Origin of the sequence: Sphingopyxis sp. MC1 (genome assembly GCF_000371385.1) — a bacterium.
In the GTDB taxonomy this organism is placed as follows: domain Bacteria; phylum Pseudomonadota; class Alphaproteobacteria; order Sphingomonadales; family Sphingomonadaceae; genus Sphingopyxis; species Sphingopyxis terrae.
On the sequence record NZ_AOUN01000003.1, the window covers coordinates 390,001 to 446,365 of the forward strand.

50 protein-coding genes and 1 pseudogene (2 of these 51 running past the window's edge) are annotated in these 56,365 nt (G+C 66.6%); 18 read left to right on the top strand and 33 right to left on the bottom strand.

Annotated elements, in window-relative coordinates; genetic code table 11:
- On the top strand, positions 1-865 hold the 3' portion of the coding sequence (locus EBMC1_RS05690) for an oligosaccharide flippase family protein (RefSeq protein WP_003041888.1). The gene continues 662 nt to the left of window position 1, outside the view; 865 of the gene's 1,527 nt are visible here — the last part of the coding sequence; its start codon lies beyond the left edge, outside the window; its stop codon occupies positions 863-865.
- Positions 866-880: 15 nt separating this feature from the next.
- Here EBMC1_RS05690 and EBMC1_RS05695 read toward each other — a convergent pair whose 3' ends face one another.
- Entirely contained in the window at positions 881-1,810 is a 930-nt protein-coding gene (locus tag EBMC1_RS05695) for a hypothetical protein (protein ID WP_003041891.1), read from the bottom strand.
- A 54-nt stretch (positions 1,811-1,864) separates the two neighbouring features.
- Positions 1,865-2,290 carry a CBS domain-containing protein gene (locus tag EBMC1_RS05700; RefSeq protein WP_003041892.1) on the bottom strand — a complete coding sequence of 142 codons (426 nt, stop codon included), beginning with the start codon at positions 2,288-2,290 and terminating at the stop codon, positions 1,865-1,867.
- A gap of 132 nt (positions 2,291-2,422) precedes the next feature.
- On the opposite strand from EBMC1_RS05700, the gene EBMC1_RS05705 reads away from it, so the two are divergent.
- Together EBMC1_RS05705 and EBMC1_RS05710 are read left to right on the top strand one after the other, a co-directional pair.
- Complete coding sequence (locus tag EBMC1_RS05705; protein WP_003041895.1) at positions 2,423-2,725, top strand: hypothetical protein; 303 nt, start codon at positions 2,423-2,425, stop codon at positions 2,723-2,725.
- Positions 2,722-3,099 carry an acyl-CoA thioesterase gene (locus EBMC1_RS05710; RefSeq protein ID WP_003041896.1) on the top strand — a complete coding sequence of 126 codons (378 nt, stop codon included), beginning with the start codon at positions 2,722-2,724 and terminating at the stop codon, positions 3,097-3,099. The genes EBMC1_RS05705 and EBMC1_RS05710 overlap by 4 nt, the downstream gene beginning before the upstream one ends.
- A 6-nt stretch (positions 3,100-3,105) precedes the next feature.
- On the opposite strand, the gene EBMC1_RS05715 is transcribed toward EBMC1_RS05710, so the two are convergent.
- The 6 genes from EBMC1_RS05715 to hisS form a co-directional block, all read right to left on the bottom strand.
- On the bottom strand, positions 3,106-4,689 hold the full coding sequence (locus tag EBMC1_RS05715) for a DUF4139 domain-containing protein (protein ID WP_003041898.1): 1,584 nt from the start codon (positions 4,687-4,689) through the stop codon (positions 3,106-3,108).
- Between the two features lie 8 nt (positions 4,690-4,697).
- Entirely contained in the window at positions 4,698-6,086 is a 1,389-nt protein-coding gene (locus EBMC1_RS05720; RefSeq protein WP_003041901.1) for a DUF4139 domain-containing protein, read from the bottom strand.
- A gap of 81 nt (positions 6,087-6,167) precedes the next feature.
- On the bottom strand, positions 6,168-6,962 hold the full coding sequence (locus tag EBMC1_RS05725; protein WP_003041910.1) for a DUF4167 domain-containing protein: 795 nt from the start codon (positions 6,960-6,962) through the stop codon (positions 6,168-6,170).
- 246 nt (positions 6,963-7,208) lie between these two features.
- Complete coding sequence (prmC, locus tag EBMC1_RS05730) at positions 7,209-8,057, bottom strand: peptide chain release factor N(5)-glutamine methyltransferase (protein ID WP_003041927.1); 849 nt, start codon at positions 8,055-8,057, stop codon at positions 7,209-7,211.
- Entirely contained in the window at positions 8,050-9,120 is a 1,071-nt protein-coding gene (gene prfA / locus EBMC1_RS05735; protein ID WP_003041930.1) for a peptide chain release factor 1, read from the bottom strand. The genes prmC and prfA overlap by 8 nt, the downstream gene beginning before the upstream one ends.
- Entirely contained in the window at positions 9,120-10,367 is a 1,248-nt protein-coding gene (gene hisS, locus EBMC1_RS05740; protein ID WP_003041933.1) for a histidine--tRNA ligase, read from the bottom strand. Before hisS ends, prfA begins: the two co-directional genes overlap by 1 nt.
- A gap of 96 nt (positions 10,368-10,463) precedes the next feature.
- Here hisS and EBMC1_RS05745 point away from each other — a divergent pair, with 96 nt between their 5' ends.
- A complete protein-coding gene (locus EBMC1_RS05745) occupies positions 10,464-12,401 on the top strand; it encodes a M61 family metallopeptidase (RefSeq protein ID WP_003041935.1) in 1,938 nt (645 codons plus the stop codon).
- 94 nt (positions 12,402-12,495) lie between these two features.
- A complete protein-coding gene (gene ppa / locus EBMC1_RS05750; protein ID WP_003041938.1) occupies positions 12,496-13,032 on the top strand; it encodes an inorganic diphosphatase in 537 nt (178 codons plus the stop codon).
- Between the two features lie 19 nt (positions 13,033-13,051).
- Here ppa and EBMC1_RS05755 read toward each other — a convergent pair whose 3' ends face one another.
- The 4 genes and pseudogenes from EBMC1_RS05755 to EBMC1_RS05770 form a co-directional block, all read right to left on the bottom strand.
- Positions 13,052-14,362: a mechanosensitive ion channel family protein gene (locus EBMC1_RS05755; protein WP_040589480.1), complete on the bottom strand. Its 1,311-nt coding sequence runs from the start codon at positions 14,360-14,362 to the stop codon at positions 13,052-13,054.
- Positions 14,359-15,576: a cystathionine beta-lyase gene (metC, locus tag EBMC1_RS05760; protein ID WP_003041943.1), complete on the bottom strand. Its 1,218-nt coding sequence runs from the start codon at positions 15,574-15,576 to the stop codon at positions 14,359-14,361. Before metC ends, EBMC1_RS05755 begins: the two co-directional genes overlap by 4 nt.
- Positions 15,577-15,583: 7 nt before the next feature.
- Positions 15,584-16,295: pseudogene (locus EBMC1_RS05765) on the bottom strand (sulfurtransferase).
- Positions 16,296-16,504: 209 nt separating this feature from the next.
- On the bottom strand, positions 16,505-17,950 hold the full coding sequence (locus EBMC1_RS05770) for a hypothetical protein (RefSeq protein WP_003041946.1): 1,446 nt from the start codon (positions 17,948-17,950) through the stop codon (positions 16,505-16,507).
- Positions 17,951-18,072: 122 nt separating this feature from the next.
- Here EBMC1_RS05770 and queF point away from each other — a divergent pair, with 122 nt between their 5' ends.
- A complete protein-coding gene (gene queF, locus EBMC1_RS05775; protein WP_003041949.1) occupies positions 18,073-18,543 on the top strand; it encodes a preQ(1) synthase in 471 nt (156 codons plus the stop codon).
- A 104-nt stretch (positions 18,544-18,647) separates the two neighbouring features.
- Entirely contained in the window at positions 18,648-19,058 is a 411-nt protein-coding gene (locus tag EBMC1_RS05780; RefSeq protein ID WP_003041952.1) for an acyl-CoA thioesterase, read from the top strand.
- Positions 19,059-19,233: 175 nt separating this feature from the next.
- On the opposite strand, the gene EBMC1_RS05785 is transcribed toward EBMC1_RS05780, so the two are convergent.
- From EBMC1_RS05785 to EBMC1_RS05810, 6 genes are all read right to left on the bottom strand, one after another.
- Positions 19,234-20,520 carry a cytochrome P450 gene (locus EBMC1_RS05785; protein WP_040589483.1) on the bottom strand — a complete coding sequence of 429 codons (1,287 nt, stop codon included), beginning with the start codon at positions 20,518-20,520 and terminating at the stop codon, positions 19,234-19,236.
- 68 nt (positions 20,521-20,588) lie between these two features.
- Complete coding sequence (locus EBMC1_RS05790; RefSeq protein ID WP_040589484.1) at positions 20,589-21,041, bottom strand: hypothetical protein; 453 nt, start codon at positions 21,039-21,041, stop codon at positions 20,589-20,591.
- Positions 21,038-22,633, bottom strand: coding sequence for a helicase HerA-like domain-containing protein (locus EBMC1_RS05795; protein WP_003041959.1), 1,596 nt, complete (start codon positions 22,631-22,633; stop codon positions 21,038-21,040). The genes EBMC1_RS05790 and EBMC1_RS05795 overlap by 4 nt, the downstream gene beginning before the upstream one ends.
- Before the next feature lie 153 nt (positions 22,634-22,786).
- Positions 22,787-24,631: a M2 family metallopeptidase gene (locus EBMC1_RS05800; RefSeq protein WP_003041962.1), complete on the bottom strand. Its 1,845-nt coding sequence runs from the start codon at positions 24,629-24,631 to the stop codon at positions 22,787-22,789.
- A 76-nt stretch (positions 24,632-24,707) separates the two neighbouring features.
- Positions 24,708-25,460, bottom strand: coding sequence for an alpha/beta fold hydrolase (locus EBMC1_RS05805; protein WP_003041965.1), 753 nt, complete (start codon positions 25,458-25,460; stop codon positions 24,708-24,710).
- A gap of 399 nt (positions 25,461-25,859) precedes the next feature.
- Positions 25,860-26,507: a 2-hydroxychromene-2-carboxylate isomerase gene (locus EBMC1_RS05810; RefSeq protein ID WP_003041968.1), complete on the bottom strand. Its 648-nt coding sequence runs from the start codon at positions 26,505-26,507 to the stop codon at positions 25,860-25,862.
- Positions 26,508-26,636: 129 nt separating this feature from the next.
- On the opposite strand from EBMC1_RS05810, the gene EBMC1_RS05815 reads away from it, so the two are divergent.
- From EBMC1_RS05815 to EBMC1_RS05825, 3 genes are read left to right on the top strand one after another with little or no spacing between them, the layout of a single operon-like run.
- Positions 26,637-27,089: a MarR family winged helix-turn-helix transcriptional regulator gene (locus tag EBMC1_RS05815; RefSeq protein ID WP_003041971.1), complete on the top strand. Its 453-nt coding sequence runs from the start codon at positions 26,637-26,639 to the stop codon at positions 27,087-27,089.
- Positions 27,089-28,222, top strand: coding sequence for an HlyD family secretion protein (locus EBMC1_RS05820; protein ID WP_003041974.1), 1,134 nt, complete (start codon positions 27,089-27,091; stop codon positions 28,220-28,222). The genes EBMC1_RS05815 and EBMC1_RS05820 overlap by 1 nt, the downstream gene beginning before the upstream one ends.
- Before the next feature lie 10 nt (positions 28,223-28,232).
- Entirely contained in the window at positions 28,233-29,822 is a 1,590-nt protein-coding gene (locus EBMC1_RS05825; protein WP_003041977.1) for an MDR family MFS transporter, read from the top strand.
- Positions 29,823-29,854: 32 nt separating this feature from the next.
- Here EBMC1_RS05825 and EBMC1_RS05830 read toward each other — a convergent pair whose 3' ends face one another.
- The 7 genes from EBMC1_RS05830 to EBMC1_RS05860 form a co-directional block, all read right to left on the bottom strand.
- Positions 29,855-30,586, bottom strand: a complete 732-nt coding sequence (locus EBMC1_RS05830) for a DUF4336 domain-containing protein (RefSeq protein ID WP_003041979.1) — start codon at positions 30,584-30,586, stop codon at positions 29,855-29,857.
- Positions 30,587-30,646: 60 nt separating this feature from the next.
- A complete protein-coding gene (locus tag EBMC1_RS17760) occupies positions 30,647-31,255 on the bottom strand; it encodes a hypothetical protein (RefSeq protein ID WP_003041981.1) in 609 nt (202 codons plus the stop codon).
- A 49-nt stretch (positions 31,256-31,304) separates the two neighbouring features.
- Positions 31,305-32,084 (bottom strand): dimethylarginine dimethylaminohydrolase family protein, encoded by a 780-nt coding sequence (locus EBMC1_RS05840; RefSeq protein ID WP_040589488.1) that lies wholly within the window; start codon positions 32,082-32,084, stop codon positions 31,305-31,307.
- Positions 32,085-32,269: 185 nt separating this feature from the next.
- Positions 32,270-33,295: an aspartate-semialdehyde dehydrogenase gene (locus EBMC1_RS05845; RefSeq protein WP_003041985.1), complete on the bottom strand. Its 1,026-nt coding sequence runs from the start codon at positions 33,293-33,295 to the stop codon at positions 32,270-32,272.
- Between the two features lie 108 nt (positions 33,296-33,403).
- On the bottom strand, positions 33,404-33,781 hold the full coding sequence (gene rplS / locus EBMC1_RS05850; protein WP_003041987.1) for a 50S ribosomal protein L19: 378 nt from the start codon (positions 33,779-33,781) through the stop codon (positions 33,404-33,406).
- Between the two features lie 4 nt (positions 33,782-33,785).
- The gene (gene trmD / locus EBMC1_RS05855; protein ID WP_003041989.1) at positions 33,786-34,523 is read right to left on the bottom strand and encodes a tRNA (guanosine(37)-N1)-methyltransferase TrmD; all 738 of its coding nucleotides are present in this window, start codon (positions 34,521-34,523) and stop codon (positions 33,786-33,788) included.
- Complete coding sequence (locus EBMC1_RS05860) at positions 34,520-35,440, bottom strand: LysR substrate-binding domain-containing protein (RefSeq protein WP_040589491.1); 921 nt, start codon at positions 35,438-35,440, stop codon at positions 34,520-34,522. The genes trmD and EBMC1_RS05860 overlap by 4 nt, the downstream gene beginning before the upstream one ends.
- Before the next feature lie 103 nt (positions 35,441-35,543).
- Between EBMC1_RS05860 and EBMC1_RS18310 the strand changes: the two genes are divergently transcribed.
- Positions 35,544-35,705 (top strand): hypothetical protein, encoded by a 162-nt coding sequence (locus EBMC1_RS18310; protein ID WP_156000993.1) that lies wholly within the window; start codon positions 35,544-35,546, stop codon positions 35,703-35,705.
- Here EBMC1_RS18310 and EBMC1_RS05865 read toward each other — a convergent pair.
- From EBMC1_RS05865 to hflK, 5 genes are all read right to left on the bottom strand, one after another.
- Positions 35,702-37,210, bottom strand: a complete 1,509-nt coding sequence (locus tag EBMC1_RS05865) for a serine hydrolase domain-containing protein (RefSeq protein WP_003041993.1) — start codon at positions 37,208-37,210, stop codon at positions 35,702-35,704. The two genes, EBMC1_RS18310 and EBMC1_RS05865, sit on opposite strands and share 4 nt — an antisense overlap.
- Before the next feature lie 125 nt (positions 37,211-37,335).
- On the bottom strand, positions 37,336-37,704 hold the full coding sequence (locus EBMC1_RS05870; protein WP_003041994.1) for a VOC family protein: 369 nt from the start codon (positions 37,702-37,704) through the stop codon (positions 37,336-37,338).
- A 120-nt stretch (positions 37,705-37,824) separates the two neighbouring features.
- Positions 37,825-39,324, bottom strand: coding sequence for a Do family serine endopeptidase (locus EBMC1_RS05875; protein WP_003041997.1), 1,500 nt, complete (start codon positions 39,322-39,324; stop codon positions 37,825-37,827).
- Positions 39,325-39,451: 127 nt separating this feature from the next.
- Complete coding sequence (hflC, locus tag EBMC1_RS05880) at positions 39,452-40,303, bottom strand: protease modulator HflC (RefSeq protein WP_003042000.1); 852 nt, start codon at positions 40,301-40,303, stop codon at positions 39,452-39,454.
- Positions 40,303-41,463, bottom strand: coding sequence for a protease modulator HflK (gene hflK, locus EBMC1_RS05885; RefSeq protein WP_003042003.1), 1,161 nt, complete (start codon positions 41,461-41,463; stop codon positions 40,303-40,305). Before hflK ends, hflC begins: the two co-directional genes overlap by 1 nt.
- A 92-nt stretch (positions 41,464-41,555) precedes the next feature.
- Here hflK and EBMC1_RS05890 point away from each other — a divergent pair, with 92 nt between their 5' ends.
- The 7 genes from EBMC1_RS05890 (at position 41,556) to EBMC1_RS05920 (ending at position 49,270) form a co-directional block, all read left to right on the top strand.
- Positions 41,556-42,533: an Mrp/NBP35 family ATP-binding protein gene (locus EBMC1_RS05890; RefSeq protein ID WP_003042005.1), complete on the top strand. Its 978-nt coding sequence runs from the start codon at positions 41,556-41,558 to the stop codon at positions 42,531-42,533.
- The gene (locus tag EBMC1_RS05895) at positions 42,533-42,955 is read left to right on the top strand and encodes a CoA-binding protein (RefSeq protein WP_003042007.1); all 423 of its coding nucleotides are present in this window, start codon (positions 42,533-42,535) and stop codon (positions 42,953-42,955) included. The genes EBMC1_RS05890 and EBMC1_RS05895 overlap by 1 nt, the downstream gene beginning before the upstream one ends.
- 52 nt (positions 42,956-43,007) lie before the next feature.
- On the top strand, positions 43,008-45,296 hold the full coding sequence (locus tag EBMC1_RS05900; protein ID WP_003042010.1) for a xanthine dehydrogenase family protein molybdopterin-binding subunit: 2,289 nt from the start codon (positions 43,008-43,010) through the stop codon (positions 45,294-45,296).
- Positions 45,293-46,291 carry a ferrochelatase gene (gene hemH, locus EBMC1_RS05905; protein WP_003042012.1) on the top strand — a complete coding sequence of 333 codons (999 nt, stop codon included), beginning with the start codon at positions 45,293-45,295 and terminating at the stop codon, positions 46,289-46,291. The genes EBMC1_RS05900 and hemH overlap by 4 nt, the downstream gene beginning before the upstream one ends.
- A gap of 96 nt (positions 46,292-46,387) precedes the next feature.
- A complete protein-coding gene (locus tag EBMC1_RS05910; protein ID WP_003042015.1) occupies positions 46,388-47,980 on the top strand; it encodes a DUF1963 domain-containing protein in 1,593 nt (530 codons plus the stop codon).
- A 106-nt stretch (positions 47,981-48,086) separates the two neighbouring features.
- A complete protein-coding gene (gene phbB / locus EBMC1_RS05915; RefSeq protein WP_003042018.1) occupies positions 48,087-48,809 on the top strand; it encodes an acetoacetyl-CoA reductase in 723 nt (240 codons plus the stop codon).
- Positions 48,810-49,021: 212 nt separating this feature from the next.
- A complete protein-coding gene (locus EBMC1_RS05920; RefSeq protein ID WP_040589494.1) occupies positions 49,022-49,270 on the top strand; it encodes a ribbon-helix-helix domain-containing protein in 249 nt (82 codons plus the stop codon).
- Here EBMC1_RS05920 and EBMC1_RS05925 read toward each other — a convergent pair.
- From EBMC1_RS05925 to EBMC1_RS05935, 3 genes are all read right to left on the bottom strand, one after another.
- On the bottom strand, positions 49,255-50,106 hold the full coding sequence (locus tag EBMC1_RS05925) for an ATP-grasp domain-containing protein (RefSeq protein WP_003042023.1): 852 nt from the start codon (positions 50,104-50,106) through the stop codon (positions 49,255-49,257). The genes EBMC1_RS05920 and EBMC1_RS05925 overlap by 16 nt on opposite strands.
- Before the next feature lie 43 nt (positions 50,107-50,149).
- Positions 50,150-54,847, bottom strand: coding sequence for an NAD-glutamate dehydrogenase (locus tag EBMC1_RS05930; RefSeq protein WP_003042026.1), 4,698 nt, complete (start codon positions 54,845-54,847; stop codon positions 50,150-50,152).
- Between the two features lie 165 nt (positions 54,848-55,012).
- On the bottom strand, positions 55,013-56,365 hold the 3' portion of the coding sequence (locus tag EBMC1_RS05935; RefSeq protein WP_003042029.1) for a PAS domain-containing protein. The gene runs 48 nt beyond the window's last position; the window shows 1,353 of its 1,401 coding nt (coding positions 49-1,401); its start codon lies off the right edge, out of view; the stop codon is at positions 55,013-55,015.

Sequence of the window (56,365 nt, forward strand, 5' to 3'; positions counted from 1 at the left end):
ATGGATGCTGCCGTCGTTCGATTTTCGCGGCGCCGGCACGATCGCGCGCTATGGCGGGCTCGTCGCCATCGGCCAGTTCTTCGGCTTCATCCAGTCGCAGGCGGACATATTGGTCGCGGGGCGCTTGTTCGACGCGCATTTGGTCGGCGTTTACACGACCGCGCTGTTCCTGACGCAGATCTTCAATAACAAGATCATTCCGCCGCTCAACGAAGTCGCCTTCACCGCCTATTCGCGGCTGCGCGACGAGGCCGAGGGGCTGGCGCGCCCCTTCGCCCGGGCGGTGCGCGCGATCATGGCGGCGGCGATGCCCTTCTTTCTGGGCCTCGCGGTTGTCGCCGAACCACTTGTCCTCGTCCTGCTCGGCGACAAATGGGCCGGCGCCATTCCGCTGATTCGGCTGCTCGCGATCGCCATGCCCTTCTGGACCCTCTTCACCCTGCTGCAACCCGCGACCGATGCGATGGGCCGACCCGAGATCGCGCTGCGCAACGCCGCGATCGGCGCGCTCATCATGCCGGTCGCCTTTCTCGTTGGGGGCCATTGGGGAATCGCCGGGATCGCGGCAGCCTGGATCGCCGCCTATCCTGCGCTGTTCGCCTTCGCCGCGTGGCGATCGCTTCCGGTGATCGGGATGCGCGCGGACGCCCTGCTCGGCGCCATCCTGCCTTCGGTTCTCGTGGCCATCGCGATGGCAGCCACCGTGATGGTCGCCGGTCACCTGCTCGCCCCGGTTTCGATGGCGCCCCGCTTGGCGCTGCTCGTGGGAATCGGCGCGCTGACCTATGCGGGCGGGCTTATGCTCTTCGCGCGCGAGACGATTGGCGACTTGATCGCGATGGCGCGCTGCAATCCCGCGGCCTGACCCGGCGCCGCCGCGTCAGCGCGGCAGCATCGCGACGGCGCGTCGCGTCGCGTCGGCATAGGCGTCGCCGGTAAAGCGGTGCGTCCCGATGAAATGGATGAAGCGCGCATCGGGCGGCACGCCTTCGTTCCAGAAATTGATGTAGCGGTCATAGGGCAGCAAAAGCGGGTCGGGCTGATTCGCGATGACGAAGTTCGACGTCACCTGCTCGCTGCCCCATTGTGCCCAGCGTTCGGCACCGAGCAGCGCCGTCGCCTCGCGCGAAAAGGCTTCGGCGATTCGCCGTCCCTCGCCGCTCGGCGCGAAACCCGCGAACCCCGAACAGCCGCGCACATAGGCCGGCGCCGCCAGCTCGGGCAGATCGAGCCGGTCCATCCCCGATTCGATCGCCCCCTGCACATGCGCCGCGGGGTTGGTGAAGCGCTGCGATTCGAGCGCCTGCGCGGCGATCGTCGCCAGCGGCAGGATCTGCGACGCGGCCTCGCCCTTCAGCGTAAAGCTGCGCCCGGCATTGATCGCCGCGGCGACTTCGGGAAGCGGGCCGACCGTCACCGTGTCCGAATCGACCTGGATGACATAGGCGTCGGCGCGCAGATCAAGGATGGTCAGCAGCCGCTCCCACGTCCCGCCGCGCGGACATTCGCCGGTATCGACCGCCGCGATCGCCCGGATCTCGGGATCGCCGAGATGATAGGCGAGCAGCTTGCGGTCGGCATCGGTCAGCGTGCCGTCATCCAGAATCACGACACGGCCGCGCGGGACCTGGTGCCACAGCGATTTGATCGACACCAGATAGGGCAGCAGCACCCGCGTACCGATCATAGAGAAATAGATGACGCCGTCGTCGGCGGGCACAATGGGCCGCGCCTTGAGCACGCCGGCGGCCAGCCGCCGATGCGCCCATTGCTTGCGATGCCACTGGATCCGGTCGACGACGCGCTTCATAGGCTCCGCGTTACCGCCAACCGATTAATTTTCAATAGGAGGCAAAGCAGCGGGTCAGCCGGCGATATAGTCGCGCATCGCCGCCGCCTCGGCTTCGATCTTGTCGATTCGATATTTGACGAGGTCGCCGATCGACACGAATCCCACCAGGCGGCTGTCATCGACCACCGGCAAATGGCGAATCCGCTTTTGCGTCATCTGCGACAGCGCGCCGATCACCGCCATGTCCGGACCGCAGGTCACCGGCGATCGCGTCATCACCTCATCGAGTCGGCGGTCGAGCGCCTCGGGACCATAGGAAGCAACGAGGCGCACGAAATCGCGTTCGGAAAATATGCCGACCAGCGAATCGCCGTCGAGTACCGGCACCGCACCGATCCGATGCTGGGCAAGCAGATCGACGACCGCGCGCACCAAATCGTCGGTCCGCGCCGCGATCACCGCACCGCTCCGCCCCTGAAGAATCGCTCCGATCGTCATGCGCTGGCGCTCCTTTCCCGATTGTCCTGTCGTTGCCCGCACAGTCTATCATGATTCGCGGTGGGCGCGAAACGAACGGAACGCCGCCATTACCGCTTGACCTTGCCCGCGGCTTGGTTCATGGAGGCGCGCATGGTCAAACCTTCGCCACTCGACAATAGCGACACGTCGAAAGTCGCTTGGGCGCGCTATCGCCGGCTGATGCGCGGGATGAGCATCGTCTCGCTGCTCGCCGTCGTCGGCGCGCTGAGCTGGCTGCGTTTCACCATGGGCGAGGCGCTGACGATCCACATGATGATCGCGACCGCCGCGGGCGTCGGCCTGTCGGTCATGCTCGGCGCGGCACTGATGGGACTTGTCTTCCTGTCGAGCGGCAGCGGCCACGACGAATCGATCGACGACCCCTTCAAGGACGACCCGGACCTCAACCCATGACCGACAATCCCCGCGACCCCATATTGCGTGTCGTGCCGCAGCCGGCCGACATCAACAGCAACGGCCATATCTTCGGCGGCTGGGTGCTGGCGCAGATGGATATTGCGGGCGGCATTGTCGCCGCGCGAATCGCGCAGGGTCCGACCGCGACGGTGGCGATCGAGGCGATGGAATTCATCGCGCCGATCCTGCTGCGCGACATCATCTCGGTCTATGCCCATCTCGAACGGCGCGGCCGCACCTCGATGGGCATCCGGATCGAGGTGATCGCGACCCGCGGCCGCGGCGAAGAGCAGGTAAAGGTCACCGAAGGACTATTCACCTTCGTCGCACTCGACGAGAATCACCGGCCGCGCCCGCTGCCGCCGGCCTGATCGGCCTCAACCGCCCTTGCGGTTTTCGCGAAAGCTTTGTTCGATGCGGTCGTTCGCAGGAACGCGGACGCGCCAGACCCAGCTGTTGCCGCGCCGCTCCCATCCTTCGGGTGCGGGGTCGATGGCAAAGGGGATGAGCAATTCCACCTCCGCGTCGGTCGGGCGCGCGTTGGTCAGCGTCACCTGCCACAGCCGGTGGTCGGCATCCGAATCGGGGAGGACAGCGGCGCGATACTGGACCGCAGGACTCGCCCCCAGATCATAATCGACGCGCTCACCCTCCGCCTTGTCACCGATTTTCGCTTCGCCGACCAGCAACGGCTCGCCCGCCACCGTTTCAAAGATCATCGCCGCCCCGGCAGGAAGCGCGAGGCCAAGCCCGTCCGCCTTGCGATTCTGCACCCGCAGCCGCGTCGTCAGCGGCTGGGGTCGCCCATTGCCATAATTATAGAGCGACCCCGCATAGAGCTGTTCGGCCGCAACCCCGCCCCGCGCGAGCAGCGCCACCTGCTTCTGCCCCTTTGCCGCGACATCGACGCGAAAGGGGATGCGATAGAATTTGAGGTCGCCAAGATCCTCGGGGGGCGGAGGTGGAGGCGGCGGCGGGGGAGGCGGGGCCGCCGGAGCGGGCGGGGCGCGCAGGTCCGCGCCCCGGCGCCGGGCGGTCACGACAACCTCCTGCACCGCATCGGCGGCGTAATTTTCATACTCGTCGATCGGCGGCAGCTCCCAATAGGGGTGCGTACTCGTGACATCCATCGGCCAGCATTTGAGCACCAGCGGCCCCGGCGTGCTGCGCGGCAGCGGGGGGCTGTACATCTTGTTGAGCCGTCCCGCGATGACGTTGAGTTGGGCATTGGGAAAACTCGTCACGCCGCCATTGGCGACCGTGACCCAGCCCGTGAGGTCGAGCGTCTTGCCGTCGGCACCGCGATTCGCGACATAATTGGCTGCCCAGTCGAACCCTTCGGCCAGATAGAGGAGCTGGATGGTGACGGTGCGCGCCGCCGTGCTTTCGACAAGCACCGACAGCGTCGGGCGCGGCGACAGATCCTTGGGGACGCGCGGATAGAGCATGCGTTCGGGCAGGCCCGAACAGCCGAGCGCTTCGATCCCGTTCGCGGTTTCCACGATGACCCCGCCATTCGGCCCGGCCTGGATCACCGCCTCCTGCTCCACCGCCTTGCCGGTCTTCAGATTGGTGCGGCGAAGCGTCACGCTGCGCTTCAGATAGGCGTCGACCAGCCCGGCGGGGGAAAGCAGGCGGGAATCGCGGTTCTTTTCGATTACCCCGTCGGGAAGCCCGCTGACCACCGCGGTTTCGGGGAGCAGTCCTTCGGCCACGCCTTCGAACCGCACCACCGACACCCCGGCGGGCAGCGTCACGCGTCGGCTTTCGGTGATGAAGGCAAAGCCGCGCGGCCAGCGCGGATCGATCGGCCCGCTACCGCGATTCGGCGCACGATAGACGGTGACCGCGACATCCTGCGCCGCCGCCGAAACGACGATCGGCCGCTCGGTCTGCGCAAGCGCCGGCGGCGGCGCCAACAGCGCCGCGGCCCAGATCAACAGCGGCCAGCCGCGCGCCACGCCGCGGCTCAATAGCGGGTGTCGAAAGTGACGGTGACGTCGGCCTTGCCGTTGGCGGGGACCGGCACCTGCCATTCGACGCGGTCGGCGGAGACGCGTTCGCTCTTCAGGCTTTCGTCGACGATCCGCACATCGCCCCACAGCCCGTCCTGCGCCAGTTGGACCGTGATCGGACCCGGCCGCGCGTTGCTGAGAGTGTATTTCATCTTCGTCACCCAGCGCGAATCGCCCTTGCGCGTGCGCGAGACGATGGTGGGCAGCACCTTCACATCGAACGCATCGCCAGTGCGCAGCGACATCGCCGAACCCATCGGGGTATGGTCGATGCGATTTTCGCCGATGAATTGCGGATCGCCGCGCGCGTCGCGCATGTAGACGCGGATCGTTCCGGCGGGCAGCTGGTCGCCGAGCCCGCCCTGGCGCGAGGTCGAAAAGCGCAGCACACTCGCCGCGCTGACCGGATCGTTGCTGCTGCCGAGCCAGCGATTGGTGAACTCATAGGTCGATTTCGCCGGCGCCCCCTTCACGTCGAGGAAGCTGACCTGTTTCTGCTGCGCATTGGCGATCGTGGTGCGTGCGGGCAGCGGATAGAGATAATAGTCGCCCAGCCGCTCGCGGTCGTTCGATTCGGTGCCCGCGCTGTCCATCGTCCCGGCAAGCCGGGTGAAGCCGCCACCGCCGCCATTGGGATTGCCCGCCACCAAAAGGGTGTGCGCATTGGTGAAGGTCGTACCGGTCGTGTTGGTCAGCGTCACCCAGCCCTGAAGGTCCATCGCGCCCTTCGCCGCGTCGAACAGCGCGACATAATCGGCGGTCCAGCCCAGATTGGGCGTCAGATAGGAAAGCCGAGCCGGCACCGCGCCCGCTTCGGCAGCGTCGACCGTCACCGACAGCGTCGGCCGCGCGCGCAAATTGGGCGGCAGGCGGTCGAACACGGTGCGCACCGGCAGGCCGTCGTCGCGCAGCACCTCGATCCGGTCGCCGATCTGCAGCACGATGCCGCCGTTCGCCGCGAGCACCTTGGCCCGCTCGCTCTTTTCGGCGCCGGTCGCGGGATTGGTGCGGACCAGCGTCACCGACTGGCCGATCGCCTTGTCCATCAGCTTGTCGGGGGTGAGCAGGTCGAAATCGAAATTCTGCTCGACGATCGAGAGCCCGGCGCCCGAGAGCGTCACCGTCTCGGGCCGGATGCGCGCCGATACGTCGGGAAATTCGATCCGGTTGCGGCCGCGCGCGACCGAGAGCTGGCGCGCATCCTGCACCAGCGACTGACCATTATTATAGATGGTGACCGCAACATCGCCCTGCGCGGTGGCAGGGTCGCCGTCCTGCGCCAGGGCCGGATATGCAAGGCCGGCGAGCATCACCGGACCCAAAGCCAAGACCAACCGGCGCATCGATATTCTCCCCCAGCCATCGCGAACGATGGCGGGAGGCTAGGTCATGTCGCCGGTAAAAACCAGTGCGAAATCGCGGGCTTATTCGGCCGCTTCGACCCCGGTGTCGCGCGCGGCGAGCGTGCGGCGGGTGCGGCGCGCCTTCGGCGCAGGCGCATCGGCGTCGGCGGTTTCGGCCTCGGCGGCGCGTTCGCTGCGCCCGATTGCGGGGGGTAGCGCGGCGCTGTCGATGCTGCTGCTGTCTTCGGCAGCGGCCTCGGGCCGGGCGCGGCGCGGGCCGCGGCGGCGCGGCGCCGGTGCAGCCTCTTCGGTCGCTTCGGCTTCGGTCGTGCTTTCGCCATCGCCACCGGCGTCGTCATCGCCGCGTGCCGCATCGCGATTGTTGCGACGGTTGCCCCGGTCGTTGCCCCGGTCGTTGCCGCGATCATTATTGCGGTCGCGATCGCGGCGGTTGCCGCGATTGTCGTCGCTCTGGCGCTCGCGGCTGTCACCCTGATCGCCGTCGCCGTCATTGCCGTCGCTATCGAGATCGGTGTCATCGTGCGCGTCGAAATCCTCGACGCCGCGGATTTCACGCTGGCGATCGTTGCGATCCGACGGGCCGCCGTTCCGTTCTTCCTGGCGGGCGCGGAAATCGCTGTGCACGCGGAAATAATGGTCGGCAAACTGAAGATAATATTCGGTCTGGACACGGTCGCCCGAAAGCTGGGCGTCGCGCGCGAGATTTTTGTATTTCTCGATCATCTGCGCCGCGTTGCCGCGCGCCCGGCTGTCGATACGATTGGCCTGGTCGACACCGCCGCGGCCGCCACCCGACTGCGAACGGTTGTTGTTATTGTTGCGGCCGCGACGGCGACCGCTCTGCCGGTTGTTCATGTTCAACTGAGACATCCTGATAAGCTGATAAGCTACGCCAACCCCTTTTGGCCGACCGCGCCATTTGCGCGCCGCGCCCGCGCTTGCCGCGCGGTTTTTGCCCTTACCGCCTGCGCCGGGCCAAGGCCCCGCACCAGCATCGCAAGTGGGAAGCAGACCGGCCGGACCAATGAAGGTTCCCGCTCGGGTCTGTAGGCCGCCCCTACAGGGCTTTGCGGCGGAAACCAAGCAAATTCTTGCGCTGCATCATTCGGGCCGGGTCAGCACCAGAGCCCGATCGCGGCCGCCGAGGTCGCGGCGACAGGCGACGGCGAAACCCGCCGCCTCGGCCAGTTCCGACACCGATATGCGTTGCGTGTGCCCGATTTCAAGGATCGTGGCCCCGCCCGGAGCGAGCAGCCGCGGCAGATCGGGAATGATCCGGCGATAGTCGTTGAGCCCGTCGGCACCCGCAAACAGCGCCTCGGCGGGTTCATGATCGGCAACGTCGGACATCAGCGCCTCGTCGTCGGCGATATAGGGCGGATTGCACAATATGAGGTCGAACGCGCCGTCGAGCCCCGCCGCCCAGTCGCCGGAGCAGAAGCTTGCCCGCGGCGCGACGCCCAGCGCTTCCGCATTGTCGCGGGCATAGGCAAGCGCCTGTTCGGACGCATCGACGCCCAGCCCGGTCGCGCCCCGAAAGACGTCGAGCGCCGCGAGCAGCAGCGTTCCCGGACCGGTGCCGAGATCGAGAATGGCGCGCGGCCAGCCCGCCCCACGCTCGCGCGCAATGTCGATGGCGACCTCGATCAGCGTTTCGCTGTCGGGCCGCGGAATCAGCACGCCGGGCCCCACTTCGACGCGGATCGTCCAGAAATCGCGATAGCCGACAATATAGGCGATCGGCTCGTTACCCATGCGCCGCGCGACCAGCTGCACGAAACTCTCGGGCACCTCATAGCGCGAAGAATCGAGCAACAGGGCCTGGCGGTCGATCCCGAGCGCATGCGCCATCAGCAATTCGGCATCGAGCCGGGGCGTGTCGCTCGTCGCCGACAGGAGATTGGTCGCGGTGCGGAGATTATTGTCCACCTCGCCGCGCCGGTCAGCCATCGGCGAGCCCCGCCAGCCGCTGCGCCTGATCCTCGGCGATCAGCGCGTCGATCAGTTCGTCCATCTGCCCTTCCAATATCTCGGGCAGACGGTGGAGCGTCAGGTTGATGCGGTGATCGGTGACGCGGCCTTGCGGGAAATTATAGGTGCGGATGCGCTCCGACCGGTCGCCCGACCCGACCATCGACTTGCGCGCCGACGCCTCGGCGCTGTGGATCTTCTCGCGCTCCAGATCATAGAGCCGCGCACGCAGCACCTGCATCGCCTTGGCGCGATTCTTGTGCTGGCTGCGCTGGTCCTGCTGGATCACGACGAGCCCGGTCGGAATATGTGTGATGCGGATCGCCGAATCGGTCGTGTTGACGTGCTGTCCGCCCGCGCCCGACGCTCGGTAGATATCGATCTTGAGGTCGTTGTCGTTGATCGCGACGTCGACCTCTTCGGCCTCGGGCAGCACCGCGACGGTCGCAGCGCTCGTGTGGATGCGTCCGCCGCTTTCGGTGACGGGGACGCGCTGGACGCGGTGGACGCCGCTTTCGAACTTGAGCTTCGCGAAGACGCCCTGCCCGCTGACCGACGCGACGACTTCCTTGTAGCCGCCGACCTCGGCCTCGTTGGCCGAGATGATTTCGACCTTCCAGCCCTGGCTGTCGGCATAGCGGCTGTACATGCGCAAAAGGTCGCCCGCGAACAGCGCTGCTTCGTCGCCGCCGGTGCCGGCGCGGATTTCGAGCATCGCGGCGCGTTCGTCGGCAACATCCTTGGGTAGCAGCTTGATGGCAAGATCATGCTCGGCGGCGGGCAGCGCTTCCTCGACCGCCGCGATCTCCTCGGCGGCCATCGCCTTCATCTCGGGATCGGCGAGCATTTCGGTGAGCAACACCAGCTCACCGCGCAGCCGCGTCACTTCGGCCGCTGCCTTGGCGACCGGTTCAAGCTCGGCAAATTCCTTCGACGCCGCGACAAAATCAGCGGGCGCCATATCGCCCGTCGCCATGCGAGCCTGCAGCGCGGCATGCCGTTCGATGATCGCGTCGATCTGCTTGGCGGAAACGGTGGTCATCAGAGCGCGCGGACGAGCGCCTCGATCGCGCGCGCGCGTTCTCCGTCGCCGCGCACGTTGGCGTGCGGCGAACCGTCGCGCGCGCCGATGGACACCAGCGCTCGCGCCGGAATTTTTGTCGCCTTGTCGAAACGCTTGCGCGGCGACCCGGTCGCCACAATTTCGGTTGCAAAGCCTCCGGTACGAAGCGCCGCAAGAGCCCGCATTGCAAGCGCAAGCTGGCCATCGTCCTCGACCGCAATCACCGCGTCGAGTCGCGTGTCGATCACATCGTCGCCAAGCAACATCGCTAACCGCTCGATCCCCGCCGCCCAGCCGACGGCTGCGGTCGGCGGGCCGCCGAGTGCTTCGATCAGCCCGTCATAGCGGCCGCCGCCGAGCACCGTGCCCTGCGCGCCCAGCCGGTCGGTGACGAATTCAAACGCGGTGTGGCGATAATAGTCGAGCCCGCGCACCAGCCGCGCGTTGCGTTCCCACGCGACGCCCGCAGCGTCGAGCCCGGCGGTTACGGCGCCGAAGAAATCCTGAGCCTCGCTCGTCAGAAATGCGTCGATATCGGGCGCGCTGTCGGCGACCGGGCGGTCGCGCGGATCCTTGCTGTCCAAGATCCGCAGCGGATTCTTGTCGAGCCGCGCCAGGCTGTCTTCGGACAGATCGGCGCGATGGCCCATGAAATGCTCGACCAGCGCCGAGCGCCAGGCATCGCGGCTCGCCGCATCGCCGAGCGTGTTGAGCGTCAGCGTCACGCCTTCGGCGACGCCAAGCTCCTTCAGAAGCTGGTCGGCGAACACCAGCAGTTCGGCATCGGCGAGCGGGCTGTCGCTGCCGATCACTTCGGCGTCGAGCTGGTGAAACTGGCGGTAGCGACCCTTCTGCGGGCGCTCGTACCGGAACAGCGGCCCGTGCGTCGCAACCTTCAGCGGCGCGAACTGCTGCCAGCCATTGGTGATATAAGCGCGCGCGATGCCGGCGGTGAATTCGGGGCGCAGCGTGATCGATTCGCCGCCGCGATCCTCGAACGAATACATTTCCTTCGACACGACGTCGGTCGTTTCGCCGAGCGAGCGGGCGAACACCGCGGTCGGCTCGATCACCGGCACCTCGACGCGCTTGAAACCATAGAGGCGGCGCACCCGGTCGAACGCGTCGACGACATGCGCAAAGCGGTCGGCGAAATCGCCGAGCATGTCCTGGGTGCCGCGCACCGGTTGGGGGACGCTGATCTTTGCGTTTTTGTCCTTGCTCATGCGCCGCGCGTCTAATCTTTTTTCGTCGAAAGGCAAAGCGCGCTTGCGCAAGCCCGCGCTGGACGGCGGCGGCAATTGGCGGCAGAGTCGCTGCCCATGAAAAAAGCACCGTTCGTCGCCGCCGCGCTGATTGCGGCCCCCGCCCTGTTCGCATCCGCCACCGCTGCCCAGGATGCCAACAGCCGCCCGCAGCCAGTGGTGCAGCCGCACGTAATCCCGCTGCCCGCGGACAAGCCCTATCCCGGCACGATGCTGCTCAAGGTCGACGCGACCGACTTCGCGCGCGGCATCTATCGCGTGCGCCAGACGATTCCGGTGCCGCGTGCGGGCAAATTCACCCTGCTCTATCCGCAATGGCTTCCCGGCAAGCATGCGCCGCGCGGCGCGATTGCCGAAATCGCCGGGTTCAAGGCAAGCGCCGGCGGCAAGCCGCTCGGCTGGACGCGGCAGCCGACCGACGTCTACGCCTTCGACATCGACGTGCCCGCCGGCACCAAGAGCATCGATATCGCCTTCGATTTCCTGTCGCCAACGCGCAGCAGCGAAGGCCGGGTCGTGGTGACTCCGACGATGATGAACCTGCAATGGGAACAGGTCAGCATGTACCCCGCGGGCTATTTCACCCGCCAGATTCCGGTCCAGCTCGACCTGACGCTTCCCGAGGGCTGGACCGGCTCCGCCGCGCTCGACGGGCTCAAGATTTCGGGCAACCGTTACAGCTATGCGCCGACGAGCTATGAAACGCTGATCGACAGCCCGATGTTTGCGGGGCGCTATTTCCGCAAATGGGATCTGGGTCAGAATGTCACGCTGAACGTCGTCGCCGACGAGGCCAAATATCTCGACGCGACGCCCGACCAGATCGCGCGCCACGCGGCGCTGGTGTCGGAAACGCTGGCGCTGTTCGGGACGAAGCATTTCGACCGCTACGAATTTCTGCTCGCCCTGACCGACGAGCTGGGCGGCATTGGCCTCGAGCATCATCGCAGCAGCGAGAACAGCCGCGGCACCGACTATTTCACCAAATGGGATGATGGCGATTCGGATCGCGGGCTGCTGCCGCACGAATTCGTGCATAGCTGGAACGGCAAATATCGCCGCCCCGACAAATTATGGACCCCCGACTATCGCACCCCGATGCAGGGCAATCTGCTGTGGGTCTATGAAGGGCAGACGAGCTTCTGGGATCTGGTCCTCGCCGGCCGGTCGGGGATGCAGTCGAAGGACACGATCCTTGGCGAATGGGCGAGCAACGCCGCCTTCTACAGCGTCCAGCCGGGTCGCGCATGGCGATCGGTCGAGGATACGACGCTCGATCCGGTGATCGCGGCGCGCAAGCCGCGCCCCTTCCCCAGCGCGACGCGCACCGAGGATTATTACAACGAAGGCTCGCTTGTCTGGCTCGAGGCCGACATGCTGATCCGCGGCGCGACCAACAATGCCAAGAGCCTCGACGATTTCGCGCGCGGCTTCTTCGGCGGCCGCGACGGCGACTGGGGCGAGGTTACCTATAATTTTGCCGATGTCGTCGCGGCGCTCAACGCCGTCTATCCCTATGACTGGGACAAGTTCCTGCGCACGCGGCTTCAGGAGCCCGGCCAGCCGGCGCCCATCGGCGGTATCGAGAAGGCGGGCTATCGCCTTGTCTGGCGCGATGCCCCCAATGCCTATGACCGGGCGCGGATGGCGCGGGCGAAGAATTTCGACCTCACCCATTCGCTGGGCATGACCGTGGACAAGGACGGCGTCGCCGGCAGTATCCTGTGGGACGGCCCCGCCTTTCGCGCCGACATCATCAACGGCACCAAAATCCTGGCGGTCGACGGCATGGCCTATAACCGCGAGCGGCTGGAGGCGGCGATCCGTGCCGCCGCCGACGGCAAGACGCCGGTTCGGCTGCTCGTCGAACGCGGCGGCCGCTACCGGACGGTCGAGATCGACTATCATGGCGGGCTGCGCTGGCCGCACCTCGAAAAGGTCGGCACGGGCCCCGACTGGTTCGACCAGCTGCTCGCGCCCAAACGCGCGCTCTGATCGCGCCGGCCTATCTTTGGTCGTAATGGCCTCGACTTTCGGCGCCCACGGGCGCTAAAGGCGCGCGCAAATCACGAAACAAGGAAACTCTCCCATGCGCATCGACCTGATCCCCGCCGGCGACAGTCCGCCCGACAGCCTGAACGTGCTGATCGAGGTGCCGATCGGCGGCGAGCCGGTGAAATATGAATTCGACAAGGCTTCGGGCGCGCTGTTCGTCGATCGCTTCCTGCACACGCCGATGCGCTATCCCGCCAATTACGGCTTCATTCCGCATACGCTGGGCGAAGACGGCGATCCGCTCGATGCCTTGGTGGTTGCGCGGTCGCCGGTCGTTGCCGGTGCGGTCGTCAAATGCCGCCCGATCGGCGTCCTCAAGATGGAAGACGATGGCGGCGGCGACGAAAAGCTTCTGTGCGTGCCGGTCAATTCGACCTTCCCTTATTATGCGAACGTCGCAAGCTACTCCGACATGCCGCCGATCGTGCTGCAGCAGATCGAGCATTTCTTTGCCCACTACAAGGATCTCGAACCCGGCAAATGGGTGAAGCTCGGTGGCTGGGGCGACGTCGACGAAGCCAAGGCGATCATTCTTCAGGGAATCGAACGCGCCAAGGCCAAAGGATTCTAGACTCGCGCGGCGGTATCGCTCAGTCCGGCTTTCGGGACGCCCGCTTCGGCTTTGCCGCAGCGGGCGTTTTTTCGGGCAGCGAGCGGACATGGACGTCGCGCTGTGGAAAGGGAATTTCGATTCCCGCCGCCTTGAACTTGTCCCAGATGCGCAAAAAGACGTCGCCCTGGATATTGCCGAGCCCGCCTTCGGGGTCCGAAATCCACAGTCGCAGCTCATGGTTGACCGCACTGTCGCCGAAGCCGGTGATCCAGCACACCGGGGCGGGTTTTTTGAGAACGCGCGGCGCTTCGTCAGCCGCCTCGAGCATCAACCGCTGCGCCAGCCGCAGATCGCTGTCATAGCTGACGCCGACCGCCATCTTGATTCGCACTTCGCGGCTCGAATAACTCCAGTTCTCGACCCGCTCGGTCATCAGCAGCTCGTTCGGAATCAGATGTTCCTTGCCGTCGCGCGTGATGACCGACACCGCGCGCACCCCGATCTTGTTCACCCGTCCCACCGCATCGGCGACGACGATGACGTCGCCCGGCTTGATCGACCGGTCCATCAGCAGGATGATCCCGGCGATCAGATTGCCGAACGTCTTTTGCAGGCCGAAACCGACCGCCAGCCCGAGCGCGCCCGAAAAGACCGCAAAGGCGGTCAGGTCGATGCCGAGCAGGTCGATGCCGACGAAGAAGGCGGCGATGACGATCACGACGCTCGCGATCTTTTCGACCAGCAATTGCTGCGTGGGATCAAGGTCAGGACCGCCGCGCACGACGCGCCGCACGACCCGGTTGGCGATTCGCACCAGCAGGAACAGCACCAGCGCCGTCAGCGCGATATTGATGAGCGACAGCAGCGAAACATGCATGCGCCCGGCGCTGAAGCCGATCGCATCGAGCCGGTCCTGCAGGGTCGCCAGTCCGCCGACGACATGCGACAACAGCGCCACGAAAAGCCCCGCCGCCAGCATCAGCGCCGGTACGCGGCCCAGCCCGACACCCAGCACCAGATTGCGCGCCGTCGCCGCGGCCGAGAAAGCGAGCACCAGCCCGAGCAGCAGCGCGGGATAGGGCGTCCAGGCCCAGACGCTCCAGCCAATTCCGGCGATCAGAAGCGCGACCAGCCAGCCGAGAATCGCGGGCGCTCGTTCGGTCAGCGGCCCGCGCGAATGGAGTTCGCGGCCATGGAGCCAGTCGGCCAGCCGCGGCCCGAGCCGGACCTTCAGCGTCCAGCCAACGATCAACGCGGCCCCGGCGATCATCGCGGCGACGCCGAGCTCGGCCAACTGGGCCTCCGCCATGCGCGGCAAGCCCAGCCGGACGAGCAGCGCGTCCATCATGATGCGCCCCCGAGCGCCGCGAATCCGCGTTCGAGATCGGCGATCAGGTCGGCCGGATCCTCGAGTCCGATCGACAGGCGGATGAGCGCATCGGGGTCGGTCCAGTCGGTCGCGGTGCGAATCGTCCGCGGATCGCTCGGCACCACCAGGCTTTCGAAGCCGCCCCAGCTGAAACCGATGCCGAACAGGGTGAGCGCGTCGATAAAGCGCGCGCGTGCAGCATCGTCGGCGCCTTTCAGCGTAAAGCCGAACAGGCCGCTCGCTCCCGAAAAATCGCGCGTCCAAAGCGCATGGCCCGGATCGTCCGCCAGCGCCGGGTAGAGAACCCGCCCGACCTCGGGCCGCGCCGCAAGCCATCGCGCCACCGCAAGCGCATTGGCGCCGTGTCGCTCCAGCCGCACATCCAGCGTGCGCAGCCCGCGCAGCATCAGCGCGCAATCGTCGGGCGATACCGCATGGCCGAGCTGATAGGTCGCCTGCCGCAGCCGCGGCCAGAGGCTGCGCGTCGCGGTGAGCGAGCCCATCATCGCGTCTGAATGACCGCCAACATATTTGGTCAGGCTCATCATCGTCACGTCGATGCCATGCGCGATCGCCGGAAAGAGCAGCGGGGTCGCCCAGGTGTTGTCGAGCATCGTCACGATGCCGTGTTCACGGGCAATGCGCGCGATCGCGGGTACATCCTGCACCTCGAAGGTCAGGCTGCCCGGCGATTCGAGGAAGATCAGCCGCGTTTCGGGTTCGATCAGATCGGCGATGCGCGCGCCGACGCACGGATCATAATAGCTGGTCCGCACCCCGAACCGCGCGAGCATGCCGTCGCAAAAGCTGCGCGTCGGTTCATAGGCGCTGTCGACCATCAGCAGATGATCGCCCGGCGCGAGCAGCGCGAGCAGCCCCGCCGATATCGCTGCAACGCCCGAAGGATAGAGCAGCGTGCCCTCCGCACCCGGTTCGAGTTCGGTCAGCGCGTCGGCTAGCGCCCACACCGTCGGCGTACCGCGGCGGCCGTAATAGAGCTTGTCGTGCGTCGCATGGCCGCGCGCCTTCAGATCGGCGATGCTGTCGTATAGGATCGTCGAGGCACGCCAGACCGGCGGATTGACGATCCCCCCGCCAAGCCGCGGGTCGCCCGTCCATTCGGGCCGCCGCCCGCCCTGGACGAGCTTCGTCGCGGGGCGGCGTCGATCATCCTTGTCCGCCGGGCCGGCCACCGCCCGGTCAGGCCGCGCCGGTCGCTTTCGGGGTCGCCGCGTCGGCGCCCCATTCGCTCCAGCTGCCGTCATAAACGGCGACATCATCCTTGCCGAGCAGATGCGCGCCAAAGGCAAGGACGGTCGCAGTCATGCCGCTGCCGCAAGTTGCGACGAGCGGCTTGTCGAGATCGATCCCGGCGGCATCGAAAGCCGCCTTCAGCGCATCGCCCTGCTTCCACGTGCCATCGTCATTGAACAGCTGGCCGTGCGGCAGGCTGCGCGAACCGGGGATATGTCCCGGTGCCATGCCCGGACGCGGATCGCGTTCCTCGCCCGTGAAGCGCGCCGCCGGGCGCGCGTCGACGACCTGTTCGGTGCCGCCATCGACATTGGCGAGCATCTGATCCTTGGTGCGGACGGCCTTCGCGTCACCAGGCGCGCGCCGCGCTCTTGAGCGGGCTGTCGTCATAGATCACGATCCGGCTGCCGTCGCCGAGGCCGAGCGACTGCATGCGGCTTGCGAATTTTTCGGGCGGCGGTGCCATATTTTCGACCGCGCTCGTCGTGTCGGCCAATTCGGTCAGGTCCATGAACACCGCGCCGGGGATATGGCCGGCTTCATATTCGGCGCGCGCGTCGCGGTCGGTTCCCGCCATGAATTTCGTCGCATCGACAACCCGCAGGTCCGATGCCCCCAGTTCGCGTTCCAGCCATTCGGTAGAAACCAAGGCGTCCATGTCATGCTCCTGTTACGACCGGGCGGTGGACCTTCTATCCATTCCCTCCGCCGGCCATCCTGCTGTGGCTCTTAATCTTTCCGGGGAACATCAGCCTATGCCCCCACCTGCGCTTTTTCAAGCGCAGTGGCGCTCTGCCCCAGTCAATGCTGCGCCGCAACACAAAAGCGGAGGTAAAGCGGAGCGTGGCGCCCGCGCGACGCGGGGAATCACTGCATCCGGCGCACGGCGGTCGTGCGTGCACCGGGGCGGTCAATGACCAGCATCGGGCGATCGAAGGGCAGCGGCGCCAGCTTGTCGCTGCCGCTGGTCCCCTGTTCGCGGCCGAGCACGAAACTGCCGGCATTCTGGCCAAAAGCCTCGCCCGGGCCATCCCAATGATAGGTGACGTCTAGCGCGATGACCGGGATGAGCATCGGGCGGCCGCCGATCACCAGCGGCTCGACGATCGCGCGCGGCAACATCACCTCGGTCGTCAGCGCCTCGCCCGCGCCCGCCGCCAATGTCATATCGTCGCGCAGCACGCTGCCCCCCGCGCCGTCGAAAAAGCGCGCGAGCACCGCTTCGGGCATCGCCGACGCCTGATGGAGCGCAATACGGACGAGCAGACCGGTGGCGTCGAGCAGCCCCTCGTTGAGCAGGTTGAGCGTGAAGGACACGACCAGATGTTCGGACGTCAGGCGAATGTCGCGTACCTCGAACGCCATCGACACCTGCGCGCGCCGTTCTGCCGCGGGGCGCGTGACGAGCGGGGAGGGAACGGGCGGCGAGGCAATTGGAAGCGGCGTCGGCCGGAATTGCGGCTGGGGCGCACGATCCGGTTGCGGCGCGGGTTGCGGTGCCGGAGGAGCAGGCCGCGGTGCTGGCTGCGGCGTGGCGGCGCGCGGCGCAGGAACGGCGGCACGCGGTGCGGGCGGCGGCGAGGGCTGATCATAATCGGCCGGGGCGTCAGCGGCGGGCGCCGGACGGCGGCGCCAATACCATAGCCCCGCCCCGGCAGCGGCGAGCCCCGCGAGCAGCCAGGCCCAGATCGGCACCGCGCCCTTGTCGATCGGCGCCGCCGGACCGGCCGCCTCGTCCGACGGCTGCACCGGCGCGTCGAGCGTGCCCGCCGCGCTCGTCGGATCGCTGGTGAAGCCCGGCAGCGTGGCGGCATCGTCGGACGGCGGGGTCGCAGCGGGCGCGTCCTGCGACGCGGTCGGTGCCGGGGTCGGCGCGGGCGTCCGCGTCGCGGAAGGCGGGCGCGTCGATGCCGCGGCGGGCGTATCGCGGCGCGTCGGGGTGGGCGCGGGGGTCGGCGCGGGCGTAGTCGCGGTCGGACGCTGGGTCGTCGGCGCGGTCGCAGGGCGCGTCGGGACGACCACGGTCGGCGCAGGCGCAGGCGTCGGTGCCGGAGTCCCGCGGCGCTCGCCCGGCGCAAGCGGCGGAATACCATTGTCCGCCGGACCTTGCATCCCCGTGGTGCGGCCATCGTTGGTCGACGGCAGGCGGAAGGTCGACGGACTGGTGGCCGATGGCGCCGGGGTCGGGGCGGGCGTTTCGTCCTGTTGCGCCAGCGCCGGCGTCGCCGCCGCGCCCGCAATCAACACCGCCGCCAGCGCGGCGGTCGATAGCCGCGCCATCTTCGCTGTCCGCCCGAAACTCCGCTTCGTCATGATGTTATGCGATCCCGAAAACTCTGTGTGGCCTGCGCCTTGCGTACCGCACGGGCGCTTCGCGCCGCCATCCCGTCCCGATCGACGGTGACATCGGCTGCGCGCCGCACTAGACGAAAGCCATGAGTGATTCCAGCCATACGCCGCTTCAGCCCAAACATCTTGGCCAATCGAGTGAACTGCCTGCCTCGCCCGAGGCGGCATCGCTCGACTATGTACCCAATCCGCGCCCCGGCGAGCTGTATCTCGTGCGCTTTGCCGCGCCCGAATTCACCTCGCTCTGCCCCGTCACGGGGCAGCCCGACTTTGCGCATCTGGTGATCGACTATGCGCCGGGCGAAACGATCGTCGAATCGAAAAGCCTCAAGCTGTTCCTGGGCTCCTTCCGCAATCATGCGGGCTTTCACGAAGACTGCACCGTCGGTATCGGCCGCCGCCTGTTCGACGAGATGCAGCCGCAATGGCTGCGCATCGGCGGCTATTGGTATCCGCGCGGCGGCATTCCCATCGACGTTTTCTGGCAATCGGGCCCGCCGCCCGAGGGTCTGTGGCTGCCCGATCAGGGGGTCGCCCCCTATCGCGGCCGCGGCTGAGTGCATTCTTCGCCGCCGTCGAAGATGGCCCTTCCCGAGACCGGACCAGAAAAGAATCGGATTTCATCTTTCCGTCACGAATTGTTGACACTAGTGTCAACGATATGAGCAGCGCTGCGCTTCCCCACGACCATGACATCACCGTCGGCCCCGACGTCATCGACTTCATGGGCCACGTCAACAACGCCCATTATCTGAGCTGGGTGCAGGATGCCGTCCTGTCGCACTGGCGCAAGATCGCGCCGCCCGAGGCGGTTGCCCAGCATCTGTGGGTCGCGCTGAAGCATGAAATCACTTATCGCCGCCCCGCCTTTCTGGACGATGAGGTCATCGCGACGGTGATCCTGGAAAAGGTCCAGGGCGCGCGCGCCTTTTACGAAACGATCATTAAGCGCGGCGAAGAGGTGCTTGCCGAAGTCAAATCGAGCTGGTGCTGCATCGACGCCGAAACCCTGCGCCCCGCGCGCCTTGCCAGCGACGTGATCGCACGCTTCTTTCCGGGCGAGAGGGTTTAGGGCAGCGTCTTTGCGACAGCTTCGTGTTCCCCGGCGAAAGCCGGGGTCCAGAGCGTCGAACGCCGACGTTGGAACTCTAAAGCCCTGGACCCCGGCTTTCGCCGGGGAACACAATACCGTCGCGGGACTCTCATTCCTTCGGTGAACCTGGCAAACTTCGGTCGCTTGCAGCTCCCTACGCCGCTTCGAACCGGATCGGCAGGCGCTTCAAGCCGCCGACGAACACCGACTCGACGCGCGCCGGCTCGCCAGCGAGTTCCAGCTTTTTCAGGCGCGGCAGCAATTCTTCCATCATGATCCGCATTTCCATGCGCGCCAGATGCTGGCCGAGGCACACATGCGCGCCGAAACCGAAGGCGATCTGCTGGTTCTTCGCGCGGTCGGGGTCGAATGCAAAGGCGTCGCCGAACACCGCCTCGTCGCGATTGGCCGAAACATAGTTGAGCATCAGCCAGTCGCCTTCGCGGATCTGCTGCCCGCCGATCTCGACATCGGCCCGTGCGGTGCGCATGAAATGCTGCACCGGCGTCGTCCAGCGGATCGCCTCTTCGATCAGCCCCGCCTTGTCGCTGTCGGCGGCGCGAAAGCGTTCGAAAAGCGCCGGATTCTTTGCCAGCTCCATGATCGCGCCGGCGGTCGACGCACTCGTCGTGTCGTGCCCTGCCGTCGCGATGATCATATAATAGCCCGCAAGTTCGCGGTCGGGAATCTGGCCGCCATCGATCGTCGCATTGGCGATCACCGTCGCAATATCCTGACGCGGATTGGCGCGGCGGTCGGCGGTCAGTTCGCGGAAGTAATTTTCGAAATCGGCGATGACATAGTGGAGCATCGCGATCGCCTGTTCGGCGCTGGTGATCGCCTCGCGGCTGCGGTTGAGGTCGGGGTCGGTCGATCCGAACAATTGCTGGGTCAGCATCAGCATCCGCGGCTCGTCTTCCGGCGGCACGCCCAATATGTCCATCACGACATGCAGCGGATAATGCGCCGCGACGTCGCGCGCGAAATCGCATTCGCCCCCGGTCGCGAGCAATTTGTCGACCGTCTCGCGCGCGATCTGACGGATGCGGTCTTCGACCTGCTTCAGATTCTTGGGCATGAACCAGCTCTGCGTCAGCAGCCGGTATTTCATATGGTCGGGCGCATCCATCTGGACGAGCGAGCGGATCAGATGCCCATCATTGCCCGGCGTCGCGGCACGGGCGAGCGCCTCGCCATCGCGATTGGTGAGCACGGTCGGGCGCACCGCATTGGCAAAACGCTGCGGATCGCGGCCGATCGCCATGACGTCGGCGTGCCGCGTCACCAGCCAGAAGGGATCATGGTCCGGGTTCTCGGCCACCGCGAGCGGCGCATTGGCGCGCGCCCAGGCAAGCTGTTGGTGCAAGCCATCCCATGTCCCGTAAGCGACGGGATCGACGACGGCGGCGGCTACCTCTCCAGGCAATATAGGTTTTGTCATGCAACCAAATTGCCCGAAGCCTTGGCCGCTGTCGAGATGCAATAAAGCGCGCCGCGCGCTGGCTTGGGTCAGCCAGCTGCCCGGCGGCGCACCTCGGGAAGCGCCGCCTGCCATTCGGCGAGCGCGCGGTGGATCATCGCCTTGAGCGCCGCGGCCTGACGGCGCCACGCGGCGTCGCAATCCGCGTCCCATGCGGCGCCCGCCGCCACAGCAAGCGCATCGACCGCCATATCGACGAAGGCGTCATATTCGGCCGCCGTCAGCGTCCCATAGTTGCGATGCGTTACCACCAGTTCGGCAATCTGCGGCCAGACCCAGCCCTCACCCTGCGCCAGCCCGAACATCGCCTGCAACGTCTCGTCGGTCATGCGCCGCGACGCGGCGTCGAGGTTCAGGAAGGCCGCACGGCGATGTGGAAAGGCCGCAAGAAAGCGATCGAACAGCGCATGGCGGATGTCGATGCCTGCGTCGGCAACGGCAAGCAGCGCCGCCTCCATCCGCGCGGCATCCCTGGCGGTCATTTGAACAGGCTGCCCAATATGCCGCGCATCAACTGGCCGCCGAACTTGCCCGCGACCTGCCGGCCGAGGCTCGTCGCGGCGGAGCGTGCCGCCGATTGCATCATCTTTTCGGCCATGCTCGGCTTTGCCGCCTCGCGCGCCGCGGCGCGTTCCTGTTGCAGGCGGACGCGCTCGTCGGCGGCCTTGCGCTTGGCCTCTTCCTTCGCTGCGATTGCCGCCGCTTTGTCGGCTTCCTCCTGCGCCTTGGCTTCAGCAGCGGCCGCCTGCGCCTGCTCGGCCTTGGCGGCGAGCAGTTCTTCGGCGCTTTCACGATTGACCAGCGTGTCATATTTGCCCGCGACCGGCGAGATCGACTGGATGATCGCACGCTCCTTGGGGTCGAGCGGACCGGCGCGCGAGCAGGGCGGCTTGATCAGCGTGCGCTCGACCGGAGAGGGCGCGCCGTCGGGCATCAGCAGCGAGACCAGCGCCTCGCCGACCTTGAGCTCGGTGATCTCGCGCGCGACGTCGACCTTCGGATTGGGACGAAAGGTGTCGGCCGCCGCCTTCACCGCCTTCTGGTCGCGCGGGGTAAAGGCGCGCAGCGCGTGCTGCACACGATTGCCGAGCTGCCCCGCGACCTCTTCGGGCACGTCGATCGGATTCTGCGTCACGAAATAGACGCCGACGCCCTTCGAGCGGATCAGGCGCACGACCTGTTCGATCTTGTCGACGAGCGCGGGCGGCGCGTCGTCGAACAGCAGATGCGCCTCGTCGAAGAAGAAGACGAGCTTCGGCTTGTCGGGGTCGCCGATTTCGGGAAGCGTCTCGAACATCTCGGACAGCAGCCAGAGCAGGAAGGTCGCATAAAGCTTCGGACTGGCCATCAGCTTGTCGGCGGCAAGGATGTTCACATAGCCGCGGCCCTTGTCGTCGCACTGGATCATATCCATGATGTCGAGCGCGGGTTCACCGAAGAAATGGTCGCCGCCCTGGCTTTGCAGCGACAAAAGCTGGCGCTGGATCGTCCCCACCGTCGCTTTGGTCACATTGCCATATCTGGTCGACAGATCGCCGGCATTTTCGGCGCACCAGGCGAGCATCGCCTGCAAATCGCCCATATCGAGCAGCAGCAGATTCTGTTCGTCAGCGACGCGGAAGGCGATCGACAAGACCCCTTCCTGCACCTCGTTGAGATCCATCAGCCGCGCGAGCAGCAGCGGCCCCATCTCGGAAATTGTGGTGCGAATGGGATGGCCCTGTTCGCCGAACAGATCCCAGAAGATCGCCGGATTGTCGTGATAGGCCCAGTCGCTGTCGCCGATTTCGGCCGCGCGCTTGGCAAAGACCTCGTGCAGTTTCGACGTCGGACTGCCCGCCATCGCGAGCCCCGAAAGGTCGCCCTTCACGTCGGCGACGAAGACCGGCACGCCGACCGCCGAAAAGCCCTCGGCCAGTCCCTGCAGCGTCACCGTCTTGCCGGTCCCGGTCGCGCCCGCGATCAGCCCGTGGCGGTTCGCGCGCTTCAGCACCAGCGACTGGCGCGGCCCGTCGGGCGCACCGCCTCCGCCCAAGCCGATGTAGATTTCGGTCGCTTCGCTGCCGTCGCTCACTGCTGCATTCCTCCGCTATGGGCACCCGACCAAGAGCCTAGAACGGCGCAGGAAATCAGGCAATCGGCAAAGCGGCGGCGGCCCGTACCCGGCCGACATGCAAAGGGACCGGAAAGATGGCTTTCCGGTCCCTTGCTTGCGGTTCCGCGTGCCTTACCAGCCCGACGGCTTGCCCTTATTCTGTTCGTCGAGCCATTTCTTGAGCGGCGCGAAATATTCCATCATCGCCTTGCCCGACATGTCGCGGCTGCCGGTGAAGACCTCGAGCGCGTCAGGCCAGGGCTTGGAGGCGCCCATTTCGAGCATCGCGTTCAGCTTCTGCCCCACCTCCTTGTTGCCATAGAAGGAGCAACGGTGGAGCGGGCCCTTCCATCCCGCCTGCTTGCACGCCGCCTGATAGAATTGGAACTGCAGCACGCGCGCCAGGAAATAGCGGGTGTAGGGCGTGTTGCCGGGGATATGATATTTGGCGCCCGGGTCAAACGCGGTGTCGGGGCGCGCGACCGGCGGCGTGATGCCCTGATATTGCAGGCGAAGCTGGGTCCAGGCCTTGTTGTAATCGGCGGGCTTGATCGACCCGTCGAACACGCCCCAGCGCCAGCGGTCGACGAGCAGGCCGAAGGGCAGGAAGGCGACCTTGTCCATCGCCTGACGCAGCAGCAAGCCGATATCCTTGTCGGCGCTCGGCACCTTCGCCTTGTCGAGCAGGCCGATGTCGACCAGATATTGCGGGGTGATCGACAGCGCGATGAAGTCGCCGATCGCTTCGTGGAAGCCATCGTTGGCGCCGTTCAGATAGAGGAACGGCTGCTTGTTATAGGCGCGCTGATAATAGTTGTGGCCAAGCTCGTGGTGGATGGTGACGAAATCGTCGCTGTTCACCTTGATGCACATCTTGATGCGGATGTCGTCCTTGTTGTCGACGTCCCAGGCCGAGGCATGGCACACGACTTCGCGGTCGGCGGGCTTCAGGAACTGGCTGCGCTTCCAGAAGGTGTCGGGCAGCTTCGCGAAGCCGAGCGAGGAATAGAAATTCTCGCCCGCCTTGACCATGTCGAGCGGCGCCTTGCCCTTTTCCTTGAGCAGATCGCCGATGTCGTAACCCAGGTCACCCGATCCCGGCGGCGCGACGAGCGGGTAGATATTGCCCCATTCCTGCGCCCACATATTGCCGAGCAGGTCGGCGCGGATCGGGCCGGTTTTTGGCTGCACCGCATCGCCATATTTCTCGTTGAGTTTCCAGCGGACATAGGTGTGAAGCGCCATGTAAAGCGGCTTCACTTCCTGCCACAATCGCTCGGTCGTCTTGGCGAAATCCTCGGGCGACATGTCATAGCCCGACCGCCACATCGCGCCGGTGTCGGCAAAGCCGAGTTCCTTTGCGCCTTCGTTGGCGATCGTGACCATGCGCGCATAATCATCCTTCATCGGGGCGCCGACATTGTCGTGCCAGCTCGTCCACATTTCGGCGAATTCGGCGGGCGTGTGCTGAAGATTGCCCATCTCCGCCTCGATATCCGAGCCCGAGATTTCCTTGCCGTCGAGCGTGCCGCGGCCCTTGCCATATTGCGATTGGAGGTCGGTCGCGATCGTGTTGAGCTCGGTCGCGGCGCCAGGCTTCGTCGGCGCGGGAAGGACAAGGCCGGTGCGCAAGATGTCGAGCTTGCGCTTCGTATCGGCGCTGAGCCCCGGCACATCCATATATTTCGCGGCTTCGAGTGCATATTTGACCGACTTTTCGGTCCCCACGGCATTGATCCTCGCGGCCATCGCGTCGGTGTCGTCGGTGATGTAGGTGGCGTTGACCCAGTTCACCTGGCTCGCCTCGACCGTATAGTCGAACAGATCCTTCTCGACGGCGGCGATGAAGGCATCGGCGTCGGCCGCGGTCGGCGTGGCGGCGGGGGCCGCGGTCGCGGCGGCATTGTCCTGCGCATATGCCGGTGCGGCGAGCGCGAGCGACAGGGCAAGCGACATAGTCGAAATCATTGCTTTCATGGGGTGCAATCCTCTGGACTTTGGGGGTGCGCTCTGCGGCGCCGTAAAACCAGCTTGGCGCGTCGGCGCCGGAGGGTCAAGCGGTCAGAAAGGCCGCGATCGCCTCACCCAGCTCGGGCTCGGTGACGCTCGACATGTGCGTGCCGGGGATCGTCGCGAGTTGGGCATCGGCCAGCGCCGCGACCAGTTCGGGCGCTGAGCCATTGTCCTGATCCTGTTCGCCGCACACCACCAGCGTCGGCATCGTGATCGCCGCCAACGCTTCGGGCGGCGTGTCGGTGAAGCTGTCGAGCAGAAGCCCCGCCGCGACACGGTCGATCTTCATCGTTTTCATGAACTGGATCGACAGCCATGTGTCGTCGCCGCGCTTCGCGCTGTCATATTCGGCGATCACGCGCTTGAAGAACTGCCCGCGCCGCTGCCACCCCGCGAGTCCCGCCAGCCCCATACCGCCAAGGATCAGGCGCGCCGGGCGCATCCCCGCAACGACCGCGCGCACGCTCGTCCGCGCGCCGAGCGAGAAGCCGCCAAGGTCGAAATCGGCAAGATCGAGATGCGCGACCAGATCCTGCAGGTCGTCCACCAATATGTCGGAAGGATAATGCTCCGCCCCATGCGGCGCCGCGCTCGATCCGTGGACGCGCAGGTCGGGCATGATGACCTGATATCCCGCGCGCGCGATCCGTGCTGCGGTGCCGAATTTGATCCAGTTGACCTCGGCGCTCGAAAACAGGCCATGCAGCAACAGGATCGGCCGACCTTCGCCCATTTCCCGCCAGGCCAGGCGCACCCCATCGCGCGCGTCGAAAAATTGCGGTTCGATGCTCATGCCCGTCCTTATGCGGGGAAGACGCGCAAGGGCAAGCGGCCGCGACCTTCATACGGCGTTCGCATGGCCTTGCCGACACCAACCGCGCCGCGTGCATGGCGGTTTTGGGGTGGGAAGCGGACTTCGCCGCTAACCGCTCGTGCTCCCCGGCAAAAGCCGGGGCCCAGAGCGTCAAAAGCCGCCGTTGGTGCTGTAAAGCCCTGGACCCCGGCCTTCGCCGGGGTACACAACATCGACGCAGGACTTTCATACCTTCGTCATCCCGGACTTGATCCGGGATCCATTCGTGCGGCGTTGGAAGAATGGATCCGGATCAAGTCCGGGATGACGAAGAGGATCGAACGACCGCAATCGGTCGTGTCCAGACTGAAGCCGGCCGCTTGCAACCGCGCGCTCCGTCTATCGCGGCCGCAGCCCCTTTTGTTCCATGCGCCACTTCGCCATTTCGATGCGGTCCTGTCCGAAGAAGGGCTCGCCTTCGAACACCAATGTCGGCACGCCCCAATGGCCGGCGATTTCGAGCGCGACCTGGTTGGCGGCGATCTCCTGATCGAGCGTTTCGGCGTCGCTTTCCGCCTCGGCATCGAGTTCGGCGAGATCGAGCCCGGCGCGCTTCGCTGCGCCCGCCAGATGGTCGCCGAGGTGCCAGTCCTGCGCGCCGCCCCAGATGAGCTGCGCCACCTCGTCGCAAAAGGCCAGGCTCTTGCCGCGCCGCGACGCCGCCTGCCCCAGCCGGGTGAGGCGGTAGATATAGGGTTGTTCGGCGGCGATCTCGCGCGTCATCACATTCTGGACGATCGGGTCGGGACGCGGTGGGCCAAAGGGGATGCCGTGGAACTGCGCGACGCGGATCATGTCGCGCATCGTGTAGCTGAGCCAATTGGGGTGGTTGCGCTCGAAAAAGTCGGGCTGGCGCACGGCCAGCGGATAGACCGGGCGCAGGTTGATCGTCACATCGTGGCTCGCCATCAGCGCGCGGTAGCGGCCGATCGCCAGATAGCTGTAGGGAGAGCGGAAGGACCAGAAAAGATCAGCAGACAGACTCATGCGCGGCATCCTGCAAAAAATGCGGCGCCGCGCAAGCGAAACGGCAATTTTTTGCTCCAAATCAGATGCTTCGCACATGCAGCATAATCGTCATTGAATATTATAGCAGTTGCTATTATATCGCATGCCATGAGTGAGACGATCGGTTTCCTGCTCAACGACACCGCGCGGCTATTTCGCCGCGCTTTCAACGCGCGCACGAAGCACAGCGGAATCACCGCGCTCCAGTGGCGGCTGATCAGCTATCTGAAGCGGCACGAGGGGATCCGGCAGGGGCCGCTCGCCGAACTGATCGAGGTCGAACCGATCACCCTGTCGCGCATGGTCGACCGGTTGGTCGAGGCGGAGCTGGTCGAACGCCGCGCCGATCCGACCGACCGCCGCGCTTGGCGGCTGTATCTGACGCCGCGCACCGGCGCGATCGTCGGCGGCATGCGCGACATCGCCGATGCGCTGACCGAAGAGGCGACCGAGGGGCTCAGCGCAGCCGAACGCGCGCAGCTCATCGAGCTGGTCGAGCGCGTCCGCACCAATCTTTCGCGCCGCGAATGCGGCAAGGAACCGACAAAAGAGACAATGTGATGGATCAGCTCTCCCCCTCCCGTCCCCCCGCCGCGCCCACCGCTCCCGCCGCTCCCACGGGCGAAGAGGTTTCGGTGCCGAAGGCGAAACCCAAGGCCGATCCCGTGCCGCCCGCGCCCGAGGCCGAAACCGACGAGGCCCGCAAGCCGGGCTGGCGCACCCGCCTGCTGATGTTCGGCGTGCCGCTGGCGCTGCTCGTCGGCGGCGGCTGGTACTGGCTGACAAGCGGCGGTGCGGTGTCGACCGACAATGCCTATGTCCAGATGGACAAGGTATCGATCGCGGCCGAAGTCGGCGGACGGATCACCGAGGTTGCGGTGCGCGACGGCCAGATGGTCGACAAGGGTCAGCTGCTCTTTCGTATCGACGGCGAGCCTTATGCGCTGACGGTGGCGCAGGCGAATGCCGCGATCGACGCGGCCAAGGTCAATGTCGGCAATCTGTCGGCCAGCCTCGCCGCGACCGGCGTCGACATCAAGGCGGCGCAGGAAGCGGTGGGCTTTGCCGAATCCAATTTCGCGCGGCAGGCGGCGCTGATGGAAAAGGGCTTCACCACCAAGGCGGCCTATGATGCATCGAAGCATGCGGTGGAACAGGCGCGCGCCGGCCTCGCGCAGGCGCGCGCTAACGCCGCGGAGGCGCGCGCCAAGCTCGCCACCGGCGGCAGCGGCGTGAATCCCGAGGTCGAATCGGCAAAGGTCCAGCGCGCGCAGGCACAGGTCAACCTCGGCCGCACCGAAGTGCGCGCGCCGAGCGCCGGGCGAATCGCCCAGTCGGACCGGCTGCAACTCGGCCAGATGATGGTCGCGGGGCTCCCCGCGGTGACGCTCGTCGATACGCTGCACCCCTATGTCGAGGCCAATTTCAAGGAAACCGACCTTGCCGACATGCGCGTCGGCCAGCGCGCCGAGATCCGCTTCGACGCCTATCCGGGGCTCAAGGTACGCGGCCATGTCGAAAGCATCGGCGCCGGAACCGGCAGCGAATTTTCGGTACTCCCCGCCCAGAATGCGACCGGCAACTGGGTGAAGGTGACGCAGCGCGTGCCGGTGCGCATCGCGCTCGACGAAACGCCGTCGCGCGACATGATCGCCGGCCTGTCCGCCGACGTCAAAGTGATCACCGCGAAATAGGGGCGGGCCGATGGCGAGCCGCGCCCTTCCCCGCCGGTCGCCCAGAGCGGCATCGCCGGTCGATGCGTCGATCCCGCTCTATCAACAGGTGCGCTATCGCGGCCTGCTGACGGTGGCGGTGATGGGCGCGTCGGTGATGCAGATTCTCGACACGACCATCGCCAATGTCGCGATCCCGCATATGCAAAGCGCGCTCGGCGCGACGAGCGAGACGGTCAACTGGGTTCTCACCAGCTATATCATCGCCTCGGCAGTGGCGATGCCGATCACCGGTTGGCTCGCTGACCGGATCGGGCGGCGGCAATTGTTCCTTGCGGCGATCATCGGCTTCGTCCTGACCTCGATGGCGTGCGGCGCCGCGCAGAATCTCGAGGAGATGGTCGCCTTCCGCTTCCTGCAGGGGATCGCCGCCGCCTTCATCAGCCCGCTGTCGCAATCGGTGATGCTCGACATCAACCCGCCCGAACGGCACGCGCGGGCGATGTCGATCTGGGGGATGGGGATCATGATCGGCCCGATTCTGGGGCCCATCCTGGGCGGCTGGCTCACCGAATCGGCGAATTGGCGCTGGGTGTTCTACGTCAATCTGCCCGTCGGGCTGATCACGCTGGTGCTGATGTGGGCGCTGCTGCCGCGGACGCACACCCGCGAGCGCAAGTTCGACCTGTTCGGCTTCTCGATGCTCGCGCTCGGCCTCGCTGCGCTGCAGCTGATGCTCGACCGCGGTGCGCAGCAGGACTGGTTCGAGAGTGCCGAAATCTGGATCGAACTCGGCGTTTCGGTTGCCTGCCTGTGGATGTTCCTCATCCACCTGCTCACCGCGCCGGTGACCCTGTTCAACCGCAAGATGCTCGCCGATCGCAACCTCGTCATGGGCATGGGCTTCATGATCGTGATCGGGGTCGTCATGTTTTCGTCGATGGCGCTGCTGCCGCCGATGCTACAACGCCTGTTGGGCTGGCCGGTGATCGACACAGGGCTGGTGCTCGCGGTGCGCGGGATCGGCATCCTGATGAGCATGTGGGTCGCCGGGCGCCTGCTCGGCAAGATCGATGCGCGCTGGATGGTCGGTTCGGGACTGCTGATCGCGGCATATTCACTCTATCAGATGAGCCAATGGTCGCTGATGATGGGCGCCGGTCCCGTGGTCGTCAGCGGGCTGGTGCAGGGACTAGGGATGGGGCTGATCTTCATCCCGCTCAACACCATGGCCTTTGCCACGATCCCGGTGCAGTTCCGCACCGACGGGTCGAGCCTGCTCAATCTGTTCCGCAGCATGGGGGCGTCGGTGGGCATTTCGGTCGTCACGACGCTGCTCGGATCGAATACGCAGACCAGCCACCAGGATCTGGTCGCGCATGTCACCAACAGCTCGGTCAGCCTCGTCGATCCCTCGACCGCCGACCGCTTCGGTATCATCGGCGACGTCGCGATGCAGATGGTCAATGGCGAAATCAACCGGCAAGCGGCGATGGTTGCCTATATCGACGATTTCTGGCTGATGATGTGGGTCACGCTCGCGGCCGTGCCGCTCGTCGTCCTGCTGCGTCCGCCCAGACCCGGCGCGGCCAAGGCTTCGGCCGCCGACATGGGACACTGAGGGGACCCTGATGGGGCCGCGCCCGCGCGGTGTCAGCAGGCCCATCGCAAGGCGCGTCGAAGCTCCGCTGCCCCATCCCGCTCATATGGCAGGCCGTGCGCCATCACGACACGCTCGCAATCCCAGCCCAATATCGCAGCGACCGCCCGGCGAACACGGGAACGGCGCGGCCAGAAGGTCAGCCGCAGGTCGATCGGCGCCTTGCCGTCGGGATGCGCCGCGCCCGAGAGGCGGACGAGCCCGCGATAAAGGCGGCTGCGTATTCGCTGCGGCTCGAAATTCTCGATCAGGTCGGTCAGCACGACGGTGCGCGAGGGCCGGTGGAAAAACACCGCTTCATTGACCAGCGTGCCGGGAACGAAAACCGTCTCCAGCTCTTCGGGCAGCACCGCGTCGCCGTCGAGCGTTGCGTCGATCCGGAAGGGCCGCTTCGCGCGCGTGGCGAGATCGGGCACCGCGAGCGTTCGCGCGCCGGGATAAATCGCCTGCCAGTCGGCGATATGCCAATAATGAAGGCTGTTCGGCGCGACGAGCCAGGCCACCGGACCGAGACCGTCGATGGCGGAAAGCAGGTCCTTGTCGGGAGCGATCGGCGAATGAACCCACAGCGTGCCGTCGGCAAGCCGCGCAATCGTCATCCGGGTTGGAAAGGGAATTGAGGTCGGCCCGTAATCCATGCGGATTTCGGGACCATCGACGATCCACAATTGGTCACCAAAGGCTTTGGGCGTGTTGAGCGGCGCATAGGGAAGGAAAGCCGACATGGCGGCAGACTAGCCCCGGCAACGCCGTCGATCAAATCTCGCCGGCGATCCCCGTGACTGTCAACGGAAGAAGCAATTGGCCCCGGCGAACAGCGCTTCGATCTTCGCATCCTTGCCCGGCTCGGCGAACATGCCGCCGATCGCTGCATCGCCGGTGCCCAGGCTGAACTCCTCGCCCAGCGTGCTGTCCTTGTGATCGACGACGGTGGCCGATGCGGACGCCTTGGCGCGCGTCGTGCCGATACCGATGCCGCTGACCGTCGAATAGAATTCGGCGCCCGCCTCGTCGCCCAGAAACCAGCCGACAAACTTGTCGTCCTGAAAATTGAGCGTCATTGCATCGAAGCGCGAAAATTGCATCGGCCCCGCGCCGCACTCGTCATTGTCGCTGCGGTCGTCGACCACCCCCGCAACGCGCGCCAACGCCTCTTCGGCCTGTTTGCGCGGGATGCCGAACGCGAGCAGGCTGGCCTTGCCGCTGGTCTTGTCGATGAAGCGCAGCCCCGCACCGTCGAGCGCGACCGACAGCGACGCCGCGGCCGGACCGTCGAGCTTGGCCTCGGGCACGTCGGGCACGACCGGCGGGCGGTCGTCGGCGGCCGACTTGTCGGCGGCGGGCTTGCACGCCGCAAGCAGTGCGAGGAGGACGAGGGCGGGCAGCTTGCGCATGGCAGGACTCCGAAGGGGACGCGTCGCTATACGCCAGAGCGCGGGGCGATTACCAGCGCAGCGACATGCAGCTTAGCCCGGCGTCGATCCGCGCGATCTGATCGGTGGGCAGCGCGCGGAACGGGACGCCGCGCGCCGCCAGCAGCGCTTGCGTTGCAAGCCAGTGCGCGCCGATCAGCACCGTGTCGCGGACGCGCAGGATATTCGCCGCGCCTTCTTCGCCCATCGGCGTCAGCACCACCTCCAGCCCCGCAAATTCGGGGCAGTCGCGCATGGCGGGGACGGCGAGCACCGTGCGGTCGTCGATGAGGCCGCAGCCGGTCTTGAAATGCAGCACGTCGGGCGGGGTCTGCGCGATCTGCGCGCGGTGGCCGAGCTCGCCGAGCAGCGCAGTCAGCGTTTCGGCGCCCGCCCGGTCGGTACGGTCGGACAGGCCGATGATCACGCGATCGGCAAGGCGCAGCACATCGCCGCCGTCGACATGCCCCGGTCCGGCCAGCTCGAGAACGCGGCCGTGCCGTTCGGCGAGCGCGGCGCGGATATGCGCGGCCTCGCCCGCGCGGCTCGGCGCACCGGGACGGAGCAGGATCGCGCCTTCGGCAAAGGTCAGCGCGACGTCCTCGACGAACAGGGCATCGGGAAAGGCATCGAGCGGCGGCAGGACATCGACCGTCAGCCCCAGCTCGCGCAGCGCCGCGACATAGGCGGCATGCTCGGCCATGATTCCCGCCAGCTCGGGATCGGGGCCGCCGCCCGCGCGGATGCCGTTGACGGCCGACGGTGCCGGGGTCCGGCAAAGCGCGTGGGTGAAAGCGAAGGGCGCGGTCATGTCACGGGCATAGTCCGGATGCCCCGATCTCGCCAAGGCAATCCTCCCTGCCGCGCAGCGGTGGGGAGGGGGACCGTCCGCGAAGCGGATGGTGGAGGGCCGCGAGCGCACCGGCGTCAAAGCCCCTCCGTCAGCCCTTCGGGCTGCCACCTCCCCATCGCTGCGCGACAGGGAGGATAACAGGATCAGCCCTTCTTGAGGTGCCGGCGGCCGAGCAGTTCGGCGATCTGCACCGCATTCAGCGCCGCGCCCTTGCGCAGGTTGTCGCTGACGCACCAGAGGTTCAGGCCATTGTCGACGGTGCTGTCGTCGCGCACCCGGCTGACGAAGGTCGCATAGTCGCCGACGCATTCGACGGGGGTGATATATCCGCCGTCCTCACGCTTATCGACCAGCATGACGCCCGGCGCCTCGCGCAGGATGCGCTGCGCTTCCTCGGCGGGCAGTTCCTTCTCCATCTCGATATTGATGGCTTCGGAATGGCCGACGAAGACGGGAACGCGGACGCAGGTCGCGGTGACCTTGATCTTCGGATCGAGGATCTTCTTCGTCTCGGCGACCATCTTCCATTCTTCCTTCGTCGATCCGTCGTCGAGGAATTTGTCGATGTGCGGAATGACGTTGAAGGCGATCTGCTTGGTGAACTTCTTGATGTCCTTTTCGTCGCCAACGAAGATCTGGCGCGTCTGGTTCCACAGCTCGTCCATCCCCGCCTTGCCGGCGCCCGACACCGACTGATAGGTCGAAACGACGACGCGCTTGATCTTCGCCGCATCGTGCAGCGGCTTCAGCGCGACGACCATCTGCGCGGTCGAACAGTTCGGGTTCGCGATGATGTTGCGCTTGGTATAGCCGTCGATCGCGTCGGGGTTCACCTCGGGCACGATCAGCGGCACGTCGGGGTCCATGCGATAGAGCGACGAGTTGTCGATCACGACGCAGCCGGCGGCCGCAGCCTTGGGCGCGTGAATCGCGGTCGCGTCGCTGCCGATGGCGAAAATCGCCATGTCCCAGCCCGACCAGTCGAAATTCTCGATATTCTGACATTTCACGGTCTTGCCGGTATCGCCGATCTCGACTTCGTCGCCCTGGCTGCGCGACGACGCGACCGCCGCCAGTTCGGCGATCGGAAATTCGCGTTCGGCGAGGATGGCGAGGACTTCGCGTCCGACATTGCCCGTCGCACCAGCGACGACGATCCGGTAACCCATGAAATATGTCCTTTGTCTTGGCGTGAAATGAAAAACGACCGGTTCTGCGCTTTGGCGGAACCGGTCATTTTGGAAAGCTGTTTCGGCTTTGTGGGGAGAAACCTCTCCTCAGCCTTCGCCGGCTTCCGACCGGTAATCGCGGCGCTCCGCAATACGAGCCGATTTACCGGTGCGGCCCCGCAGATAGTAGAGCTTCGCACGGCGCACGGCGCCCTTGCGGACGACGGTAATCGAATCGATGTTCGGCGAATAAAGCGGGAAGACGCGCTCGACGCCTTCGCCGAACGACATTTTGCGCACGGTGAAGTTCGAGCCCATGCCCTTGTTCGAGCGCGCGATGCACACGCCTTCGAAATTCTGGACGCGGGTGCGTTCGCCTTCGACCACCTTCACGCCGACGCGCAGCGTGTCGCCGGGGCGGAACGTCGGAATCTCTTTGCCGGCCTTGGCAATTTCTTCGGCTTCGATCGTCTGGATGAGGTTCATGCCTCTAGTCCTTCTTCTTTTGCCGCGCGCCAGAGGCAGGTCGGGCCCGAGCGTCCTCATGACGCTCCCAAAGGTCCGGCCTGCGTAACCGTGTATGATCTTGCGCCTGTTGTTTCCGCCAGGCGGCGATCTTCGCATGATCCCCCGATCGCAGCACTTCGGGGATCGTGCGCCCTTCCCATGTGACGGGCCGGGTATAGTGCGGATATTCAAGCAAACCGTTCTCGAACGATTCGTCGTCGCCGCTTGAAGCCGCGCCCATTACGCCGGGAAGCAGCCGAATGCAAGCGTCGAGCAGCATCAGCGCCCCCATCTCGCCGCCCGAAAGCACGATGTCGCCCATCGAAAGCTGCTCGATCGGCCGTGCGTCGAAGATGCGTTCGTCGAAACCCTCGAACCGGCCGCACAGGATGATCGCCCCCGGACCCGCGGCAAGGTCGCGCACGCGCTTCTGCGTGACCGGCGCACCGCGCGGGGTCATGGCGAGCAGCGGCAACCCCGGATGCGCCGCCGTCGCATGATCGATCGCAGCGCCGAGGACATCGGCCTTCAGCACCATGCCGGCGCCGCCGCCCGCGGGCGTATCGTCGACGGTGCGATGCCGGTCGGTGGCAAAATCGCGGATCTGGACGGGCGCGCACGCCCATGTCCCGCTTTCGAGCGCGCGCCCCGCCATGCTGTGCCCCAGCGGACCGGGGAACATGTCGGGATAGAGCGTGAGCGGGACGGCGGTGAAGGTCATGACGGCGGCTGCCATAGCGCCTCGGGCAGCAGGTGGCGATCCTTCTTCAATTCGGCGTGTAGCCATTCGCGGAAGCGCTCGATCTTGCGCACCCCGACGCGATTTTCGCGGTGGACGAGCCACAGGCCGGCATCGGCGACATAGAGCGTATCGAAGGGCTGGACCATCCGGCCGCTGGCAAGGTCGGCCTGCCAGAACAGCGGGGTCATCATCGCGACCCCGAAGCCCGCCTGCACCGCGCTCGCCTCCTGCAACTGGCTGTCGAGCTCGATGCCAAGGCGCGATGGCGCCAGCGGAGTCGCGACCCCCGCGGCGACGAACCAGTCGGCCCACCAGCTGTCGTTCGGGGCGAGCCGCTGGACGCGCAGCAGATCGGCGGGCTCGCGGATCGCATGCTCGGCGATGAACGATGGTGCGGCGAGCGGTGCCAGCGTCTGGCGCATCAGAAAGTCGCTGCGCAGGCCGGGCCACGGCCCCATTCCAAGGCGGATCGCAACATCGACGTTCGACGCGTCGAAGTCGACCAGATCGTTGCTCATCGACATGCGCACGGCAAGGTCGGGGTACGCGAGCTGGAAGCGGCCGATACGCGCGCTCAGCCACGCGCCGCCGAAGCTCGTCACGGCGCTGATCGTCAGCACGTCGGTCTCGTCGCTGCCAAGTGCAGCGAAGGCATCGTGCATTGCGGCAAAGGCGGCTCGGATCGCGGGAAACACGCGTTGCCCGGTCTCCGACAACCGCACGCGCCCTTTCTCACGCACGAACAGCGCGCGGCCGAGCCTGTCTTCCAATTGGCGGACCTGATAGCTGACCGCCGCCTGCGTCATCCCCAGTTCCTCGGCAGCGCGCGAGAAATTTTCCAGCCTTGCAGCCGATTCGAAAGCGCGGACGGCAGCGAGGGGCGGCAGCTTCGGCATCGCCAGAGTATAAGGCAAGCTTATACCTCGGTGCAAAGCTTTAATTGGCGAAGGCGCCAGCGAAGGCGCATCTGCACCCTATCGCAACCGATGGAGACAGACGATGATGGATGAAATCTGGATGCGGAGCTGGAACGCCGATCATGCGCGCTTCAGCGCCGACCTCGACCGCGGCTTCGCGCAGCTCGGTGCTGCCTTGAAGCCGCTTTTCGCCCGGCGCCCGCGCGGCGCGGCCAAAGCGGCTCCGGTTCGCCCCGCGAGCTAATCGCGTGCCGACCGGAGGCGCAGGGCCTGAACCGTCAGCGGACGCGTCGGGGCCAGCAGAATCTGACCGTCGAGCCTGCCGTGTTCGCAATTGAGCCGGAACACCGCCCCCAGCGCGCCGCGCGCGACCGGCGGCTCGGCGGTCGGACATGCGCCCAGCTGATCTTTCAGCGCCGCCAGATCCTTCGCCCATAGCGCCGCCGAGCGGTCCATCAGGAAGTTCATCGCCAACCGGTCCTGCATCGGCGTCAGGTCGCCCGCGTCATAGACCGCGCGCGCCACCGCGATCATCGCGACCATATCGGGCGTCACCGGCACTGGCCGGTCTTTGAGCAATCCCGCCCTCTCCATCGCCACCGCCGTGTCCCAGGCGGGCGCCGACGGCCCGGCATAGGTGCGGTTCGACAGTGCAAAGACGCCGGCGCCGAAGTCGGGCATCAGCATCACATGGCTGCCATAGCCCGGATAGCCACCGCCGTGCGACAGGGTGAGCCCGAGGTCGCAGTCCTGCGCAACGCGCCAGCCCATGCCATAGGCCGCGGCCTGCTTGCACGCCGTCTCGCCACTCGCGCCGGCGCGCGTCGCCAGCGAGACGAAGTTCAGGCCCTGCGCGATCTCGCGCACCGTCGCGCGCCGGATCGGCCCCGCGTCGGCGTCGTCGCGTGGCGGCCAGGCCGACAGCAGAAAGGCGACCCATTTGGCATAATCCCTCGCGCTGACCTGCAGCCCGCCCATGCTGTTGAAAGCACCGTCGGCCATTTCGGGTTCGGGCACCCACGCCTCGCCTTCCCAGCGGTAGCCGCGCGCATAATGCGCGCGCAGCGCGCGCGTCACGTCATAGCCGCTGGCCTCCATCCCCAGCGGGCGGAGGATGGTGATGCGGACATAGTCGGCATAGGGCATCCCCGACGCATTGGCGACGATGCGGCCGAGCAGCGCATAGCCGAAGTTCGAATATTCGAAGCGGCTCTGCGGCGCCTGTGTGAACGGGACGCCGGCGGCCAACATCTTCGTGAAATCGTCCTGCGACAATATCTGCTGGCGGTCGCCCCACGGATCGTCGGTGACGAACCCCGCGACATGGTGGAGCAGATCGCGCACGCGGATGCGCGGACTGTCCGCGGTCGGATAGGTCCAGCGCTTCATTTCGGGCACATAATCTTCGGCCAGATCGTCGAGCCGCAGCTTGCCCCGGTCGCGCAGGTTGAGCACTGCCAGCGCGGTGAAGGCCTTGGTCATCGAGGCGATCCGGAACAGCGTATCGCCGTCGACCGGCGTTCCGGTCGTCACATCCTGGACCCCGCGCGCCTTCAGATAGACGAGCTTGCCGTCCTGCACGATGCCATAGACGAGGCCCGGGATATGCTGATCGGCCTGATAGCGGGCAAAGAGCGCGTCGATCTGAGGCGCGACCTCATCGACGCTCTGCCCTGCGCTTTCCTGCGGGAGCGCAGGCGACGCACAGCCGAGCATCACCGCGACACCAACGGCCGATTTCCAACGCATGACGATCCTTTCGCAAACGGACGAGCGCCGCAGGCTAACAGCCGGCCGGTACAGCGGCAATCCGCCGCGGCCGGCCGTTAGGACTGGCTATGGCTGCAACGCCCGTGCGCGTCGCCGACGCGTCGTCACCCCATGACGAACGCGTTAAGCTTGTTGCCGTCGGGGTCGCGAAAATAGCCCGCGTAAAAGCCTTCGCCGCGCGGACCGGGGGCGCCTTCGTCGCTGCCGCCATGCGCCAGCGCGATATCATAGAGGCGCTGGACCTGATCGGTGTCGCTGGCCTCCAGCGCCACCATCACGCCATTGCCGACGGTCGCGACGTTGCCGTCGAACGGCTTGGTGAGGCCGATGCCCGCGCCGCCGCCTTCCTTGCCCCAGGCGATGAAATTGTCGAATTCCATCATCCGCGGCACGCCCAGTTCGGCGGCGATCGCGTCGTAAAAGGCCGCCGCCTTGGCAAGGTCGTTGGTGCCGAGCGCCACATATCCGATCATTGGTCGTCTCCCGATTCGTTGAAGCAAGAACATATCAGGAACAATGCGCGCGGCAAGCAAAGAAAAGGGGCGCCCGGTCGATCCGGGCGCCCCTTTTGAAACGCTGAAGATGCCGCGCGATTACGGCTTGATGCGGATCGCGATAAAGGCAGACGGACCGCCGCGGCGGAGGATTTCCATCAGCACCGCGTCGCGGCCAGCCTTCTTCGCTTCCGCCACCGCCTTGGCCAAACCCTCGCTGGTCGTGACCGGGGTGCGGTTGACGCTGAGGATCACGTCGCCGCGGCGCAGGCCCTTGCGGCCGGCATCGCTGTTGCTCGACGCGGCGCCGATGACGAGGCCCTTGGTCGAGGCATCGACGCCGACGGCGCGCGCGATGTCGGGGGTCAGCGTCTGCACCGCCAGGCCCAGATTGTCCTGGACCGCCTTGTCCGAAACGCTGCCGCTGTTGTCGTCGGGCGTCGCCTGATCGTCTTCGGGGTCGAAATCATTGCCCGCGAGCTGGTCTTCGGGCGGACGCGTTCCGACGACGGCGTTGAGCGTCATCGTCTTGCCGTCACGCACGACCTCGATCGGGATACGCGTCCCCGGCTTGGTGTTCGCGACGATGTAGGACAGCGTCTGCTGCGGCGTCACATCCTTGCCGTTGACCTTGGTCACGACGTCGCCGCGCTTGATCCCCGCCTTCGCCGCGGCACCGTCATCCTCGACGCGCTGGACAAATTCGCCGCGATCCTTGGGCAGGCCGAGTGCCGCCGCCATATCCTCGCCGACCGGCGCAATGCCGATGCCCAGATAGCCGCGCTCGACGCGCTCGCCGGCGCGCAGCGCGTTGATCACCGGGATCGCCGCATCGGCCGGGATGGCGAAATTGACGCCGATGTTCGCGCCGACGGGCGAGATCAGCATATTGTTGATGCCGACGACATTGCCGTGCAGGTCGAACAGCGGACCGCCCGAGTTGCCGCGATTGATCGCCGTGTCGGTCTGGATGTAGCGGTCATAAGCGCCGCCACTGCCGATATTGCGCTGCACCGCCGAGATAATGCCCGCGGTGACGGTCGAGCCGAGGCCGAGCGGGTTACCGATCGCGACCACCCAGTCGCCGACGCGCGCCTTGCCGCTGTCGCCGAATTTCACGAACGGCATGCCGGTCGCGTCGATCTTGAGCAGCGCGAGGTCGGAGGCGACGTCGCGGCCGACGATCTTGGCCTGAAATTCCTTGCCGTTGGTCAGCGTCACCGTGACCTGGTTCACCTGCTCGCCGCGCGGGCCGCCGGTGACGACATGGTTGTTGGTGACGATATAGCCGTCGTCGGAGATCAGAAAGCCCGAACCGCCGCCCTGCTGCTCCTGCGTGACCGGTTCGCGCGTTCCCGCGAACGGATCGAGCCGGACGCCCAGCGTGACTTCCTGCTTGGTCGAGATGTTGACCACTGCGGGCTGCAGCTGCTCGACCAGGTCGGCGAAGCTTTCGGGCGCGCCGGCGCGCGGAACCGCCTTCGCGATTTCGCTGCGCTCGTTCTGCGCGACCTGCGCGATAACGGGCGACTGGGTGACGAGCGCGAGCGCTGTGCCACCCACCAGCAAAGCCGAAGTGATGCCATAAACATAACGCACGATCGCAAATCCTTCTCTCTTGCGAAAAAACCCAAGGACCCCGGCAGGCTTCATTTGGGGCCGTGCGGCTGAACGGCAATTGAACATGAACGGCGAATGCACGTCCGGTTCATCCGCCGTCCGGCCCCTATCCGCCGCTGAAGCGCTTCAGATATTCATTGTCGGGCGACATGATGATCGACGTTCCGCCCTTGTTATTCTCACCCAGGAATGTCTGACGATAGCTCTGCATGGCGCGATAGAAATCGTAGAATTCGGGATCCTTGCCAAAGCTGGCGGCATAGATGCGCGCGGCTTCGCCATCGGCGTTACCGCGAATGATCTGTGCTTCCTTCTGCCCTTCGGCGCGGATCGCGATCGCTTCCTGCTGGCGCGCGGTGCGCATGCGGTCATAGGCCGCCTGCAGCGTCGCGCCTTCGGGGAGGTCGGCGCGCTTGATCCGCACGTCGATGATCTCGGCGCCATATTTGTGCGCCTCGCGATTGAGCGCGACCTGGATATTGTCCATCACCGCACCGCGTTCGGGCGAGAGCAGGGTCGCGAAGGTCCGCTTGCCCAGTTCGTTGCGCAGGGAAGAGCCGAGGATCGTCGCAAGCTGCTGCTGCAATTTATCCTCCGTCCGGATCGCGGTGTACATGCGCACCGGGTTGGTGATGCGGAAGCGTGCGAAGGCATCGACCTGCAGCCGTTGCTGGTCGGTCGAGAGCACCTGCTGGCGCTCCATGTTGATGCCCAGGATGCGCTTGTCGATATATTGGATCCCATCGGTGAACGGCACGCGCAGGACAAGGCCCGCACCCGACCGGCCGAATTCCTCGTTCGGCTTGTAGCGATTCACCGTGCGCTCGATTTCGCCGAAGCGCAGGATCAGCGCCTGCTTGTCTTCGGGAACGATCGCCAGCGTCTGGGACAGGATGACGAGAATGGCGACGAGGCCGACGAGCAGCCGCATCGGATGGCGGGTGATCGATTCGAACATCACTGGCCTCCCTTCGCCGCATCGGACGCGGCGTCGGACGCCGCGCGCGCGCGCCGCTGGACTTCGCTCAGCGGCAGATAGGGGGTGACGCCGCGCGCCTCGACAATCGTCTTGTCGACGTTCGACAAAACATTCTCCATCGTTTCATAATATAGCCGCTTGCGGGTCACGCCCGGTGCCAGCTTATATTGTTCGTAAATCTTGTCGAACGCCGAGGTGTCACCGCGTGCGCGTTCGAGCACCTGTTGTTCATAGGCGCGTGCCAGGTTGATCGACGATTCGCGTTCCTGCCGCGCCGCCGTCACTTCCTTGAACGCCTCGTCGACCTGCTTCGGCGGATCGGCCTGGCGGATCGCGATGCCCTGGATTGTCACGCCGGCGCGATATTGATCGAGCAAGGCCTGCATGCGCTGCTGAACCTGCGTCTCGATCTCGACGCGACCGGGGCCGATCGCCTGCACCAGGTCGAAATTGGCGACCGTCGCGCGCATCGCGCTTTCGGCGACCTCGCGGATCGTGCCGTCGGGATCGGCGAGCTGGAAGATATAGAGTTCGGGGTCGCGGATCGACCAGCGCACTTCATAGGCCAGATCGACGATGCTCTGGTCGCGGGTGAGGACGAAATTCTCGTCGCTCGCATTGGGCGAGCCGACCTGCATCGTGCGGATCGCGCGCACGTCTTCCATGCGGATGCGCTCGATTGGCGCCGGCCAGGTGAATTTCACGCCGGGGCCGACGGTGCGCGAATAGCTGCCGAGCCGGGTGACGACGCCTTCCTTTTCGGGCGGCACGATGTGGAAGGAGGAAAAGAGGAACCACACCGCGACGAGGGCGCCAACGCCCCATTTCCAAAGCCGTGCCGATTCGGGCATCTGCAAATTGCCGCCGCCGCCACCCGAACCGCCGCCGCCGAAGCCGCCGCGTCCCTTGCGCAGAAGTTCGTCCAGTGCGGAGGGGCCGCGCGGCTTGCGCCCGCGCAGTCCGTCGGCGGGATCGGGCGTCACCCAGGGATTGCGCGGACCCGACCGGTCGTCGCCGTCGCCGCCATCCTTCGGGCCATTGCCCCACGGACTGTTCGCCATCAGCGCAATCTGATGGAAAAATTGCCGCACTCCCTGCGGGGCGCGGCCTCCCATGCTGCCATCACTTTTGTTGCTCATGAATGCTTTTATAGGGGCGGCGCGCGCGATTAACAGGGGGGCCAGGCGAAAATGGGTGGCAATCGCCCCGCTTATCCCTATCTGCCGCGGACATGACCGATATCGCCATCCTTGCCAGTCTCGCCACCGATCTGACCGGCGGCCGCACGTCGGGGCTTCGCTATCTCGACGATCAGGGCACGCTCGCGATCGTGCTCGACGTCACCGGGCTCGCCGAAAACGACCGCAAGCCACTCGAGGAAAAGCTCCGCGCGGGCCTGCTCGCCCGTTCCGGCGTCACCAGCGTCCGCGTCGCCATGACCGCCGAACGCAAGGCGATGACGATCATCGCGGTGGGCAGCGGCAAGGGCGGGGTCGGCAAATCGACGCTTGCCGCCAATCTTGCCGTCGCGCTGCGCCGCGCCGGTGTGAAGGTCGGACTGGTCGATGCCGACATCTACGGTCCGTCGCAGCCGCGCCTGATGGATAGCGAGGGCGTGAAGCCCGAAGCGCGCGGATCCAAGCTCTCGCCGGTGCAGAGCGCCTATGGCGTTCCGATGCTGTCGACCGGCCAGATCGCCGCCCCGGGTCAGGCCATCGCCTGGCGCGGCCCGATGGCCGGCCGCGCGCTCGAACAGCTGATCGACGCAAGCTGGGGCGATATCGACACGCTCGTCGTCGACCTGCCCCCCGGCACCGGCGACGTCCAGCTCACGATGATCCAGAAGCACAAGCCCACCGGCGCGGTCGTCGTCTCGACGCCGCAGGATCTGGCGCTGATGGACGCGGCGCGCGCCGTGTCGCTGTTCGAGCAGGCCGAGGTGCCGATCATCGGCGTCGTCGAGAATATGGCCGGCTATGCCTGCCCGCATTGCGGTGAGGTCAGCGACCCGTTCGGAAGCGGCGGCGCCGAGGCGGCGGCGAAGGAGATGGAGCTCGATTTTCTCGGCCGCGTACCACTGTCGATGGGCATCCGCCTCGCGAGCGACGGCGGCGTCCCGCCCGCCGCTGGAACCGATCCGCTGGGCGAGCCGTTCCACGCGATAGCCGCGAAGGTCGCGGCGTGGCTCGCGGCACGAAAGGGCATATGATGGCGATCAACGACGAGGCTGAAATTCGCGCCCTGCTCGAAAGGCCGCGGCGCATTGCCATCGTCGGCGCCTCGCCCAACCCCGCACGCCCCTCGAACGGCGTTCTCGCCTTCCTGGCCGCACAGGGGCATGACGTGATCGCGGTCAATCCCGGCCATGCCGGCAAGACGATCCACGGTGCCCCCGTCGTCGCGACGCTCGCCGATGTCGAGCCGGCGGCCGAGATCGTCGATATCTTCCGCAACAGCGCCGACGCGGGCGCTGCTGTCGACGATGCGATCGTCCACGGCGCGAAAGCGGTGTGGATGCAACTCGGCGTCATCGACGAAGCCGCCGCGCGCCGCGCCGAAAAGGCGGGGCTGGCCGTCGTCATGGACCGCTGCCCCAAGATCGAGATTCCGCGGCTGGGCCTGCTGCGCTAGCGCTTACGAAAGGCTTTGCGTCGCCGACTCGCCGCGATTATCAGCAGCGGGGATGACCGGCATTCGGGACAAAGTGGGGACCAAGAAATCGCGCCTGCCGCATGTCAGCCGCCGGTCGCTGCTCGTCGGCGCCACCGCGGCGGGCAGCCTTGCGCTGGCTTGGTCGTTTTGGCCGCGTCATTATGCACCCAATCTGACCGCTGCGCCCGACGAACATATCTTCAACGCCTTTCTGAAGATCGGCGACGACGGGCATATCGCCGTCGTCGTGCCGCAATGCGAAATGGGGCAGGGCGTCACCACGCTGCTGCCGCAGATCATTGCCGACGAGCTCGGCGCCGACTGGCGCACCATCGCCGTCGAAACCGCGCCGATCAGCCCGCTCTATACCAACACACTGCTCGTCGACGAGGATAGCGCCACCTTCATGCCGCGCGCGCTGGTGCCCGATGTCGTCGCCGACGTGCGTAGCTGGGTCCGACGCGAATGGGCGGTGCGCCATGCGGTGATGCTGACTGCCAACAGCTCGTCGGTCCGCATGTTCGAGGGGCCGTGCCGCGACGCCGCGGCGCAGGCCCGCACGCTGCTGATGATGGCCGCGGCGAAGCGGTGGGACGCCGATTGGCAGGATTGCGACACGCAGGACGGCTTCGTCACCTGGAAGAACCGCAAGCTGCGCTTCGGCGACGTCGCGGCGGTGGCCGCAACGCTCGATCCGCCCGCCGAACCCGTCTATCGCGCCAACAACAATGACCCGCTCTACGGCAAGGAACTGACGCGGCTCGACCTGCCGGCAAAGGTCGACGGCTCGGCCAATTTCGCCGGCGACATCCGCCTTCCCGACATGGTCTTCGCCGCGATACGCCAGGGACCGTTCGGCGCCACCCGGCTCAAGAGCATCGACCGCAAGGCGGGGATGGCGTCGCCCGGCCTGCTCGACATCGTGCTGCACGACCGCTGGATCGCGACCGTCGCGCGCAACTGGTGGGCCGCGAATCGCGCGCTCGATCGCTTTGCGCCGCAGTTCGAAACCGCCGGTCCGCCGATTTCGAGCGCCGGCATCGACAAGGCGCTGAAGGCCGCACTGAAAGCCGACGGCTATCGAATCGCCAAAAAGGGCGATGTCGCCGAGGCGATGGAGGGGCGCCCGAAGATTTCGGCGCATTACGCCGTCGCGCCCGCGCTTCATGCGCCGATCGAGACGCGCACCGCAACCGCCGCCCCGGACGGTGAACGGCTGCGCCTGTGGGTCGCGACGCAGGCGCCCGCACAGTGCCGCGAAGCGGTCGCGCGGGCCGTCGGATTGCCGCCGGGCAAGGTGACGCTGTTCCCGATGATGGCAGGCGGATCGTTCGACGCCTGCCTCGATCACAGCGTCGCGGTGCAGGCGGCGATCATCGCGACGCAGATCAAGCGCCCGGTGCAGCTCGCCTGGTCGCGCGCCGAGGAAATCATGCGCGACATTCCGCGCGCGCCGGCGCGCGCCAAAATCTATGCGACGCTCGACGCCGCGGGCGGGATCGACGCGCTTGTCGCGCGGATCGCGGTGCCATCGACCAACCATGAATTCCGCGCTCGCCTGTTCGACGGAACCCCGGCCGACGTCGCGCAGCGCGAGGCGGCGGGAACGCCCGACGCCGCAGCGGTCGAGAGCGCGGGCGGACCCTATAATTTCCGCCATTTCGCGGTCGATCATTGCCCCGCCGACATCGGCCTGCCGACCGCGCGCTGGCGCGGCAACGCCGATAGCTACACCGCCTTCTTCACCGAATGTTTCATCGACGAAATGGCGGCGCGCGCCGGTTCGGACGCGCTGTCGTACCGGATGGCGATGCTTGGACAGGCGCCGCTGCTCGCGCGCTGCCTGCTCACCGCGACCAGCCTTGCGGGATGGGAGGGGGGCCTGTCGGGCACGGCACAGGGCCTTGCCTGCCATTCGATGCGCGGCAGCCACATCGCGCTCGTCGCCACCGCGCGGCCCAGCGACCGGGGGTTGCAGGTCGAACAGATCGTCGCCGTCGTCGACGCCGGGCGGCTCGTCAATCCGGCGATCGCACGCCAGCAGATCGAGGGCGGGCTGGTCTTCGGTCTCGCCGCCGCGGTCGGCGCGACGACCGATTATGACGGCGGCGTCGCGACCGCGCGCAAGCTCGGCCAGCTTGGCCTGCCTCGCCTGTCGCAAGTGCCGCAGATCGTCGTCGAATTCATCGACAGCGACCGCGATCCCGGCGGCGTCGGCGAAATCGGCGTGCCCGTCGTTGCGCCGGCGATCGCCAATGCAATGTTCGCCGCAACCGGTCGCCGAATCCGCCGCATTCCGCTATCGCCCGACCCGCTATGATCGAACGCCCCCCTTCCCATCCCGCGGTGCCCGCGCCGCGCATCGGCGTGCTGCTCGTCAACCTCGGCACCCCCGACGCGCCCGAACCCGGGCCGGTACGCCGCTATCTGCGCGAGTTCCTGTCCGACCGGCGCGTCGTCGAAATCCCGTCGCTGCTGTGGCAGCCGATCCTGCGCGGCATCATCCTCAACACGCGACCGAAAAAATCGGCCCATGCCTATGCACAGGTTTGGACCGACGAAGGCTCGCCGCTCGCCGCGATCACCCGGCGCCAGGCCGGAGCGTTGCAGGCGGCGCTCGGCGACGATGTCCGCGTGTCCTGGGCGATGCGCTATGGCGCTCCGGCAATCGGCGGCGCGATCGACGAACTTGTCGGCGAAGGGTGCCGCCGTATCCTGATTGCCCCGCTCTATCCGCAATATTGCGCCGCGACGACGGCAACGGTGGTCGATGCGGTCGGCGCGCATCTTGCGCGCCTGCGCTGGCAACCCACGCTGCGTTTCCTGCCCCCCTATCACGACGATCCCGCTTATATCGCGGCGCTTGCCGCGTCGGTCGAGGCGGGGGTCGCCGCGCTCGATTTCGCGCCCGATACGCTCGTCGCCAGTTTTCACGGCATGCCCGAACGGACGCTGCATCTGGGCGACCCTTATCATTGCCAGTGCGTGAAGAGCGCGCGGTTGCTGTCCGAAGCGATCGGGCGGCCGGTCGAGATTGCCTTCCAGTCGCGTTTCGGACGCGCCAAGTGGCTCGAACCCGCGACCGACGCGCTGCTCGAACGGCTCGGCCGCGAGGGGCGCCGCGTGGCGATTTTCGCGCCGGGTTTTTCGGCCGATTGCCTCGAAACGCTCGAAGAGCTCGCGATCCGCGGCAAGGAACAGTTCGAGGCGGCGGGTGGGCGCGACTTCGCCTATCTTGGCTGCCTCAACGACACCCCGCCGGGGATGGCGATGCTCGAGGCGCTCGTGCGGCGCGAACTCACCGGATGGCATTGAAATAGCGGGCGCTTACCTCCTGTTTAACTCTGCGCCTTAAGCTCTGTTTCCAGCGGCTTCCGGCATGTTGCGCCGGCACCCGCGCGGAGATATGCGATGAGCGAACTCGACCGGGCAGCCATGACGCTCGCCGGCCTGACCCTGGCCTTTCTGCTCGCCGTCGCCATCGTCTGGTGGATACGCCGCCCCCGCCCGCAGGTTACGCTGCCCAAGAGCCCCAAAATGCCGCGCGAAATCCGCATGCCACGGCTGTCGCGCCGCGCCGAACCCGAAATCGAGCCGGTCGAAATCGCGCCCGCGCGCCTCGCGCGGCTGCGCGCCCAGCCGGTCTATGATCCGTTGCCCGACGACGAACCGCCGACCGAGGTGGCTCCGATAGCCGCCGAAACCGAATCGCCACCAGACCCTCTGCCGCCCGAACCGATCGAGGCGATGCTTGCGGCGCAGGTTCAGGCGGTCGAGGCGCAGGCCCATGCCGCACCGGAGCCGTCGCCCATCGCGGACAATCCCATATCCGGTCACGCCGTGCCTGTCGGCCAGGCGCGACTGGTCGCGCAAATCCCGCCGCGCGACGCGATACTGACGCGCAACTGGGTCGGCGGACGCCCGCGCCTGCCGGACGCAATGCCCTGGCCGCGGATCGATGGTACCGATGCCGACTTCATCGCGCAGATCGCCTGCGCCGACCTGCCTGCCGGACTCTGGGACGGGTTGGGGCCGCGCACCGGGGCGCTCGCCTTTTTCGTCCATCCCGAAACGGGCGCGGCGACGGCGCTCCATTTGCCCGAGGTGGGACCGCCACGCGCGGCGCCCAAACCCGTCGGCCGCGCCTATTTCCGTCCCGCCGGGCTCGATGATGATGCGCTGCACCGCCTCGCGGTGCGGGCCTTTCCCGAATGGGCGGTCGACGTCCGCGGCCCCGATGCGCCCGACACGCCAGCCGGGGTGGACGCCGCCGACGCCTTTTTCGCGGCCACGGGCTATGATCTTGCCGACCCGGCCTTTCATCCGTTCGACTGGCCGACGATGACCGCGCTGGCGGCACTGCTCGCCGCCCGACTTCCCGCACTCGAAACCGGTACGCCGCCGCCGCCCGACGCAAGCGACGAACTGACCGAGGCGCTGGCCGATGCCGCGGCAACCAACCGCGACGCGGCCGAGCGCGCGCGCGAGATATTGGCGATCATCGACGAAAGCGCGGGGCAGGCCGGCTTCTCGGCCTCCGACGCGTCCGCGGTGATGACCGCGCTGCACGCGATCCACTGGTCGCGGGTGGTGGTCGAAAGCGACGCCGAAAGCGGCGAAGACCGCACCGAAACCATCACTTTGCCGCTGACGCGCCACCATCCGGATGCCGATCTGTGGGTCAGCGACTATCGCGCGCTGCTCTTTGATCACGCGCGTCATCGCTGGTGCGCCGACCCCGATTCGCTTTCGGCCCCGGCCCGCGCGCTGTTCGAGCCCGTCTGGGCCGCACTCGCCGCCGCCGAGGCGCCTCTCGTGGGCGGGCAGCCGCGCCACTATGCACCCGGCTTCGACGAGGAGCGCGACGCGATGCTCGTCGAATTGCCCGCAAGCGCCCTGACCGGCATCGCGCCCGCGCAGGGCGCCAGCCTGATCCTCGCGATCCGCAAGGCCGATCTCGCCGTCGGAAATTTTACGACGCTGAAGGCACTGACCGGAAACTGAAAAACTTTCCTCGCAAAGCCGCGCGATTGACGTTCCGGTCAACTTGCGGCCGCTTCGCGCGCGCCCTAATCAAAAACGAAGCAAGATTGTGTGGGAGAGCGATTTCATGACACGCGTAGCAATCGTCACCGGCGGCAGCCGCGGCATCGGCGAGGCCATTTCGCTGGCGCTGAAGGATATGGGCGTCCGCGTCGCCGCCAATTATGCGGGCAATGACGAAAAGGCGCGCGCCTTCACCGACCGCACCGGCATCCCCGCCTATCGCTGGGACGTCGGCGACCATCGGGCCTGCCTCGACGGCTGTGCACAGGTCGCCGCAGACCTCGGCCCGATCGACATCGTCGTCAACAACGCCGGGATCACCCGCGACGGCACGCTGGCGCGCATGACCTTCGACGACTGGAACGACGTCATGCGCATCAATCTGGGCGGCTGTTTCAACATGGCCAAGGCGACCTTCGGCGGCATGGTCGAACGCGGCTGGGGCCGTATCGTCAACATCGGGTCGATCAACGGCCAAGCGGGCCAGTATGGCCAGGTCAACTATGCCGCCGCCAAATCGGGCATCCACGGCTTTACCAAGGCGCTGGCGCAGGAAGGCGCCAAGAAGGGCGTGACCGTCAACGCGATCGCGCCGGGCTATATCGACACCGACATGGTCGCCGCCGTTCCCGCCCCGGTGCTTGAAAAAATCGTCGCGAAAATCCCGGTGGGGCGCCTCGGCCACGCCGAAGAAATCGCCCGCGGGGTCGCCTTTCTGTGCAGCGAGGATGCGGGCTTCGTCACCGGATCAACGATGTCGATCAACGGCGGACAGCATATGTATTGACGGGCCGAGGGTGCCAGTGAAGGCGTTCGCAAAGCGAACGACGAGCTGGCAACCGGTGGCGAAGCCACGGCCCGGCTCGGCGAGCGGGGCGGCGATCCGAAAGATCGCCGAGCCCGTCTGACGTCACGGCGACGGCTTTGCCGTCGCCGCCAGGCGCGGCGCCGGTTCGACAATCCCTCGACTTCGCGCGATGCGAACGGCAAACAGGATGCATGGCTGCCCCTCTCCACCCCCCCGTCAAACGCTCGGTGACGATTGCCGGGCACCCGACGTCGATCAGCCTCGAACCGCTATTCTGGGACGCGCTCGAAGCCGCGGCGGCGCAGCGCGGCCTGCCGGTCAATGCGCTCGTCGCGCGGATCGACGTCGAACGGATGGAGGCCGCCGATCCGCCCAACCTGACCTCGGCCATCCGCCAATGGTTGTGGCACGCGCGCAGTGCTGATCAGACGGCGGCGTAAACCGCCCGACCGAAGGCCGCGCCCTTGTCTGCGGCATGATGCAGGAACAGCGACGGCTCGATCAGTTCGAGTTCCATGATGTGCAGCACGCCCGCCGCGTCGCCGACCATGTCGACGCGCGCATAGATGGGGGGCGCGGGAGCGGCGGCCAGCGCGGCGGCGGCGAGCAGGCGCGCCGCGGCGCTCGCCTCCCATCCGGTCTCGCGCCCGCCGAACTGTTCCTGGACGCGGAAATCGCCCGACGCGGGGCGCTTGACGATCGCGTGGCTGAAGGCGCCGCCGAAAAAGAAGAGCGAATATTCCCCGTCGGCGAGGATGCCGGGCATCAGCGGCTGGACAAGGCGGCGCTGTCCTAGCGCATCGGTGGGGACCGGCGCGCCGGGCGCGACACGGTGCGTACCGTCGGCACCGCCCGAAACGGCGGGCTTCACCACCACCTCTTCGGCACCGAGCGCCGCGCGCGCCTGCGCCAGCGATGCGTCGTCCAGCGCCGCGACCTCAACCGTCGGCACCACCGCAACGCCCTTCGCGCCAAGTTCGGCAAGATAGGCCTTGTCGCTGTTCCAGCGCAGCACCGGCACCGGATTGACGACGGGCAGTCCCGCGAGCCGGTCGAGCAGCGCATACCAGACGGCAACGTCGCGCTGATAGCCCCAGGCGAACAGCGGCAGGATCAGGTCGAACCCCGTCAGATCGCCGGGGTCGGTCCAGACGCGCTGCTCGACCGCAAGCCCGGCCGCCGCCAGCGCCGCCGCCTTGCGCGCGAAGGCGGGCCGCCAATTTTCCTCATAATCGGGTGCCGGGACGAGGATCGCGACGCGCGGTTGGAACGGCATAGAGCCTCCTGAAGCCCTCCCCCGAAGGGGAGGGTCAGACCTGTTACCGGCCGAGCAGCCCGCGCGCCTGCCCCGCAATGTGCGACAGCATCGCGCCATTGGGATTGGGGATGGTGCGCGCGCGGTCGACCGTCGTGCGGAATTGCGCGACGCGCGGTGCGTTCGCTTCCAGCCATTTGCTGACCCCGGCATCGAGATCGCCCTTGGGCAACCCCGCGAGGAAGCTCAGCCGCATCTGCTGGAAATCGCGCGCCAGGCTGTTGACGAGCAGGCGTTCCCACGGGTCGGCAGGGCTCATGTGCGCCGCCAGCGTCTGCGCCCAGTCGAGCCCGAGCGCGTCACCCAGATGGGTGAAGGCCCGCGTCACCCCGACCTCGTCGTCGCCGCGACGTTCGGCAAGGTCGACGATTCCGATCGCGCCATCGGTCTTGAACAGGCGGACGACCGCCGCGGTCAGCGCCTCGGGCGCGCCGGCATCGAGCAGCTGCTGCGCCAGCGCGTCCCACTGACGCCGCACTGACGCGCTGAGCAGCGTGTCGACGGTCGCGGTCAGGCGGTCGACGCCGGGTTCGAGCCGCGCAACGAGCGCGCCCGGCTGCGCCAGGCCGGGGCTGACGCGGAGCAGGTCGGCCATCTGCGATGCCATCGCCGAGGCGGCCTGGCTGAACAGCGACAAGCGGATGGATTCGTTGATCCCCGCGCTGTCGAGCGAAGCCCACAGCCCCTTCATATCCAGCAAGCGTTCGACGGCGACGAATGCCGCCGCGACCTCACCCAGCGAGCAGCCCTCTTCTTCGACCAGTTCGAGCGGGTGGACGATGCCCATGCGGTTGACGATGCGGTTCGCAAGCTTGGTCGCAATGATCTCGCGGCGCAGCTGGTGATCGGCGATCGCGCCGGCGAAATCGCGCTGCATCTCGGCCGGGAAGGCCGCGGCAAGATCGCTCGCCAGAGCGGGATCGTCGGGCAGCGCGCTCGCTTCGATCGCATCCTGCAGCGCCAGTTTCGCAGTCGACAGCAGCACGGCGAGTTCGGGCCGCGTCAGCCCGCTCCCTTCGGCCGAGCGGCGCAGCAGCTCGTCGTTCGCCGCCAGCCCTTCGACCTTGCGGTCGAGCCGGCCCGATGCCTCGAACGTCTCCATGATCCGCACCAGCGACGGCACCGCGGCGGCGCCGCCCTTTTCGGCGATCGACAGCGCGAGTGCCTGCAGCCGGTTGTCCTCGAGCACCAGCGCCGCGACATCGTCGGTCATGCGGACGAGCAGCGCGTCGCGATCGTCCTGGCTCAGCCGGCCTTCGGCCATCTCGCGGTTGAGCGCGATCTTGATGTTGACCTCATTATCCGAACAGTCGACGCCGGCGCTGTTGTCGATGAAGTCGGTGTTGATGCGCCCGCCCTTCGCCGCAAAGGCGATACGTGCGGCCTGCGTGACGCCCAGATTGGCGCCCTCACCCACCGCGCGGACGCGCAGATCCTCGGCATCGACGCGCAGCGCGTCGTTGGCGGGATCGCCGACCTCGGCATTATTCTGGCCCGCGGCCTTCACATAGGTACCGATACCGCCGAACCACAGCAGATCGGCGGGCGCACGCAGGATCGCGGAGATCAGCCCGGCCGGGTCGATTTCGGCGACCGACAGGCCCAGCAGCGCCTGCACCTCGGGGGTCAGCGGGATGCTCTTCTGGCTGCGCGCGAAAACGCCGCCGCCCTTCGAAATCAGCGTCTTGTCATAATCGTCCCAGCTCGACCGCGGCAGTTTGAACATGCGGTCGCGTTCTTTCCAGCTCTTGGCCGGATCGGGATCGGGATCGAGGAAGATGTGACGATGGTCGAAGGCCGCGCACAGCTTGATCGCCTTGGACAGCAGCATGCCGTTGCCGAACACGTCGCCCGACATGTCGCCGCAACCGACAACACGGATCGTGTCGGTCTGCACGTCGATGCCCATTTCGGCGAAGTGACGCTGGACCGAAACCCACGCGCCCTTGGCGGTGATGCCCATCGCCTTATGGTCATAGCCTTTCGACCCGCCGCTCGCGAACGCATCGCCGAGCCAGAAGTCGCGCTCCATCGCAAGACCGTTGGCGACGTCGGAGAAGGTCGCGGTGCCCTTGTCGGCGGCGACCACGAAATAGGGGTCTTCGCCATCGCGGATCACGACGCCCTTGGGGTGCACCACCTTGCCGCCGACGATATTGTCGGTGATCGACAACAGCGACCTGATGAAGATGCGATAGCATTCGGTGCCTTCGGCGAACCAGGCGTCGCGATCCTCGGCCGGGCTCGGCAACTGCTTGGGATAGAAGCCGCCCTTCGCGCCGGTCGGGACGATGACGGCGTTCTTGACGCGCTGCGCCTTCATCAGCCCCAGAATTTCGGTACGGAAGTCGTCGCGCCGGTCGGACCAGCGCAGGCCGCCGCGCGCGACCGGGCCGGCGCGCAGATGGATGCCCTCGACGCGCGGGCTGTACACCCACACCTCGCGCCACGGCAGCGGCTTGGGCAGGCCCGGAACCAGACTCGAATCTATCTTGAACGCCAGCGCCTCGGCGGCGGCGGGCGCAAAGGCGTTGGTACGCAGCGTCGCGCCGATCACCGCATGGAACAGACGCAGGATGCGGTCGTCGTCGATCGACTGGATCGCGGCAAAGCCGGTCCGGATTTCGGCTGCGAGCGCTTCGGCGCGCGCGGCATCCTTTGCCTTGGGGTCATGGAGCGCACGGAAGCGATCGACCAGCGCGGCGGTCAGCGCCGGGGCGCCGCGCAGCGCCGCCACCACCGTATCCATGCCATAGCTCGATCCGCCCTGGCGCATGTAGCGGAACCAGGCGCGCAGCCACACAATCGCCTGCGGATCGGTCTGCGTCACCAGCACGAGCTGGTTGAAGGCGTCGTTTTCGGCCTTGCCATCGAGCACCGCGGCAATCGCGCCCTCGATCGTCTCGACATGCGGCATCAGCGCGGTTTCGTCGACATTGGCGGGCAGGCGCAGCGAAAAATCGTGGATGAAGGTTGCCTCGGCATCGCCCTCACCGCCGCCATGGACGTGCAACTCGGTCGGGATTTCCTCGAGCACCTCGAATCCGAAATGTTCGAGCGCCGGAACCACGTCCGACAGCGCGAGCGGTCCGGCCGCGCTATAGACTTTCAGCCGCAGCCGGTCGTCGCCGTCGAGGCTCTTTTTCGCCAGCCGCACATTGCGCGGGCGGTCGGCATCAAGGTCGCGGAGACGCAATATATCGCGCGCAGCCTCTTCGGGATTATAGAGATTGCGGTAATTGGCGGGGAACAGCGGGGCGAACCGCGCCGCGAGCGCCGCGGCGCGGCCCGGATCGCCGCGGCGCGCCAGTGCGCCCTCTACCTCGGGCTGCCAACCACGCACCATCTGCTCCAGCTGAGCGTTCAGCGCTTCGGTATCGGGCACGATGCCGCCGCCGCGCAGGTCGAGCGTGTAGCGCAGCAAGGCAGCGCCGCCGTCTTCGAGCGCCATCGTCCAGCCGATGACACCCGCCTTGGCCTCGCGCACCAACAGCGATTCGATCGCCAGCCGGCGTCCCGTCGACACCTCGTCGCGCGGCAGCCAGACGAAGGTGAAGAGATGGCGGCCGAGCGGGCTGCGTATCATCACCAGCTTCGGGCGCGGGCGATCGGTAATCGACATCGAGGTGAGCACCAGCTCCTCGAGCGATTCGGCGTCGAACGCGATCAGCAGGTCGTGCGGCAGCGCGGTCAAAGCGTGCGCGAGCGCCTTGCCGGCGTGGCCGCCAGGGTCGAAACCGAATTTGGTCATCAGCGCCTCGAGTTGCGCGCGCAGCACGGGCACCTTGGCGGGCGGCGTCGACAGCGCGGCGCTGGTCCAAAGGCCCGCGTGGATCGACAGGCGCTCGACCGTCTTGCCCTTCATCTCGGGAACGACGACCAAGTCGAGCAGCACGCGGCGATGCACCGACGACAGGCGGTTCGACTTGATGAGAAGCGGCGCCGTGCGGCCCTTTTCGAACCAGGCGAAGGCCGCTTCGAGTGCGGTTTCGGACAGGATTTCGCTCGTCCCCGCGGCACAGATGCCCAGCGGGTCGTGGCGCTTGCCGTCGCGCGTGCGCCATTCGTGGCCAAGCTGCGTCATCGCGCCGCTTTCGAACCAGCGCAGCAGCTCGGCGCCATCGCCGTCGGCGCGCATCGTCGAATCGGCGAGCATCGCGGCGCGCATCGCCTTCCAGTCGGCGACCGCGGCGCGCACATCGGCGAGCGAGGCTTCGAGCGCATCGAGCAGACGGCGCCGGGCGCGCGCGTCGCCGCGTTCGAGTTCCATGTAGATGACCGACTCGCGCGCGCCGTCCTTGCCGGCGTCGACCGCGGTCAGATGATTTTTCGCGTCGCGCTCGACCGACACCACCGGGTGGAGGATGCGGTGCACGGCGAGACCCTGCGCGCCCGCGATCTGCGAGGTCGAATCGACGAGGAAGGGCATGTCGTCGTTGACGACGACCAGGCGCATCCGGCGGTCGGTGCCGTCGGCCGCCACCGGTTCGAGCAGGAACGACGGTTGGCCCGGCGCGCGGTCGAGCGACGCGCGCGCGGCGAATTCGCCCGCTTCGGCGAGCGCCTTGGCATCGAGGTCGTCGCTCTCGCCGGGCAGCGCGCTGCCCTGCAAGGCGGCCTGATAGGCCTTGGCGAATTTCGCAGGAACTTGCGCCGCCGACGACGTGCCGGCTGCGGTGTCTTCAGTCGATTTTTCAGGCATAGGGTTGCAGCATCCCGGACCAAGTTGAAGCGAGCATCCGCCGGGGGGACGGCGGCGCCTTGCGCTACGGCTCCCTATGCGCCCGCGCCGCGAAAGGCTCAAGACCCCCCGCGCATGCCGCGCAAAATTATTTCAACTTTTGGATTGTCTGTTACGCTATGCGGGTCAATCGGCCGGGGTGATCGCGATTGCCTTCTTCGCCAGCTTCGCAACGAGCGCCGGATCGTCGGCCGCCTTGGCGACGATGCCGATATGTCCGCCGGGCATCGCGCGCGCAATCAGCACCACGAATTCGGCATCGCCCGCATCATGTTCCAGGATCAGCGCCGGGTGCGCGGTGCGCAGCGCCGCCAGTTGCTCATCGACCTTCGCCGCTGCATCGCCCGCGGGCTTGCGGCGCGCGCGCACATCCTTGACCAGACCCTTGAGCCCGCCCGGATAGCGGTCGAGATAGGCAGGAAGCGACCCGCGCTCCAGCCCCGCGTCCTTCGCATGGCCGAGCACGCAGGCATATTCGGCGAGGCGCGTCTTGTCGTAGGAGGCGCCGAACACCAGCTTGACGACTGGCGTCATCGGCGCACGCTCCTGCGCCTGCAGCCCCGCATCCTCGAGCAATTCGGCAAAGGCGTCGGGCTGCGCTTCGGCGGCGAGGGCGAAATCCCACGCCTTGCCGACCGCCTGATAGAGCGCGCTGCGGCTGCGGCTGTCGGCCGCCATCGCGCGTTCGGCGGTCTCGCGCGCCAGGGCCAGCCAGTCGGCCAGCTCGGCATCGTCGCCCGGCCCGGCCGCGCCGTCGTCGGCAGTCTCGTCGGCGGCTTCGTCGCTTTCGGAAACCGGTACCGCGGGATCGTCGAACCGCTCGGTCAGCAGCATGGCGTCGCCGAACGCAACCGCTTCGGGCTCGGCGTCGCCGAGCGCGGCGAAACCCGGCGCCGCTTCATCGTCGATATGCTCCGAATCGGGGCCGTCGGCCCACACCGGCACGGGTGCGGTCAGCGGCGCCGCGCTGCGCAGCGCCTGCTCGACCGACAGTTGCAACTCTTCGGCCTGCTCTGCGGCAACCGCTTCCTTCCAGTTGATGACGCCCATGATGAAATCGATGGTGTCGTCGTCGGACGAGAAGGGCAGCAGGATGCCGCGGTACATGATCGTGGCGCCGCGATCGTTGACGAACTCGGCCTCGAAGCCGATCGGCGCGCGATTGGCGATGATCTGGAGATAATGGTCGGTCAGCCGCGACAGCAGCGACCGCCCCGGAATCTGGCTGATATAATGGACATCCTCGTCGATCTGCGATTCTTCGCGCAACCGTTCGCCGAGATAGGAGATGCCCGGATTTTCGATACCCGCGGTAAAGTCGAGCAGCACCGCATTGGGGCCGAAGTCGGCGCCATCGAGGTCGAGATCCTCGACCGACGGATAGGCGCGGTCGGCAAGCAGCGACGCCCAATGATTATAAGCGCGCACCTGCATCCGCCGTTCGTCGACACCGACAGCCGGCGGCGCATCGATCGCGCC

Bases quoted from the DNA above. Each gene is read 5' to 3' on its own strand.
- EBMC1_RS05895 (WP_003042007.1), top strand. From the start codon at position 42,533: ATGGCGATCAACGACGAGGCTGAAATTCGCGCCCTGCTCGAAAGGCCG.
- EBMC1_RS05705 (WP_003041895.1), top strand. From the start codon at position 2,423: ATGGTCAAACCTTCGCCACTCGACAATAGCGACACGTCGAAAGTCGCT.
- EBMC1_RS05840 (WP_040589488.1), bottom strand. From the start codon at position 32,084: ATGACCGCGCCCTTCGCTTTCACCCACGCGCTTTGCCGGACCCCGGCA.
- EBMC1_RS05805 (WP_003041965.1), bottom strand. From the start codon at position 25,460: ATGAGCATCGAACCGCAATTTTTCGACGCGCGCGATGGGGTGCGCCTG.
- queF (WP_003041949.1), top strand. From the start codon at position 18,073: ATGAGTGATTCCAGCCATACGCCGCTTCAGCCCAAACATCTTGGCCAA.
- EBMC1_RS05815 (WP_003041971.1), top strand. From the start codon at position 26,637: ATGAGTGAGACGATCGGTTTCCTGCTCAACGACACCGCGCGGCTATTT.
- EBMC1_RS05725 (WP_003041910.1), bottom strand. From the start codon at position 6,962: ATGAACAACCGGCAGAGCGGTCGCCGTCGCGGCCGCAACAATAACAAC.
- EBMC1_RS05780 (WP_003041952.1), top strand. From the start codon at position 18,648: ATGAGCAGCGCTGCGCTTCCCCACGACCATGACATCACCGTCGGCCCC.
- EBMC1_RS05930 (WP_003042026.1), bottom strand. From the start codon at position 54,847: ATGCCTGAAAAATCGACTGAAGACACCGCAGCCGGCACGTCGTCGGCG.
- EBMC1_RS05695 (WP_003041891.1), bottom strand. From the start codon at position 1,810: ATGAAGCGCGTCGTCGACCGGATCCAGTGGCATCGCAAGCAATGGGCG.
- EBMC1_RS05890 (WP_003042005.1), top strand. From the start codon at position 41,556: ATGACCGATATCGCCATCCTTGCCAGTCTCGCCACCGATCTGACCGGC.
- EBMC1_RS05745 (WP_003041935.1), top strand. From the start codon at position 10,464: ATGAAAAAAGCACCGTTCGTCGCCGCCGCGCTGATTGCGGCCCCCGCC.
- EBMC1_RS05925 (WP_003042023.1), bottom strand. From the start codon at position 50,106: ATGCCGTTCCAACCGCGCGTCGCGATCCTCGTCCCGGCACCCGATTAT.
- EBMC1_RS05900 (WP_003042010.1), top strand. From the start codon at position 43,008: ATGACCGGCATTCGGGACAAAGTGGGGACCAAGAAATCGCGCCTGCCG.
- EBMC1_RS05830 (WP_003041979.1), bottom strand. From the start codon at position 30,586: ATGTCGGCTTTCCTTCCCTATGCGCCGCTCAACACGCCCAAAGCCTTT.
- EBMC1_RS05910 (WP_003042015.1), top strand. From the start codon at position 46,388: ATGAGCGAACTCGACCGGGCAGCCATGACGCTCGCCGGCCTGACCCTG.
- EBMC1_RS18310 (WP_156000993.1), top strand. From the start codon at position 35,544: ATGATGGATGAAATCTGGATGCGGAGCTGGAACGCCGATCATGCGCGC.
- EBMC1_RS05700 (WP_003041892.1), bottom strand. From the start codon at position 2,290: ATGACGATCGGAGCGATTCTTCAGGGGCGGAGCGGTGCGGTGATCGCG.
- hflK (WP_003042003.1), bottom strand. From the start codon at position 41,463: ATGAGCAACAAAAGTGATGGCAGCATGGGAGGCCGCGCCCCGCAGGGA.
- EBMC1_RS05870 (WP_003041994.1), bottom strand. From the start codon at position 37,704: ATGATCGGATATGTGGCGCTCGGCACCAACGACCTTGCCAAGGCGGCG.
- EBMC1_RS05820 (WP_003041974.1), top strand. From the start codon at position 27,089: ATGGATCAGCTCTCCCCCTCCCGTCCCCCCGCCGCGCCCACCGCTCCC.
- rplS (WP_003041987.1), bottom strand. From the start codon at position 33,781: ATGAACCTCATCCAGACGATCGAAGCCGAAGAAATTGCCAAGGCCGGC.
- EBMC1_RS05710 (WP_003041896.1), top strand. From the start codon at position 2,722: ATGACCGACAATCCCCGCGACCCCATATTGCGTGTCGTGCCGCAGCCG.
- EBMC1_RS05800 (WP_003041962.1), bottom strand. From the start codon at position 24,631: ATGAAAGCAATGATTTCGACTATGTCGCTTGCCCTGTCGCTCGCGCTC.
- EBMC1_RS05755 (WP_040589480.1), bottom strand. From the start codon at position 14,362: ATGATGGACGCGCTGCTCGTCCGGCTGGGCTTGCCGCGCATGGCGGAG.
- prmC (WP_003041927.1), bottom strand. From the start codon at position 8,057: ATGGCTGACCGGCGCGGCGAGGTGGACAATAATCTCCGCACCGCGACC.
- trmD (WP_003041989.1), bottom strand. From the start codon at position 34,523: ATGACCTTCACCGCCGTCCCGCTCACGCTCTATCCCGACATGTTCCCC.
- EBMC1_RS05790 (WP_040589484.1), bottom strand. From the start codon at position 21,041: ATGACCGCCAGGGATGCCGCGCGGATGGAGGCGGCGCTGCTTGCCGTT.
- prfA (WP_003041930.1), bottom strand. From the start codon at position 9,120: ATGACCACCGTTTCCGCCAAGCAGATCGACGCGATCATCGAACGGCAT.
- EBMC1_RS05825 (WP_003041977.1), top strand. From the start codon at position 28,233: ATGGCGAGCCGCGCCCTTCCCCGCCGGTCGCCCAGAGCGGCATCGCCG.
- phbB (WP_003042018.1), top strand. From the start codon at position 48,087: ATGACACGCGTAGCAATCGTCACCGGCGGCAGCCGCGGCATCGGCGAG.
- EBMC1_RS05920 (WP_040589494.1), top strand. From the start codon at position 49,022: ATGGCTGCCCCTCTCCACCCCCCCGTCAAACGCTCGGTGACGATTGCC.
- EBMC1_RS05845 (WP_003041985.1), bottom strand. From the start codon at position 33,295: ATGGGTTACCGGATCGTCGTCGCTGGTGCGACGGGCAATGTCGGACGC.
- EBMC1_RS17760 (WP_003041981.1), bottom strand. From the start codon at position 31,255: ATGCGCAAGCTGCCCGCCCTCGTCCTCCTCGCACTGCTTGCGGCGTGC.
- EBMC1_RS05770 (WP_003041946.1), bottom strand. From the start codon at position 17,950: ATGACGAAGCGGAGTTTCGGGCGGACAGCGAAGATGGCGCGGCTATCG.
- hemH (WP_003042012.1), top strand. From the start codon at position 45,293: ATGATCGAACGCCCCCCTTCCCATCCCGCGGTGCCCGCGCCGCGCATC.
- EBMC1_RS05865 (WP_003041993.1), bottom strand. From the start codon at position 37,210: ATGCGTTGGAAATCGGCCGTTGGTGTCGCGGTGATGCTCGGCTGTGCG.
- ppa (WP_003041938.1), top strand. From the start codon at position 12,496: ATGCGCATCGACCTGATCCCCGCCGGCGACAGTCCGCCCGACAGCCTG.
- EBMC1_RS05810 (WP_003041968.1), bottom strand. From the start codon at position 26,507: ATGAGTCTGTCTGCTGATCTTTTCTGGTCCTTCCGCTCTCCCTACAGC.
- EBMC1_RS05720 (WP_003041901.1), bottom strand. From the start codon at position 6,086: ATGCGCCGGTTGGTCTTGGCTTTGGGTCCGGTGATGCTCGCCGGCCTT.
- hflC (WP_003042000.1), bottom strand. From the start codon at position 40,303: ATGTTCGAATCGATCACCCGCCATCCGATGCGGCTGCTCGTCGGCCTC.
- EBMC1_RS05860 (WP_040589491.1), bottom strand. From the start codon at position 35,440: ATGCCGAAGCTGCCGCCCCTCGCTGCCGTCCGCGCTTTCGAATCGGCT.
- EBMC1_RS05785 (WP_040589483.1), bottom strand. From the start codon at position 20,520: ATGACAAAACCTATATTGCCTGGAGAGGTAGCCGCCGCCGTCGTCGAT.
- hisS (WP_003041933.1), bottom strand. From the start codon at position 10,367: ATGAGCAAGGACAAAAACGCAAAGATCAGCGTCCCCCAACCGGTGCGC.